This window comes from Pseudomonas lactucae (assembly GCF_016937615.1).
Lineage (GTDB): Bacteria > Pseudomonadota > Gammaproteobacteria > Pseudomonadales > Pseudomonadaceae > Aquipseudomonas > Aquipseudomonas lactucae.
Genome location: NZ_JAFHKI010000034.1, coordinates 1 through 54,689 on the forward strand (window position 1 = coordinate 1; position 54,689 = coordinate 54,689).

The 54,689-nt window shown below is 60.3% G+C and carries 49 protein-coding genes and 7 pseudogenes (1 of these 56 running past the window's edge); 27 read left to right on the plus strand and 29 right to left on the minus strand.

Going from position 1 to position 54,689, the window contains the following annotated elements:
• Positions 1-281: 281 nt before the first annotated feature.
• The 3 genes and pseudogenes from JWR98_RS07025 to JWR98_RS07030 form a co-directional block, all read right to left on the minus strand.
• Positions 282-1,498, minus strand: a pseudogene (locus tag JWR98_RS07025) (methyl-accepting chemotaxis protein).
• A gap of 65 nt (positions 1,499-1,563) precedes the next feature.
• Positions 1,564-1,762: pseudogene (locus tag JWR98_RS30090) on the minus strand (methyl-accepting chemotaxis protein); the annotation flags it as partial.
• Between the two features lie 96 nt (positions 1,763-1,858).
• Positions 1,859-2,665 carry a TatD family hydrolase gene (locus JWR98_RS07030; RefSeq protein WP_078732211.1) on the minus strand — a complete coding sequence of 269 codons (807 nt, stop codon included), beginning with the start codon at positions 2,663-2,665 and terminating at the stop codon, positions 1,859-1,861.
• Between the two features lie 236 nt (positions 2,666-2,901).
• Here JWR98_RS07030 and JWR98_RS07035 point away from each other — a divergent pair, with 236 nt between their 5' ends.
• The 3 genes from JWR98_RS07035 to JWR98_RS07045 all read left to right on the plus strand — a co-directional run bounded on the left by JWR98_RS07035 (position 2,902) and on the right by JWR98_RS07045 (position 5,422).
• Positions 2,902-4,323: an MltF family protein gene (locus JWR98_RS07035; RefSeq protein WP_078732212.1), complete on the plus strand. Its 1,422-nt coding sequence runs from the start codon at positions 2,902-2,904 to the stop codon at positions 4,321-4,323.
• Positions 4,324-4,425: 102 nt separating this feature from the next.
• A complete protein-coding gene (locus JWR98_RS07040; protein WP_003172694.1) occupies positions 4,426-4,860 on the plus strand; it encodes a DoxX family protein in 435 nt (144 codons plus the stop codon).
• A gap of 253 nt (positions 4,861-5,113) precedes the next feature.
• Positions 5,114-5,422, plus strand: coding sequence for a hypothetical protein (locus JWR98_RS07045; protein WP_078732213.1), 309 nt, complete (start codon positions 5,114-5,116; stop codon positions 5,420-5,422).
• A gap of 19 nt (positions 5,423-5,441) precedes the next feature.
• Here JWR98_RS07045 and JWR98_RS07050 read toward each other — a convergent pair whose 3' ends face one another.
• Genes JWR98_RS07050 through JWR98_RS07060 form a run of 3 tightly spaced genes read right to left on the minus strand, consistent with a single transcriptional unit; the run spans position 5,442 to position 8,851 of the window.
• The gene (locus tag JWR98_RS07050; RefSeq protein WP_078732214.1) at positions 5,442-7,187 is read right to left on the minus strand and encodes a Gldg family protein; all 1,746 of its coding nucleotides are present in this window, start codon (positions 7,185-7,187) and stop codon (positions 5,442-5,444) included.
• Between the two features lie 15 nt (positions 7,188-7,202).
• Entirely contained in the window at positions 7,203-7,928 is a 726-nt protein-coding gene (locus JWR98_RS07055) for an ABC transporter permease (RefSeq protein WP_205489601.1), read from the minus strand.
• Entirely contained in the window at positions 7,925-8,851 is a 927-nt protein-coding gene (locus JWR98_RS07060; RefSeq protein ID WP_078732216.1) for an ABC transporter ATP-binding protein, read from the minus strand. Before JWR98_RS07060 ends, JWR98_RS07055 begins: the two co-directional genes overlap by 4 nt.
• Positions 8,852-9,072: 221 nt before the next feature.
• Here JWR98_RS07060 and JWR98_RS07065 point away from each other — a divergent pair.
• Positions 9,073-10,061 (plus strand): annotated as a pseudogene (locus tag JWR98_RS07065) (hypothetical protein).
• Positions 10,062-10,174: 113 nt separating this feature from the next.
• Entirely contained in the window at positions 10,175-10,648 is a 474-nt protein-coding gene (gene greB, locus JWR98_RS07070) for a transcription elongation factor GreB (protein WP_003172701.1), read from the plus strand.
• A 45-nt stretch (positions 10,649-10,693) separates the two neighbouring features.
• On the opposite strand, the gene JWR98_RS07075 is transcribed toward greB, so the two are convergent.
• Together JWR98_RS07075 and JWR98_RS07080 are read right to left on the minus strand one after the other, a co-directional pair.
• A complete protein-coding gene (locus JWR98_RS07075; RefSeq protein WP_205489603.1) occupies positions 10,694-13,204 on the minus strand; it encodes an ABC transporter permease in 2,511 nt (836 codons plus the stop codon).
• Complete coding sequence (locus JWR98_RS07080; protein ID WP_078732218.1) at positions 13,204-13,887, minus strand: ABC transporter ATP-binding protein; 684 nt, start codon at positions 13,885-13,887, stop codon at positions 13,204-13,206. Before JWR98_RS07080 ends, JWR98_RS07075 begins: the two co-directional genes overlap by 1 nt.
• Positions 13,888-13,897: 10 nt before the next feature.
• On the opposite strand from JWR98_RS07080, the gene JWR98_RS07085 reads away from it, so the two are divergent.
• The 3 genes from JWR98_RS07085 to JWR98_RS07095 all read left to right on the plus strand — a co-directional run bounded on the left by JWR98_RS07085 (position 13,898) and on the right by JWR98_RS07095 (position 15,928).
• Positions 13,898-14,503, plus strand: a complete 606-nt coding sequence (locus tag JWR98_RS07085) for an arylesterase (RefSeq protein ID WP_078732219.1) — start codon at positions 13,898-13,900, stop codon at positions 14,501-14,503.
• A gap of 58 nt (positions 14,504-14,561) precedes the next feature.
• Positions 14,562-14,855 (plus strand): hypothetical protein, encoded by a 294-nt coding sequence (locus JWR98_RS07090; protein ID WP_003172705.1) that lies wholly within the window; start codon positions 14,562-14,564, stop codon positions 14,853-14,855.
• A gap of 104 nt (positions 14,856-14,959) precedes the next feature.
• Positions 14,960-15,928, plus strand: a complete 969-nt coding sequence (locus tag JWR98_RS07095; RefSeq protein WP_078732220.1) for a L,D-transpeptidase family protein — start codon at positions 14,960-14,962, stop codon at positions 15,926-15,928.
• Between the two features lie 178 nt (positions 15,929-16,106).
• Here JWR98_RS07095 and oprI read toward each other — a convergent pair whose 3' ends face one another.
• Positions 16,107-16,358 (minus strand): outer membrane lipoprotei OprI, encoded by a 252-nt coding sequence (oprI, locus tag JWR98_RS07100; protein WP_003172710.1) that lies wholly within the window; start codon positions 16,356-16,358, stop codon positions 16,107-16,109.
• A gap of 611 nt (positions 16,359-16,969) precedes the next feature.
• Here oprI and JWR98_RS07105 point away from each other — a divergent pair.
• The gene (locus tag JWR98_RS07105; RefSeq protein ID WP_042944380.1) at positions 16,970-17,251 is read left to right on the plus strand and encodes a GNAT family N-acetyltransferase; all 282 of its coding nucleotides are present in this window, start codon (positions 16,970-16,972) and stop codon (positions 17,249-17,251) included.
• A gap of 71 nt (positions 17,252-17,322) precedes the next feature.
• Here the strand turns inward: JWR98_RS07105 and JWR98_RS07110 are convergent, their stop codons facing one another.
• Positions 17,323-18,399: a 3-deoxy-7-phosphoheptulonate synthase gene (locus JWR98_RS07110; protein WP_078732221.1), complete on the minus strand. Its 1,077-nt coding sequence runs from the start codon at positions 18,397-18,399 to the stop codon at positions 17,323-17,325.
• Between the two features lie 131 nt (positions 18,400-18,530).
• Positions 18,531-18,965 carry a PilZ domain-containing protein gene (locus JWR98_RS07115; RefSeq protein ID WP_078732222.1) on the minus strand — a complete coding sequence of 145 codons (435 nt, stop codon included), beginning with the start codon at positions 18,963-18,965 and terminating at the stop codon, positions 18,531-18,533.
• On the opposite strand from JWR98_RS07115, the gene JWR98_RS07120 reads away from it, so the two are divergent.
• The 5 genes and pseudogenes from JWR98_RS07120 to cysB all read left to right on the plus strand — a co-directional run bounded on the left by JWR98_RS07120 (position 18,964) and on the right by cysB (position 22,864).
• A complete protein-coding gene (locus tag JWR98_RS07120) occupies positions 18,964-19,350 on the plus strand; it encodes a YbbN family protein (RefSeq protein ID WP_078732223.1) in 387 nt (128 codons plus the stop codon). The genes JWR98_RS07115 and JWR98_RS07120 overlap by 2 nt on opposite strands.
• The gene (locus JWR98_RS07125; RefSeq protein ID WP_078732224.1) at positions 19,347-20,300 is read left to right on the plus strand and encodes a putative 2-dehydropantoate 2-reductase; all 954 of its coding nucleotides are present in this window, start codon (positions 19,347-19,349) and stop codon (positions 20,298-20,300) included. The genes JWR98_RS07120 and JWR98_RS07125 overlap by 4 nt, the downstream gene beginning before the upstream one ends.
• Before the next feature lie 15 nt (positions 20,301-20,315).
• Positions 20,316-21,233 (plus strand): 5'-nucleotidase, encoded by a 918-nt coding sequence (locus JWR98_RS07130; protein WP_205489605.1) that lies wholly within the window; start codon positions 20,316-20,318, stop codon positions 21,231-21,233.
• Between the two features lie 53 nt (positions 21,234-21,286).
• Positions 21,287-21,786, plus strand: a pseudogene (locus JWR98_RS07135) (universal stress protein).
• Between the two features lie 103 nt (positions 21,787-21,889).
• Positions 21,890-22,864: an HTH-type transcriptional regulator CysB gene (gene cysB, locus JWR98_RS07140; protein WP_003172719.1), complete on the plus strand. Its 975-nt coding sequence runs from the start codon at positions 21,890-21,892 to the stop codon at positions 22,862-22,864.
• 5 nt (positions 22,865-22,869) lie between these two features.
• Here the strand turns inward: cysB and JWR98_RS07145 are convergent, their stop codons facing one another.
• On the minus strand, positions 22,870-23,352 hold the full coding sequence (locus tag JWR98_RS07145) for a GreA/GreB family elongation factor (protein ID WP_205489606.1): 483 nt from the start codon (positions 23,350-23,352) through the stop codon (positions 22,870-22,872).
• A 12-nt stretch (positions 23,353-23,364) separates the two neighbouring features.
• The gene (locus JWR98_RS07150) at positions 23,365-23,739 is read right to left on the minus strand and encodes a hypothetical protein (protein WP_078732228.1); all 375 of its coding nucleotides are present in this window, start codon (positions 23,737-23,739) and stop codon (positions 23,365-23,367) included.
• Positions 23,740-23,871: 132 nt separating this feature from the next.
• Between JWR98_RS07150 and earP the strand changes: the two genes are divergently transcribed.
• Together earP and JWR98_RS07160 are read left to right on the plus strand one after the other, a co-directional pair.
• Positions 23,872-25,005 (plus strand): elongation factor P maturation arginine rhamnosyltransferase EarP, encoded by a 1,134-nt coding sequence (earP, locus tag JWR98_RS07155; protein ID WP_078732229.1) that lies wholly within the window; start codon positions 23,872-23,874, stop codon positions 25,003-25,005.
• Between the two features lie 49 nt (positions 25,006-25,054).
• Positions 25,055-25,627, plus strand: coding sequence for an elongation factor P (locus tag JWR98_RS07160; protein WP_003172723.1), 573 nt, complete (start codon positions 25,055-25,057; stop codon positions 25,625-25,627).
• A gap of 63 nt (positions 25,628-25,690) precedes the next feature.
• Here the strand turns inward: JWR98_RS07160 and JWR98_RS07165 are convergent, their stop codons facing one another.
• From JWR98_RS07165 to JWR98_RS07180, 4 genes and pseudogenes are all read right to left on the minus strand, one after another.
• Positions 25,691-26,707 (minus strand): alpha/beta hydrolase, encoded by a 1,017-nt coding sequence (locus tag JWR98_RS07165; protein ID WP_078732230.1) that lies wholly within the window; start codon positions 26,705-26,707, stop codon positions 25,691-25,693.
• Positions 26,708-26,734: 27 nt separating this feature from the next.
• Positions 26,735-27,153 (minus strand): annotated as a pseudogene (locus JWR98_RS07170) (organic hydroperoxide resistance protein).
• A 175-nt stretch (positions 27,154-27,328) separates the two neighbouring features.
• Positions 27,329-27,781, minus strand: a complete 453-nt coding sequence (locus JWR98_RS07175) for a MarR family winged helix-turn-helix transcriptional regulator (protein WP_078732232.1) — start codon at positions 27,779-27,781, stop codon at positions 27,329-27,331.
• Positions 27,782-27,860: 79 nt separating this feature from the next.
• On the minus strand, positions 27,861-28,811 hold the full coding sequence (locus JWR98_RS07180; RefSeq protein WP_078732311.1) for a LysR family transcriptional regulator: 951 nt from the start codon (positions 28,809-28,811) through the stop codon (positions 27,861-27,863).
• 108 nt (positions 28,812-28,919) lie between these two features.
• On the opposite strand from JWR98_RS07180, the pseudogene JWR98_RS07185 reads away from it, so the two are divergent.
• Positions 28,920-29,668: pseudogene (locus JWR98_RS07185) on the plus strand (sulfite exporter TauE/SafE family protein).
• Here the strand turns inward: JWR98_RS07185 and JWR98_RS07190 are convergent.
• Positions 29,658-30,539: a LysR family transcriptional regulator gene (locus JWR98_RS07190; RefSeq protein ID WP_078732233.1), complete on the minus strand. Its 882-nt coding sequence runs from the start codon at positions 30,537-30,539 to the stop codon at positions 29,658-29,660. The pseudogene JWR98_RS07185 and the gene JWR98_RS07190 overlap by 11 nt on opposite strands.
• A 70-nt stretch (positions 30,540-30,609) precedes the next feature.
• On the opposite strand from JWR98_RS07190, the gene JWR98_RS07195 reads away from it, so the two are divergent.
• Together JWR98_RS07195 and JWR98_RS07200 are read left to right on the plus strand one after the other, a co-directional pair.
• Positions 30,610-30,816, plus strand: a complete 207-nt coding sequence (locus JWR98_RS07195; RefSeq protein WP_225908620.1) for a DUF1127 domain-containing protein — start codon at positions 30,610-30,612, stop codon at positions 30,814-30,816.
• Positions 30,817-30,861: 45 nt separating this feature from the next.
• Positions 30,862-32,088 carry a winged helix-turn-helix domain-containing protein gene (locus tag JWR98_RS07200; RefSeq protein ID WP_078732235.1) on the plus strand — a complete coding sequence of 409 codons (1,227 nt, stop codon included), beginning with the start codon at positions 30,862-30,864 and terminating at the stop codon, positions 32,086-32,088.
• A gap of 95 nt (positions 32,089-32,183) precedes the next feature.
• Here the strand turns inward: JWR98_RS07200 and JWR98_RS07205 are convergent, their stop codons facing one another.
• Positions 32,184-33,530 carry a class II 3-deoxy-7-phosphoheptulonate synthase gene (locus JWR98_RS07205; protein WP_078732236.1) on the minus strand — a complete coding sequence of 449 codons (1,347 nt, stop codon included), beginning with the start codon at positions 33,528-33,530 and terminating at the stop codon, positions 32,184-32,186.
• 123 nt (positions 33,531-33,653) lie between these two features.
• Here JWR98_RS07205 and JWR98_RS07210 point away from each other — a divergent pair, with 123 nt between their 5' ends.
• Entirely contained in the window at positions 33,654-34,409 is a 756-nt protein-coding gene (locus JWR98_RS07210; protein ID WP_205489607.1) for a spermidine synthase, read from the plus strand.
• 115 nt (positions 34,410-34,524) lie between these two features.
• Here the strand turns inward: JWR98_RS07210 and JWR98_RS07215 are convergent, their stop codons facing one another.
• Positions 34,525-35,316, minus strand: coding sequence for a crotonase/enoyl-CoA hydratase family protein (locus JWR98_RS07215; protein WP_078732238.1), 792 nt, complete (start codon positions 35,314-35,316; stop codon positions 34,525-34,527).
• 422 nt (positions 35,317-35,738) lie between these two features.
• Between JWR98_RS07215 and JWR98_RS07220 the strand changes: the two genes are divergently transcribed.
• A complete protein-coding gene (locus tag JWR98_RS07220) occupies positions 35,739-37,412 on the plus strand; it encodes a DEAD/DEAH box helicase (RefSeq protein WP_003172736.1) in 1,674 nt (557 codons plus the stop codon).
• Positions 37,413-37,516: 104 nt separating this feature from the next.
• On the opposite strand, the gene JWR98_RS07225 is transcribed toward JWR98_RS07220, so the two are convergent.
• Complete coding sequence (locus JWR98_RS07225) at positions 37,517-38,284, minus strand: DODA-type extradiol aromatic ring-opening family dioxygenase (RefSeq protein ID WP_078732239.1); 768 nt, start codon at positions 38,282-38,284, stop codon at positions 37,517-37,519.
• A 104-nt stretch (positions 38,285-38,388) separates the two neighbouring features.
• Here JWR98_RS07225 and JWR98_RS07230 point away from each other — a divergent pair, with 104 nt between their 5' ends.
• Positions 38,389-39,045 carry a thiopurine S-methyltransferase gene (locus JWR98_RS07230; RefSeq protein WP_205489613.1) on the plus strand — a complete coding sequence of 219 codons (657 nt, stop codon included), beginning with the start codon at positions 38,389-38,391 and terminating at the stop codon, positions 39,043-39,045.
• 89 nt (positions 39,046-39,134) lie between these two features.
• Here JWR98_RS07230 and htpX read toward each other — a convergent pair whose 3' ends face one another.
• Together htpX and JWR98_RS07240 are read right to left on the minus strand one after the other, a co-directional pair.
• Positions 39,135-40,022, minus strand: a complete 888-nt coding sequence (htpX, locus tag JWR98_RS07235) for a protease HtpX (protein ID WP_003172740.1) — start codon at positions 40,020-40,022, stop codon at positions 39,135-39,137.
• A gap of 304 nt (positions 40,023-40,326) precedes the next feature.
• The gene (locus JWR98_RS07240; protein WP_003172741.1) at positions 40,327-41,538 is read right to left on the minus strand and encodes a pyridoxal phosphate-dependent aminotransferase; all 1,212 of its coding nucleotides are present in this window, start codon (positions 41,536-41,538) and stop codon (positions 40,327-40,329) included.
• Positions 41,539-41,740: 202 nt separating this feature from the next.
• Between JWR98_RS07240 and msrB the strand changes: the two genes are divergently transcribed.
• The 3 genes from msrB to JWR98_RS07255 all read left to right on the plus strand — a co-directional run bounded on the left by msrB (position 41,741) and on the right by JWR98_RS07255 (position 43,265).
• Positions 41,741-42,133 carry a peptide-methionine (R)-S-oxide reductase MsrB gene (gene msrB, locus JWR98_RS07245; RefSeq protein ID WP_003172743.1) on the plus strand — a complete coding sequence of 131 codons (393 nt, stop codon included), beginning with the start codon at positions 41,741-41,743 and terminating at the stop codon, positions 42,131-42,133.
• Between the two features lie 158 nt (positions 42,134-42,291).
• Positions 42,292-42,777 (plus strand): glutathione peroxidase, encoded by a 486-nt coding sequence (locus JWR98_RS07250; RefSeq protein WP_003172744.1) that lies wholly within the window; start codon positions 42,292-42,294, stop codon positions 42,775-42,777.
• Entirely contained in the window at positions 42,774-43,265 is a 492-nt protein-coding gene (locus JWR98_RS07255; protein ID WP_078732242.1) for a MarR family winged helix-turn-helix transcriptional regulator, read from the plus strand. The genes JWR98_RS07250 and JWR98_RS07255 overlap by 4 nt, the downstream gene beginning before the upstream one ends.
• On the opposite strand, the gene JWR98_RS07260 is transcribed toward JWR98_RS07255, so the two are convergent.
• The gene (locus JWR98_RS07260; protein ID WP_078732243.1) at positions 43,219-45,528 is read right to left on the minus strand and encodes a hybrid sensor histidine kinase/response regulator; all 2,310 of its coding nucleotides are present in this window, start codon (positions 45,526-45,528) and stop codon (positions 43,219-43,221) included. The two genes, JWR98_RS07255 and JWR98_RS07260, sit on opposite strands and share 47 nt — an antisense overlap.
• Positions 45,529-45,691: 163 nt before the next feature.
• Here JWR98_RS07260 and JWR98_RS07265 point away from each other — a divergent pair, with 163 nt between their 5' ends.
• Both JWR98_RS07265 and JWR98_RS07270 read left to right on the plus strand, forming a co-directional pair.
• The gene (locus JWR98_RS07265) at positions 45,692-46,582 is read left to right on the plus strand and encodes an ATP-binding protein (RefSeq protein ID WP_078732244.1); all 891 of its coding nucleotides are present in this window, start codon (positions 45,692-45,694) and stop codon (positions 46,580-46,582) included.
• Entirely contained in the window at positions 46,579-47,061 is a 483-nt protein-coding gene (locus JWR98_RS07270) for a GAF domain-containing protein (RefSeq protein ID WP_078732245.1), read from the plus strand. The genes JWR98_RS07265 and JWR98_RS07270 overlap by 4 nt, the downstream gene beginning before the upstream one ends.
• 23 nt (positions 47,062-47,084) lie before the next feature.
• Here JWR98_RS07270 and JWR98_RS07275 read toward each other — a convergent pair whose 3' ends face one another.
• From JWR98_RS07275 to JWR98_RS07295, 5 genes and pseudogenes are all read right to left on the minus strand, one after another.
• Positions 47,085-50,720: a transporter substrate-binding domain-containing protein gene (locus tag JWR98_RS07275; protein ID WP_078732246.1), complete on the minus strand. Its 3,636-nt coding sequence runs from the start codon at positions 50,718-50,720 to the stop codon at positions 47,085-47,087.
• 8 nt (positions 50,721-50,728) lie between these two features.
• On the minus strand, positions 50,729-51,346 hold the full coding sequence (locus tag JWR98_RS07280) for a response regulator transcription factor (protein ID WP_003172749.1): 618 nt from the start codon (positions 51,344-51,346) through the stop codon (positions 50,729-50,731).
• 250 nt (positions 51,347-51,596) lie between these two features.
• Positions 51,597-51,998 carry a response regulator gene (locus JWR98_RS07285; RefSeq protein ID WP_078732247.1) on the minus strand — a complete coding sequence of 134 codons (402 nt, stop codon included), beginning with the start codon at positions 51,996-51,998 and terminating at the stop codon, positions 51,597-51,599.
• Positions 51,999-52,168: 170 nt separating this feature from the next.
• Positions 52,169-53,499 (minus strand): annotated as a pseudogene (locus tag JWR98_RS07290) (deoxyguanosinetriphosphate triphosphohydrolase).
• Positions 53,500-53,570: 71 nt separating this feature from the next.
• Positions 53,571-54,689, minus strand: the 3' portion of a protein-coding gene (locus JWR98_RS07295; RefSeq protein WP_205489617.1) for an EAL domain-containing protein. 45 nt of this gene lie beyond the right edge of the window; the window shows 1,119 of its 1,164 coding nt (coding positions 46-1,164); its start codon lies off the right edge, out of view; its stop codon occupies positions 53,571-53,573.

Sequence of the window (54,689 nt, forward strand, 5' to 3'; positions counted from 1 at the left end):
CGAAAATCACGCAAGACGCCTTCAACGTCCGGCGCCTTGGCATTCATGGGAGACAGGACGAACTTGCCTATGACCGGAATCAAGAGGCGGCCCCACTGAACAGGGCATTTATGGATGGGTGCATCGGCGGTCCCTCGCACTGAATGATCAGGCGAGAGACTTTGGAGAGGTTCGTCGGGTAAAGAAGTCGGCGCTATTCGCCAGGACGGCTAGGAGGTTTCGCCAAAACTTTAGGTAAACGGAAGGTCGATCGTAGGAGTCGGATTACAGGTTAAGCAGTCCTACAGTTTCAACTGGCCAATCGCCTTGCTCAACTCCCCAGCCAGGGTGGCCAGCTCCTTGCTGGTGGTCGCCGAATCCACGGTTTGCTGCACCGTATTTTCGGTCACATCGCGGATGCTCACCACTGCGCGGTTCATCTCTTCGGCCACGTGGCTTTGCTGTTCGGCGGCGACGGCGATCTGGGTATTGCTCTCGCGCATCTGTGCCACTGCGCCGGTTATTTCGGCGAGTGCGACACCGGCTTCCTGGGCCTGCTGCACGCAGTCGTCGGCCTTGAACGAGCTTTCCTGCATGAAGTCCACGGCGTCGCGAGTGCCGGCTTGCAGCGCCGAGACCATGCGGGTGATTTCGTCGGTGGAGCTTTGCACTCGCTTGGCGAGGTTGCGCACTTCGTCGGCGACCACGGCAAAGCCACGGCCCATTTCCCCGGCGCGGGCGCCTCGATGGCGGCGTTGAGGGCGAGCAGGTTGGTCTGTTCGGCAATGCTGTGGATTACACTGACCACACCGTTGATTTTCTGGCTGTCTTCGGCCAGTTTTTGGATCATTTCGGCGGTCTGTTGCACGCCGCTGGACAGACCCGCAATGGAGTGTTGCACGCGGGTCACCACGGTCTGGCCGCTGCCGGCGAGGGTATCGGCGGCCTGGGATAAATCACGGGTGGCGCCGGCGTGCTGGGCGATGTGGTGGACGGTGGTGGTCATCTCGTTGATAGCGGTGGCAGCCTGGTCGGTTTCGCTTTGCTGGCCGAGCATGCCGTGTTGCACCTCGTTCATGCTGCTGGCCAGGCGCGCGGCGCCCTCGTCCAGTTGCCGCGCGGTGCGTGCCACCGTGTTGACCACACGTTGGTAGCCGGCCTGCATGGCATTGAACGCGCTCGCCATCTGGCCGACTTCATCCTTGCACGCCAAGGGCACGCGGGCTGACAGGTCGCCGGTTTTCTCCACGTGCAGCATTACGTCCTTGAGGGTGTTGAGCTGGCTGAGCAGGAAGCGAATCAGTAACTGCGAAGCGCCAAGCATGGCAAGCATCAGGATAAGCACTGCCACCGCGTAGTTGGCGAAGCGCTCACCGAACACCTGGCTCATGCTGGGGGCGAAAGCCAGCACGGCGATGTATTGCCCGTCCGGGCGGGCGATTACATCGGCACCCATCAGCGGGTTTTCGCCGAACAGCGGCATATGGTTGAGTTCGATCCAGCCTGTGGCTGTGCCCAAGGCTGACAGATCTTGATCACCTAGCTGTGGGACTTGGCCGCGCGCAAACGTCAGCCACTGTTCACCTTTGGGCAGCGGCTTGTCGACCGGCCATGCATTCAGCAGCCGCCCCTGGGCCTGCGCGGAGACCTGGGATGCGGTGCTGCGCGCCTGCTGCTCGAGCTGCACGGCGTAGAGCACCAGCAGCAGGGTGGTGATGAAGGCGACCGCATTCACGGCCCAGAATTTGTACTTCAGCGAGATATTGCTAAGCCAGGCACCCATGGAAGGTTTTCTCTGATAGCGGAAACAGCATTGGCAAGGTGCCATTATTGTGCCGCTACTGAGAAAACCGGTTTTGACATGGGTCAATGCGCCGCATCAATCCAGGGCAGGCAGCCCAAAAAATGCGCGGGAGCAGGCGGTGCTGTGTTGGGCCAGGTCTTCTTGGCTTTCATTGCGGTGCAGTGCGACTTCGCGTAGTACTTCGGGCAAATACGCGGGTTCGTTGCGACCGTTTTTCGGTTTGGGACGCAGGGTACGCGGCAGCAGGTAGGGCGCGTCGCTTTCAAGCATCAGACGACCTCGGGGAATTTCTCTGACAAGCGGGTGCAGGTGCGTCCCACGGCGTTCATCGCAGATCCAACCGGTGATGCCGATGTGCAGGTCGAGGTCGAGGTAGCCGAACAGCGCCTGCTGTTCACCGGTAAAGCAATGCACCACCGCCGCAGTGAGGTGGTCGCGGTAGTCTTTGAGGATCTCCAACAGGCGCTGATGGGCGTCGCGTTCGTGCAGGAACACTGGCAGTTTCAGTTCGGCGGCCAATGCCAGGTGCTGTTCCAGGACTTTTTCCTGCTGCGGGCGTGGGGAAAAGTCACGGTTGAAATCCAGCCCGCACTCGCCCACCGCCCGTACGCGGTTGTTGCTGAGCAAATTGCGCAAACGTAGGGCGCTGTCGCCGTTCCAGTCGCTGGCGGAGTGGGGGTGGATGCCGGCGGTGCTGAACAGTCGGTGGCCGCTTTCATCGAGCTTTACGCACAGCTCCAGTGCCTGTTCGCTGCCGTCGACGCTGGTACCGGTGAGCACCAATTGTTGCACGCCGGCTGCGTAGGCGCGGTCGAGAACGGCCTGGTGCTTGTCGTCGAAACTGGGGTTGGTCAGGTTGACGCCGATATCAATGAGTTGCATGGTGCTATCTCCGCCTGCGGCCGGAAAGCATATCAGAGCTGTAGATTTATAAGAAAATCGAAGAACTACAACGAGTTATAGCTGTCTTTGAACGTCGCGACCGACATTGTGGCTGGCCCAACGCCTTGCCCCTGGTCACGGTTGCCCGCAAAGCCTGCGCATAAAGCGCTCTGTTTCTGACCCCCAACGCCGCGTTTTTTGCGAGGGCGTTGGCCAGTTTTCTTTCCGGAGAGCGGATGATCCGACCCTCGGCGTTGCTTATGTTGTGCCTGACATTACTGCTGCCCATGGCAGCGGTCGCGCGTCTGGACGGGCCGCTGGAAGTGACCAAGCCTGGCAAGGTCCGCGACCTGGCAGAGATCCGCGCCAGTCGCACCCTGCGGGTATTGGTCAACCAGAGCCGTAACAGTTCCGGTGAAGTGCAAGGCCAGGCCATCGGTGTTGAGTACCATCGCCTGCGCGCTTTCGAGCAATACCTTAATGCCCGCGCCCGAGATGGTCAGGAAATCAACCTCAAGATCATTCCCAAGGCCAAGGATCAGTTGCTGGGTGCCCTGGCCCGTGGCGAAGGTGATGTGGTCGCGCCCGGCGAATTACTGGATGTGAACGCTGCTCACAGGATCGCTACCAGTGACCCGATTGCCAGCGATGTGCCGCTGTGGCTGGTCGGCGTGAAAGGCGAACGTCGGTTCACCAAGCTGGAGCAACTGTCAGGGCGCACGCTGGCGCTGACCACCGGCAGCGCCGCCGCGGATGCGGTCAGCCAGGTCAATCAGAAGTTGGCGCTGCACAAACAGCCGCCGATCAAGGTGGAATGGGTCGATCCGACGCTAGCGGTCGAAGATGTGCTGGAGATGGTCCAGGCCGGAATTTTTCATCTGACCATTGTAGAAAAGCCCATTGCCGAACGCTGGTCGAAGGTTCTGCCCAAGTTGCGCTTCGACAAACAGGTGGTGATCAATGAGCCGGGCGACGAGTACTGGTTTGTGCGCCAGGATGCCTCAATGCTGCGCGCCAGTATTGATCGATTTCTCAAGACTTATCACACGCCGGCCGACCAGGACGTGGCGTTCCAGCGCATCTACCGCCGACTCTACCAAGTGCGTAATCCTCTGGCGCGTGCCGACCGCCAGCGTCTGGAAAAACTGCGTCCGGTATTACAGAAACACGCCCGTGAGCAGGGCATGGATTGGCTTAACCTGGCGGCATTGGCCTTCAAGGAATCGGCGCTCGATCCAGGCGCGCGCAACAGCGGCGGCCCTACCGGCCTGATGCAGATCACGCCCTCGGCGGCGCAACGGGTGGGCGTCAACAATATCGAGAATCTCGACAGTAACGTTCAGGCGGGGGCGCGTTATCTGGCAATGATCCGTCGCAAGTTTTTCGCCAGCCCCAAACTCAATGAACGCGAGCGCATGGCGTTTGTGCTGGCAGCCTACAACATGGGGCCCGAGCGGGTGCAGGGCATGCGCACCGAGGCCAAGCGCCGAGGGCTCAACCCCAACCAGTGGTTCTTCCAGGTTGAACGCATTGCCATGGAGCAGGTAGGGATGGGCGGCGTCAGCTATGTTAATAGCGTCAACAAGTACTATTTGGCGTTCGATCGGGAGCGGGAGTCATTGGAGCCGCCGACACCTAAGGTGGCTTTGCGTAAATAATCGATTATATCGATATTAATTAGGCATTTTTTCGGCTTTTATCATTGTTTAAACTGATTAATATAGCGGCCAACCAACCCCTACCTTGAAAGGATTTGCACCATGAGCCCATTGATCAAAAGCATTCTGTCCACCCGTGCCGGCTACGGCTTGACCATTCTGCGCATCGTGGTCGGGGTCATTTTTGCTGCCCACGGCTCACAAAAACTCTTCGGCTGGTTTGGCGGCTACGGCCTGGCGGGTACCGCTCAGTGGATGGAGAGCATCGGCCTGGCGCCGGGCACCCTGATGGCGCTGTTGTCGGGCGGCACGGAGTTCTTCGCCGGTTTGGCGCTGATTATCGGTTTGCTGGTACGTCCTGCGGCATTGGGTTTGACCATCTTGTCGGTCGTGGCGATCTTGTCGGTGCATATCCACAACGGTCTGTTCATGGCCAACAACGGTTATGAGTTCGCTTTGGCCCTGCTCGGCGGCTCGCTGGCGGTGCTGCTCGAAGGTGCGGGCAAACTGTCCGCCGACCGTGCCATTGCCCATTGAGGACACTGTAGTGACCGAAAAGGCCCACACCTTGGTGTGGGCCTTTTCGTTGCTTGGGATTCTTGACACCGCCCCACCGGCTTCTCTACGATGCCGCTCATGCGCCGATTTAAACAGCTAATTGCGGGGCGCCACCGGGACTCATTGCAGCCCGACAGAAGCCGGTCCAGACCCGCTTTGAAATTCCGCTAAAGCGCTGGTTCGGTGTTGCCTCTCACCTGCCCGCAGACTTTTGAGGCAGAGACACGACACGATGAATGCACCACGCCCTCTCATACGCCTGGCCCCGATCACCGCGGACCTCACTCAACGCAATCCAAAAATCCTCCTGGGCGGCAAGCACCAGCCGACGCTATTGCGTTACCTGGACGGTTGGCCACGGCGTACCGGGCGACCTTCGGCGTTCCTGATCCAGTTTGTCGAAGACGGCGACTCTCTTGCCCGCTTTGCCAGCAATAGCTTTGACCTCGCGGTTATCCAGGCGCCCAGCGCCAGCGATGCGGCAGCGGTGATCCGCCAACTGACGCGCATTGCACGTCAGGGCTTGATCGCTCGTCGTTAAATTGCCTTTGGTGGGGCTGTCAGTGAAACAGGGTGCTCGCCCGTGAGTAACGACGGCGCTGGCGCAGGTACATGCCCCAGGCGATCAGGCATAACATCAGCGGCATTGTGAAGATCAGCAGCAGTTTTATCGCCAGTTCCAGGCGATGCACCTGGGCGTACGCTTCAACTTTCAAGGCATGCAGCTCGATGGGCAGGCGCAGGCGTTCCTTGTTGAGCGCTTGCAGCTGTGAGCTGGTATCTATCGTCTGGCTCACTACGCCGAGCGTCGACGGGCTCAGCAATTGCCATTCCTGCTCGGTTTGTTGCAGTCTCCGCTCCAGTTCGGCTGCTCCGTCATGATAGGCCCGCGCGGCGTTGTCGCGCATCTCGCTGAGTCTGTTCGGCAACTTCTGCGTCGGTGTGCGGGGCCGGATGCTGGCGAGCGCATCGGGGGCGCTCAGGTTGTCCAGAGTGTTGAGGATAAACAGCGTGTTGCCGTCGTTAGCTGAACCGGCGACTTCATCGGTCAGCATGTCGGTGTCCGCGACCACCACCACCTGAATCTGCGCAGCTTTTTGCAACCCTCCCCGCTGACCCTCGATGCCGTCGGGAAAGATCGAATAAGCCGACCCCTCGATACGGGCCGCGATGACATGGGGTTGCGCTTGGGAGGACGATGCATCGATCAGTGAGCTGAACTCGGTTGCCGAAGCAAAGCGGCCCGTGTCCAGCAATACTGATTGCCTGGAGCTTTGCAGGAGCGGTGTGAGGTGGGTACGACTGTTCTTGAGGGGCAGTAGGGCGCCGCTGCTCGACAGCGTTACCCTGTTCAGCCTCCAGCTGCTGATGTCGTGGGGGTTCATCGCGTCCCGGGGCAGGTTCAATCGGGCGGGATGGAATATCCCGGGCTTTCCCGGATCCGGCGTCACCGAGGACGCGTAGAGGGGGTCGACAAGCAACTTGTCTTCCTGCAACTGCACGCCCCAGGCCGCCAGCAGTTCGTCCAACCTGGCATTGGCTGGCGTGGTGTTTGAGTCTTGCTCGCTGACGGGGTCGATAAACATCATCAACCTTCCGCCCCTCAATACAAATTGTTCAATCCCATACAACGTTTGCTCAGGCAGTGCACGCGGTTGCACGACGATCAGCGTCTGGACGTGTTCGGGCACACGTCCGGTGGCAGCGCCCAGATTGACCAGCGTGAAGTGACGTTGCAGCGCTTTCAGCAGCCCGCTGGCGGACTCGTCCATCGCCAACCCTGACAGCAGCCCCACAACCGCGGGCTTGGGGTGCTGCAGTTTATGGATCAGGTGGCTGATTTCATATTCGAGCAGCGGTTCCCGGTCGAGGCTGAAGGCTTCAATGCGTTGTGCGCCGAGACCTGCGCGGGTACCGATCAAACCCAGGAAACCCGCCTGGTTGTCGAGGCCATAGAGCTGGGCCTTGTAGGCATCTTCCGAAAAAGGGGCGGGGTCGATAAGGTGCAGGTTGAGCATGCCCTTCGCTGCCTTTTCGTACTCGCCAAGCAGGTCTTCGATGTGCTTGCCGTAGCGTTTCAGGGCCTGGCTTCTGTTGGGGGCGTCGTTCGCGTTGAAATAGTACAGATCCACGGGATGCTCCAATGACGCAAGTAACTGGCGTGCCGGAGACGAGGGGGTATGGGTTTGCTGTTGGGAGACATCCCAGCGGATATCGGGAAGTTTGCCTAGCCAAACCAGGTTGAATGCCAGGAACAGTAACAACAGGACAGCGAGTGTCATGCCGGTGCGCAGAGTGGAACGCATGGAGGGCTTTCCTTCTCAGCGGTTTTTGTGATTAAGAGTGACTGTTGTTGCGGTGAGAAAGGTAAGGATAATGCTGATGAAGTAAGCAGTGTCGTGAAGCGTTAGTTTGCCGCTGTCGAACATGCTGAAGCGTGAATGTGGGTTAAGCGTGGCCAAACTATCAACAATCCAGATCGGTGCCTGATGCTCAAGAGCGTCTACCACCGAAGATAAACCGGAGGCAATCAATAACAAGCTTAATGTCAATATGAACACCACCGTACGCTGGCGCGTAAAGGTGCACACAAAACACCCGACAGACAAATAGCTTCCCGACAGGAGCCAACTTGCCAGCAATTGCGAGGCTATGACGCTGTTATCCGCAGTGCCGACGAAGTTGGCAAAAATGACCAGCGGAAACGTTAATATCAGAGCCCAACCCGCCACCACCCAAGCGGCGAGAAACTTGCCGATTGCAAGTTCAGCCCCCGTGATGGGAAGTGTTTTCATCAGGTCACGAAAACCGGCATGGGATTCGTCCGACCAAAGTTGCGTCGCCAGGGCCGGCATCAGCAGCAGATAGAGCCAGGGGTGTAACTGGAAGAACAGGCGCAAATCGTGGATGTCCTGCTCCAGCCATCGGCTGGCGTACAGCCCCAAGGCCACGGTCAGGGCTAGAAATATGGCGACACTCACGTAGGTGGCAGGTGACCCGGCATAGCAAGCGAGTTGGCGCTTGAAGATGGTGGACAGCAGTCTCAAGGGAGAACCTCCTGGCTCAAGTGCCGAACCACATCGTTCACGCGACCGGGCTCCAGGCTCAATGTGTTGATTTTCCAACCTCGGTTGGCGATGAGGGAATGAACGTGTGAGTAGATAGCGTGCCCCGGCATGGCAAGTACGGTCACCGTGCCAGGGGTGTGTCGATGTTCTTCGATGCCGGCGACACCCGGCAGTACGGCAAGGGCCAGCAGGTCGAGCGGCGCATCGGCGGTGAGCGTGACTGCCTGGAAATGGCGGGAGTCACGCTGTAGGTCGGGCAGTGAGGCATCGGCGACCAGGCGTCCGCCTGCAATAACCAGCGCCCGTGTGCAGAGTTCGGACAACTCATCGCTGTTACGGGAGGCGATGATCACCAACATGTCTTGGGTCAGGGACTGAATGAGTTGCCTGAACGGGTGCTTTTGATCCGGCGCGAGCCCTTCGGTCGGCTCGTTCAGTAACAACAAGGCGGGCTTATGCACAATGGCCTGCGCAATCGCGACTCTGCGCTTCAGACCGGTGCAGAGGGCGTCGAGGGGAGCGTTGAGAACCGGTAGCAGCTCCAGGCGGGTGGCGGCGTGCTCCACACGATTGCGTTTTTCTGCACCGTTGAGCCCGCGAAGGGCGGCGATGTAATAAAGGAACTCTCTTACATACATCGTTGGATGAACGAGTGTGCCGTCAAGTTGGTAACCGACCAGACGTTTGGCTTTAAGCGTCTGGGTTTGAGTGTTGAGGCCCTGAATATTGATATGTCCACTGGAGGGTGCTGTCGAGGCCGATATCAAATCCAGCAAGGTGGTCTTGGCTTTACCGTCCTCTCCAAAGAGTCCTAGGCATTCCTGTTGTTTGGCGCTGAATGAAAAACCACTGATTATATTTTTCTTGTCCAAGTGTTTTGTCAGGTTGCTTATTTCGATCATTTTTTTACCGAATAAGTTTGGCAGGACAGAGAGGGCTGAGGTTGAAAAGGGTACGGTTAATGATCATGTTTGGGAACGACGATCACTACTTATAAGACAAGTCCTACGTGCGTTCCCGGTGAGTCACTGAAACAATTGGTGTGTGTTTTGAATGCCTGAATACTGAATGTTTAATTGATGTCTATATAAACCTCCTTCCTTTTAATAAGGTCATGATTGACATGATGCTGCTACGTACCCTTGTTCTTGAACGCAACGGTCAGGATGCGCCGGTCAACGGCGCTCTGCTCTGCGGGTTTGCCGTAGGCCAGATCGCCTCCAATTTTCTGGTTTATAGCCTGGACGAGGAGGTTGAGCCGGGGAGCTCCAGGGTATATATCGCGGCCTTGCGCAAAAAGCTCGAACGCTATTTTCTGAGCGGGATTGAATCCAAGGAAGACCTGCAGATCGCCATGCACGTGTTCAAGCAAATCCTGATGCTGGCCAGCACGCCGGGCGCCAAGGCGGGCGGTGTCACCGAAACCCAGGTGCCTTACTATTTTGTCGATCTCAAAGGCTGCAAGTTGCCGCCTGCCAGGCCCGAAGATCATCACTCGGTCAACATCAAGAAGGCGCTGGTGATGAAAGTGATCACGTTGGGAATATCAGCCCCTACGCTACCTGCGATCGAAAGCGCTTCGTTGATCGTGCCGTCCATTCGGTTTTCATCGCAAATGATCTCGCCACCCAGAAGTGCGAGCCCCGCTGAACCTGCCCGGCAACCTGAGCACGAACAATCGATTGAAGAAAGCCGACAGGCTACTGTTGAAACACCGGTGGCCCAGGTGTCGGTCGCGCTGCTGATTTGCAGGAGCCTGGCCTGCCATCGAAGCCTCAACTACCGGCGCCGACCGAGCACGACGCCTTGCCCGAAGTGGACAGTACGCTGACCAACCTGGCGCGCGTCGCCCAGGAACTGACGCAACAAAAACATGCCGCACTTGAACGTGAGGCCACGCTGGAGCAGTGGCAGGTTCGGCTACTGCGCGAGCAGAACCAGATGGACGACAAGGCGCGAACCTTGGAGCAGCGCTGTGCGCAGTTGCATGATCAGGCGCAGGCGTTCAACCAGAAGGCCGATGCGTTGAACCTGATGAAGTCGCAATTGGCGCAGTTGCGCCAGAATCTGCAAGGAATGCTGCACGCGTTGGACCAGGTACTGGAGGGTTGAAGCTGAACGGGTCTGGCTACTTTCCCGGGTTCATTTATCATCACTGCCAGCCCGTCGGCGCCAGGGCTCGGAACCTGGCGTCTCGTCATCACATCGCCTGGGGATGCAAGCGTTTGAGTACCAAGCTGATAACCAAAGAAGGTCATGAGGCGCTGAAAAAAGAGCTGGATTACCTGTGGCGCGAAAAGCGTCCAGACACCACGCGCAAAGTAACGTGGGCGGCTTCGCTTGGGGATCGCAGCGAAAACGCCGACTACCAGTACAACAAGAAGCTGCTGCGCGAAATCGACCGTCGCGTGCGCTACCTGCGCAAGCGTCTGGAAGACATGCGCGTTGTGGAGTACATGCCCGAACAGGAAGGCAAGGTGTTCTTCGGTGCCTGGGTGGATATCGAAAACGAGAAGGGCGAAACCAAGCGTTTTCGCATCGTTGGCTACGACGAAATTTATGATCGAATGGACTACATCTCCATCGATTCACCGATGGCCCGTGCGCTGTTACGCAAGGAGGTCGACGATGAAGCCATCGTGCAAACTCCCAATGGCGAAGTGTGTTGGTGGATCACCGGTATCGAGTACGTAAAGTAACACGCCGTGGCTCGCACGCTGTGAGGCATGCGTGCTGTCGGTCGATCAGCCTTCGCGCAAAACGGTCAATGGGCTGGCGTTCAGTGCGCGACGCGTACCGAATACCCCGGCGCCCCCGATCAACACCGCGCCTATGACCGGCAGCAGTAACAACCACGGGTGCGGTTGCCAGGTCAGGTCGAAGGCATAGCGGTACAGCACCCACGTCACCAGCTCGGTGCCCAGCGCCGCCAACAGCCCGCTGACCGCACCCAGCAAGCCGAATTCGATGCGTCGGGCCTTGACCAGCAACCTGCGTTCAGCACCCAGTGCACGCAGCAGCGCACCCTGGCGGATACGTTCATCCAGGGTGGCCTGAAGGCCGGAGAACAGCACCGCCATCCCTGCCGCGAGCACAAACAAGAGCACGTACTCCACTGCCAGGGTCACTTGGGCGAGGATGCTGCGCAACTGCTCCAACAGGGCTTCGACCTGCAGGATGGTCACGGCCGGGAACGCCCGTGACAAGTCGACGATCTGCGAGTCATGGCCGGGTGCCAGGTAGAAGCTGGTCAGGTAAGTGGCTGGCAGATCCTTCAAGGTGCCCGGCTGGAAAATCATGAAGAAGTTGGGCTGGAAGTTATCCCAATTGATGGTGCGAAGGCTGGTCACCCGCGCTTCGCGATTTTCCCCGGCGATAGTGAATACCAGGTGATCGTTGAGCTTGAGTTTGAGGCTTTCGGCAACCTTGGCCTCTACAGAGACGCCGGGGATGCCATCGCCGGGTTGCTGCGACCACCACGAACCTGCGGTGAGCGCATTGCCCGGTGGCAGGTCGGCGGCCCACGTCAGGCTCAAGTCGCGCTGTACCGCACGGTCACCGCTGGAGTCCTTGCTGACAATCTCCTGTACCGGCGCGCCGTTGATGCTGATTAGTCGCCCCGGCACCACCGGGTACAGCGGCGCCGATTGCGCCTGTACTTCCAGCAGGCGCGCCCCAAAGGCGTCCCTGTCGGCCGGCAGGATGTTCAGCGCGAAATAGTTGGGGGCGTCCTTGGGCAGCTGGTTTTGCCAGGTGTCCAGTAATTCGCCACGCAGCAGGGCGATCAAGCCCATGGACAACAGGATCAAGCCGAACGCCAGGGATTGGCCGGCCGCCGCCAGTGGATGGCGCAGCAACTGGCCCAGGCCCAGGCGCCAGGGCAGTGAGGCCCGGGCGAGCAAGCGTCGCAGACTCTGCAGCAACAGCAGCAGCAAGCCACCCAGGACCAGTGCCGCCACGACGCCACCGCCCAACAGGGCAAAGGTCAGCACCAGGTCAAGGCTCAGGCGCCACATGATCAGGCCTAGGGCGAACAGGGCTGCGCCGTAGACCATCCAGGTGCTGGAAGGAATGGGCAGCAGATCGCGACGCAACACCCGCAACGGCGGTACGCGGCCCAGTGCAGCCAATGGCGGCAGGGCGAAGCCGGCGAGGGCGACCAGCCCGGTGCCGATTCCGGCAACGGCGGGTAACAGCCCGCCGGGCGGCACGTCGGCCGGCAGCAGGTCGTGCAGAAAGTAGAACAGGCCAAACTGCGCCAGCCAGCCGAGCGCTACGCCGGCCAGGCTCGCCAGCAGGCCCAGGACCGTCAGTTGCAGGCTGAACAACAGCATGGCTTCGCGTCGCGACAACCCCAGGCAGCGCAACAGCGCACTGGCATCGAAACGTCGCGTGGCAAAGCGGTTGGCCGACAAGGCCACGGCCACACCGGCCAGTAACACGGCTACCAGGCTCGCCATGTTCAGGTAGCGCTCGGCCTTGCCCAGGGCCCCGCCGATCTGCTGGTTACCGTCTCTTGAGTCTTGCAGGCGTTGATTGGCGGCCAGGCCCGGCTTGATCAGGTCGCGATAGGTCTGCAGCGCGGTACTGCCTTGTGGTCCACGCCACAGCTCGCGATAACTGACGCGGCTGCCGGGTTGGACCACGCCGGTGGCGTCAAGGTCGGCCAGGTTGATCATGACCCGGGGCGTGAGGCTGTAGAAGTTGCCGGCGCGGTCCGGTTCATAGGTGAGCACGCGGGCCAGGCGCAGGGTCTTCATGCCTACATCGATGCTGTCGCCGACTTTGAGGTCCAGCGCTGTCAGCAGGCGCGCTTCCACCCACGCTTCACCGGGTTTCGGTGCGCCGCCCGGGGTTTGCTCGGCGAAGGGCGCGGCGGCGCTTTTGAGTTCGCCGCGCAACGGATATTGCTCGCTGACCGCTTTGACACTGGAGAGCTGGATGCCGTTGTCGGTGGCGATGACGCTGGAGAACTCCACCACGCGGGCATGGTCCAGGCCCAGTTCGGTGCCGGAGCGGATTTGCTCCGGGCGGGCCGGCGAGCTGCCTTCGAGCACCAGATCGGCACCCAGGAATTCGGTGGCGCGCAACAGCATGGCGCCGTTGAGACGCGCACCGAAGTAGCCGATGGCGGTACTGGCGGCCACAGCCACTAACAAGGCAAAGAACAACACGCGCAATTCGCCGGCGCGGGCATCGCGCAGTAATTGGCGCATGGCCAGGCTGAACAGGCGCAACAGCGGCAAACGTGCCATCAAGGCTCCAGGGGCGCGACCATCAGGCCGGCTTCAAGGCGGATCAGGCGCCGGCAACGGTGGGCCAGGCGCTCGTCATGGGTGACCAGCACCAGGGTCGTGCCGTTCTCTTTATTGAGTTCGAACAGCAAGTCACTGATGCGCTCGCCGGTATGGCTGTCGAGGTTGCCGGTGGGTTCGTCGGCAAACAGCACGTCCGGCTCGGCGGCAAAGGCGCGGGCAATCGCCACGCGTTGCTGTTCGCCACCAGAGAGTTGGCGCGGCGAGTGGGTCAGGCGTTGGCCCAGGCCTACGCGTTCCAGCAGGTGTCTGGCGCGCTCGCGGGCATCTTTGCGGCCGTCCAGTTCCAGCGGCAGCATCACATTTTCCAGTGCATTGAGGCTGTCGAGCAGTTGGAACGACTGGAACACGAAGCCTACGTGTTCGGCGCGGATGCGCGCCCGTTGGTCTTCGTCGAGGCTGCTGAGCGCCTGGCCGGCGAGGGTGACTTCGCCGCTGCTGGGCAGGTCGAGGCCGGCCAGCAGGCCCAGGAGGGTGGACTTGCCGGAACCGGAGCTGCCGACGATAGCCAGGCTGTCGCCCTTGTTCAGTTCCAGGCTCAGTTCGTGCAGGATAGTCAGTTCACCTTCCGCGCTGGGAACCACTTTGCTGAGGTTTCGCGCGGTGAGAATGCTTGCGCCCATGGAGAATCCGATGCGAATGTGGTTTTTGAGTGCTGGCCTGGCCTTGTTGTGCGTGGCCCAGAGCGCAGCGGCGGGTACGATCCTGATCGTCGGCGATAGTATCAGTGCCGGTTTCGGCCTGGATACCCGCAAAGGATGGGTTGCATTGCTGGAACAACGCCTCAAGAAGGAAGGTTTCGACGATAAGGTGGTCAACGCCTCCATCAGTGGCGATACCAGTGCCGGAGGCCTCGCGCGGCTGCCGGCGGCGCTTGCGGAGCATAAGCCGGACGTGGTGGTTATCGAGCTTGGGGGCAATGATGGCTTGCGCGGGCAGCCGCCGGCGCAATTGCAACAAAATCTTGCATCGATGATTGATCAGTCCAGGGCCGGCGGCGCCAAGGTGCTGTTGTTGGGGATGCAGTTGCCACCTAATTACGGTCCGCGATACACCAAGGCCTTTGCCGACGTCTTTGGCACATTGGCCAAGGAAAAAAATATCCCGCTGGTACCGTTTTTCCTTGAAGGTATCGGCGGCCATCCGGAGTTGATGCAGGCTGACCAACTGCACCCGGCGGTCGCCGCCCAGGGCAAGTTGCTGGAAAATGTCTGGCCAACGCTCAAACCGCTGTTATGACGCTTTTCTACCGGCAGGCTTTCGGCTAAGGTGGCGCCCCCCTGATCTGGAGCCCCCGATGTCGCGTCCTGCCTGGTCCCTGTTTAATTACCAACTGATCGAACCGGACGAGCAGCTGGATCTGTTCGCCTGCCAGGAAGTGCGGGTACATCTGGTCACGCGTCAATTGGAGCTGGGGGGCTCTATCGATCGCACGCTGTGCGGCACTTTATTGCCGGCGCAACCACGCTGGTCGCTGGTTGATCGATCGATTTTTCAGGACCAGCGCCTGTGCCCCTTATGCCGGGCCATTCTTGAGTCCCAGAAGCGTGGCACGCCGCCGATCTGGCCGGAGTTGCGTTTCGAACTCTAGATGCAGCTGCAAGCTCCTAGCTATAAGCTGTAAGCTAGCGGCTGAAAGCTTGCAGCTCGTGGCTCGCTTTTAACCTACCCGTCGTTCTGCGAAGGATTTTCCGGATGTTGTCGCGCCTTTCCGTCGTCACCTGCTGCCTGTCTCTCGCTGCACTCTGTGCGTCCGGTTCTGCGTCCGCGTTGCAGTTGCCTTTGCCACCACCCGGTGAGGACATCGTCGGCCAGGTCCAGGTGATCAAGGCCAAGTACGAAGACACCTTCGCCGACCTGGGCACGACCTACGATCTGGGCTATTCGGAGATGGTTGCGGCCAACCCCGGTGTCGATGCCTGGTTGCCGGGGGCGGGCACCGAAATCGTCTTGCCGACGCGCTTCATCCTGCCACCGGGACCTCGTGAAGGCATCGTAATCAACCTGGCGGAGTACCGGCTCTATTACTTCCCCAAGGGCCAGAACGTGGTCTACACCTTCCCGCTGGGGATTGGTCGCGAGGGCTGGGGCTCGCCGATTGCCCATACCAGCATCATCGCCAAGACACCGAACCCGACCTGGACGCCACCGGCTTCCATCAAGGCCGAACACGCCGCCAACGGTGACCCGTTACCCAACGTGGTACCGGCCGGCCCGGACAACCCCCTGGGCCCGTTCAAGTTCACCCTGGGTACACCGGGTTACCTGATCCACGGTTCCAACATGAAGTTCGGCATCGGCACGCGCACCAGTCATGGTTGCTTCCGCATGTTCAACAACAACGTGCTGGAGATGGCCGGTATGGTGCCGGTGGGCACCTCGGTGCGCATCATCAATGATGCCTACAAGTTCGGCAGCAGCGGCGGTAAGGTCTATCTCGAAGCCCATACGCCGTTGAACGACGATGGCACGCCGTCGGTGGTCGACAAGCACACGGCAGTGATCAACGCGCTGCTCAAGCGTGAAGACTTGGCCAATAACCTGCGGGTCAATTGGGATCAGGTACGTGATGTGGTAGCGGCGGAAGAGGGGTTGCCCACCGAAATCGGCGTGCCCGGCGCTGCGCCGATCGCCTCCAGCGCGCCGATCGATCTGCAACAATAAGCCCGAGCGAAGCATGTGAGAGGGGATTAGCTCCCTATAGCGGTCGGTCACTATCTGATGTGCTGGCGGTTACCCCGTTATCGGGAGCAAGTCGAATCGCCACAACGTCCCTCGCGCATTCAGGCAAAAAAAAGCCGATCCATAAATGGATCGGCTTGATAACAACCCCGAGGGGTTATTACTTGCGGCTAGCTTTTTCAAGCATGCGCAGAGCGCGCTCGTTAGCTTCGTCAGCAGTCTGTTGTGCTTTTTGAGCAGCAGCCAGAGCTTCATCAGCTTTACGGTAGGCTTCGTCTGCACGGGCCTGGGAGCGAGCTGCTGCGTCTTCAGTTGCAGTCAGACGAGCTTCGGTTTCTTTGGAGACGCTGCTGCAACCGGTAGCCAGAACTGCGGCCAGAGCCAGAGCAGAGAATTTCAGAACGTTGTTCATCGTGTTCCCCTTCAAGGACTTTCTATTAAATGGCTACTTTCTCAGAGTGAGCTAATAGCCGGCGTACATACTACCCATTACTTGTAGTAAGTAAACTGACGTAGCGCAAGAAGCAAAAAAAATTCTCGCGGCGAATCTGTTTTGGCTGACCTTTTGGGGATTTGTATAAAAAGCGTCCAATTTTTTTCGATCGGGCGCAAATGAGACCCAGGCTGAAAGGGCCGGCCCGCATGTGCCAAGCCTTGCAGCTAGATGAAAATTTATATATTCATCTCGACACTTGCGTTGCGTTGCGTGTGGCCTCGCCGGGCATCTTTTACGCATGTAGAGGTGACTTTAAGAGCGCCTGTTCGTCTCAAGGTTCAACAGCCGGCAATGTTCAGGCTTTCGATCCGCGACGGGTCGAGGTCTTTTCTATATCCACCCGTGGCAGAGGATGACGAGTGCGCCTTGAGCAATCGCAGGATTGGTGCCTACTATTCCCTACGTGCAGGTGTGAGCGCTCAAGGTTTTCTCGTTGTCGAAACCGGCACGGGGTGGCGTAGATGTTCCTTCGCCGGAAAAACATCGGTAAGGTAGGGGTCAGAAACCAAGACCCGCAAGGAGTAGTGATGAGCGAGGCGTTGTCCATCCACCATGACCAGGCTGGTCATCAGTTCGAGACCAATGTGGACGGTCATCGTGCCTATCTGACCTATATGGACCTTGGGAAGCAGACCCTGGATATCTATCGGACCTTTGTGCCTAACGCACTGCGGGGCCGTGGCATTGCGGCGGCGTTGACCGAAGCGGCCTTGAAGTTCGCCGAAGAGGCTGGCTACACGGTGATTCCGTCCTGCTCCTATGTCGAGCGCTACATGGAGCGCCACCAGCGCCATGCCGCGAAGCTGTAAGGCATAAAAACAGCAGCATAAAAAACGCCGGGCTCAGCCCGGCGTTTTTGTGTGCGCTGTTACGCTCCGATTCAAGTGCGTTTGCGTTTGGGCAATACGTCCTTGAGCTTGGCGTGCATGCTGCGCAGGGTGTTCTCGGTAGCGGACCAATCGATGCAGGCATCGGTGATCGACACGCCGTACTGCAAGTCGGCCAGATCTTTTGGAATGGCTTGGCAACCCCAGTTCAGGTGGCTTTCGACCATCAGGCCGATGATCGACTGGTTGCCTTCCAGAATCTGGTTGGCGACGTTTTCCATTACCAGCGGTTGCAGGGCCGGGTCCTTGTTGGAGTTGGCGTGGCTGCAATCGACCATGATGTTCGGCTTGATTTTGGCCTTGTTCAGTGCCTGTTCGCACAGGGCCACACTGACCGAGTCATAGTTGGGCTTGCCGTTGCCGCCGCGCAGCACCACGTGACCATAGGCATTGCCTTTGGTGGTGACGATGGAGACGCCGCCTTCCTGGTTGATTCCCAGGAAACGGTGAGGGCTGGAAACCGATTGCAGCGCGTTGATTGCAACCGTCAGGCCGCCGTCGGTGCCGTTCTTGAAGCCCACGGCAGAAGACAGGCCGGACGCCATTTCGCGGTGGGTCTGGGATTCGGTGGTGCGTGCGCCGATGGCCGACCAGCTGATCAGGTCCTGCAGGTACTGCGGGGAGATCGGGTCCAGCGCTTCGGTAGCGGTGGGCAGGCCCATTTCGGCCAGGTCCAGCAGCAGTTTGCGGCCGATGTGCAAGCCGTCCTGGATCTTGAAAGAGTCGTCCAGGTACGGGTCGTTGATCAAACCTTTCCAGCCCACGGTGGTACGCGGCTTCTCGAAATAGACGCGCATCACCAGGTACAAGGTGTCGGCCACTTCAGCCGCCAGCACCTTGAGGCGCTCAGCGTATTCGTGGGCGGCCTTGAGGTCGTGGATCGAGCAGGGGCCGATCACTACAAAAAGGCGGTGGTCGGTGCCGTCGAGAATCTCACGGATGACTTCGCGGCCCTTGGTAACGGTCTGCAAGGCAGCCTCGCTCAAAGGTATTTCGCGCTTGAGCTGATCGGGCGTGATCAGTGTCTCGTTGGATTCGACGTTTAGGTCATTGATCGGTAAATCAGCCATCGTGTTACTCGTCAGGGTCACGGGTGCCGGCCGCCAGCCATCCCCGTGCGGCGGAGCACAGCATGATTTGGATGCAGGGGGGAGGAACCTTAGCGCGTAACACGGGCCCGCGACAATGGGCAAAGCCCGCTTTAATCCCGCGCTGGCTGCACAAACGCCTCATGGGAGAACTCACCGGCATGGCGCGCCACCCACTCGCGGGCCAGGGCTTCGAGTTGCGCAGGGGTGGGGTCGCCCTCTTCGTGCTGGCGGCAGTAGCGCTCTATCCTGCATGCTTGCTCACCCATGCGCGCCCCGAACAGGGCATGCTCATCGGTAAACGAAACCGCGACGCGATAGCCGTCTTCCACCTTGCGACACCACGCCACGTAGCCCGGATAACGCGCGTTGGCACCCAGCGAGGGAATGTGCAGATCAACGGCGGTGCCCTGGCGCCAGGCACGCGGGCAATTGCAGGCGACGCCGCCCAGGCCGATAGTGTGCAGGCGTTGGCGGGGAATGGCGGGGGAAGGACGTTGGATCAACAGCGCGGCGACATCATCAGGGTGAGGTAAAAAACGACCCATGTACACGGACTCCGAGCACCGTCCAGTCGACGGCGGTGGCAGCAGTATAGTGAAGGAACTGGAATTGACCGATCTGGATATTGACCAGCAATTGCTGGGATTGCCAGGGATTTCGCTGGTGGTGTTCGCAAGCGAAGGGTGTTCCAGTTGCCGTTGGGCACGCCAGCAATTGCCGGGTTGGCGCTTGCCGGTGGACCGTGTGTGCTGGGTGGATGCCGGGCACAACGGTGGCGCGGTCGAACGCTACCAAATCTTTCATTTGCCCGCGTTGTTCGTGGTGTGCGAGGGTCAGTTCCTCGGGCAATTACAGACACGTCTTACACTTTCTGACCTGACCAGCGCGGTGAATCAAGCGCTGACCCGCACTCCTGAGGACTTGCCATGACCGCTCCATCGCCACGTATTGGGATTATCGGCACCGGCGCCATTGGTGGTTTCTACGGCGTGATGCTGGCGCGTGCCGGGTTCGACGTGCACTTCCTGTTGCGCAGCGAGTACGCGGCGGTCAGCCAGCATGGTCTGCGTGTCAACAGCAACGTGCATGGCCAGTTGCACTTGCAGCCGGTACAGGCGTATGCGAGCGCTGCCGATATGCCGCCCTGCGACTGGCTGCTGGTGGGCACCAAGTCCACGGGTAACGTGGAGCTGGCGCCGACACTTGCCCAGGTCGCCGCGCCGGATGCCAAGGTGGTGTTACTGCAGAACGGCCTGGACGTTGAAGACAGCCTGCGCGAACACCTGCCGACGTCACTGCATCTGCTGGGCGGGCTGTGCTATATCGGTGTGCACCGCTCCGGCCCCGGTGTTGTCGAGCACCAGGCGCTGGGGCGCGTCAACCTGGGCTACCACAGCGGTTCGGCGGCCAACGACGAACACCTTCAAAAATCCATCGTCGAAGCCGGTGCCGCGTTGTTTCACCAGGCCGGCATCGAGTCCCAGGCCATGGCCAATGTGCATCAGGCGCGCTGGCACAAGCTGGTGTGGAACGTGCCCTTCAATGGCCTCTCTGTCTTGCTGGGCAGCGGCACCACAGCGTTGATGGCGGACGAATCCAGCCGCGAACTGATCCAGGCGCTGATGGCCGAAGTGGTGCAGGGCGCTCACGCCTGCGGCCATGAGATTCCCGCCAGTTACGCTGGGCAGATGTTCACCATGACTGAATCCATGGACGACTACCTGCCGAGCATGTACCACGACCACGTGCACAAACGCCCATTGGAGCTGGCGGCGATCTACGCGCGTCCGCTGGCCGCTGCCAAGGCCGCCGGTTGCGAGTTGCCGCGGATGCGGGCGCTGTACCAGGCCTTGAGCTTTATTGATCGGCACAACCGCTGAGTCGGGGGACACATCATGGCAAAGGGATTGGGCGACAAACTGGTACTGGCGATTTCATCGCGAGCGCTGTTCGACCTGAGCGACAGCCACAAGGTCTATCTGGCCCAAGGGGTTGAGGCTTATCGCCAATACCAGATCGAACACGAGGAAGAAATCCTTGAGCCTGGTGACGCCTTCCCGTTGGCCAAAAAGCTGCTGAGCCTTAACGCCAGCCTGGGCCGGGCGCGTGTCGAGGTGGTGTTGGTGTCACGCAACAGCGCAGACACGGGCCTGCGCGTGTTCAACTCGATCCAGCATTACGGCCTGGATATTTCCCGCGCCGCTTTCGTAGGCGGGCGTAGTCCTTATCCTTATTTAGCCGCGTTTGGCTGCCACCTGTTTCTGTCGACCCATGCCGAGGATGTGCGCAGCGCCCTCGATGCCGGCTTTGCCGCCGCGACGATATTGTCGGGCGGTGCGCGCCGGGCCTGCAGCGAGGAACTGCGGATTGCCTTCGACGGCGACGCGGTTCTGTTCTCCGATGAGTCGGAACGCGTGTACCAGGCCGGTGGCCTGGAGGCGTTCCAGGCGAGCGAGCGCGAGTCGGCGCGTCAGCCATTGCACGGCGGGCCGTTCAAAGGCTTCCTGGCGGCGCTCAATTTGTTGCAGCGTGAGTTTCCTGATGAGGCCTGTCCGATCCGTACCGCGCTGGTCACGGCACGGTCGGCGCCGTCCCATGAACGGGTGATTCGCACCTTGCGCGAGTGGGATATCCGCCTGGATGAATCGTTGTTTCTCGGGGGGTTGGAAAAATCCGCGTTCCTCGAAGCTTTTGCCGCCGATGTGTTTTTCGACGACCAGGCCGGTCATTGCGAGAAGGCCAGGGAAGTGGTGGCCACCGGACATGTCCCCCATGGCATCAGTAACGAGGTGCGGATTCAGGTCGTGCCTTAAGGGCGCTGCTAAGCTCATTCAATCTCCTCCAGCCTGGCAGTCCAGGAGGTTTTATGATTCGCTCGATGCTGTATGCCACGGACCTCGGTCCGTACGCGCCTTATGTGATGCAGCATGCATTGGCGCTGGCGCGAACCTTCAAGGCGGATCTATATGTCATTCATGTGGTCGAGCCCATCGGGCTGTTCGCCGAATCGGTGTTGCAGAGCTACCTTGATGAGAAAGCCTTGAGTGAGTGGCAAGCCCAGGGGGTGACGGCGGTGATGGCGACCATCGAACAGCGTGTGCTGGACAGTTTTCGCGAAGAGTTAGCGGATGGGGAGCAGGATCTGCAGTTGATCCGGTCGGTCAGGGTGATTCAGGGCGATCCGTGCGAGGTGATCCTCGAGCAGTTGCGCAAGCTGTCCGTCGATCTGTTGATCGTTGCAGTCACAGCCACGCAACGGCGGCCGCTACGCCGCTGGGACGCACCGCTGCACGGGTGCTGCAGCTGTCCAGTGTGCCGGTTTACCTGGTGCCGTCGCTACAACGTCGACGCAGTGATGACGTGTGAATGGTAGAAAGGATAAAAAGTTCTAGATTTATCCGTCTGACCTTTAATATAGTTATATACCGTCGCTGATACCCGTGGCGTCTATCTGCTTTGAGGGATACATATGAAGCTCCAACAATTGCGCTACATCTGGGAGGTGGCGCACCACGATCTCAACGTTTCCGCTACCGCTCAAAGCCTGTACACCTCGCAACCCGGTATCAGCAAGCAGATCCGCCTGCTCGAAGACGAGCTGGGTGTCGAAGTGTTCGCCCGCAGCGGCAAGCACCTGACCCGCGTGACCCCGGCCGGTGAGCGCATCATCACCACCGCCGGCGAGATCCTGCGTAAGGTCGAAAGCATCAAGCAGATCGCCCAGGAGTTCTCCAACGAGAAAAAGGGCACCCTGTCGATCGCAACCACGCACACCCAGGCGCGTTATGCATTGCCCCCGGTGATCCGTGACTTCATCAAGCAATACCCGGATGTGGCCCTGCACATGCACCAGGGTTCGCCGATGCAGATTGCCGAAATGGCGGCTGACGGCACCGTCGATTTCGCCATCGCCACCGAAGCCCTTGAGCTGTTCGGCGACCTGGTGATGATGCCTTGCTACCGCTGGAACCGTTGCGTGGTGGTGCCTCAGGGGCACCCGTTGGCCAAGCTGCCGAAGCTGACCCTGGAAGCCCTGGCTGAATACCCGATCGTCACCTATGTGTTCGGTTTTACCGGCCGTTCCAAGCTCGACGAAGCCTTCAGCCATCGCGGCCTCACGCCGAAAGTGGTGTTTACCGCCGCCGACGCCGACGTGATCAAGACCTATGTGCGCCTGGGCCTGGGCGTGGGGATCGTCGCCAAGATGGCGGTCGACACTCAGCTCGACAAAGACCTGGTGGTGCTCGATGCCAGCGAGCTGTTCGAGTCCAGCGTGACCAAGATCGGCTTCCGTCGTGGCACATTCCTGCGTGGCTTCATGTGCGATTTCATCGAGAAGTTCGCGCCGCACCTGACCCGCGAAGTCATGGCCAAGGCGATCCAGTGCCACAACAAGCAGGAACTGGAAGAGTTGTTTGACGGCGTTGAACTGCCGATCCACTGAGTGGCTCAGCGGGCCTCGGTGACCGTGAAGTGTTGCCGGGCGCCCGCCACCAGAATCTCCACCTCATCATCGATGCACTTGCCCAGCAGGTTCTTGCCCAAGGGTGAGCGCGGGGTGATGACCGTCACCGGTTGCCCGACCACGTCCACCTTCAAGCCCGCCGCGTCCGGTGCCAGGAACAGCCACTGCTGGCGACCGTTTTCGTCTTCCAGGCCCATGAGCGTGCCGATTTCTATCCCGCGTCGCTCATCGTAGGTGCGCAGTTGCAGGTTCTGACACAGCGCCAACGCCTGCTTGATCTCCTCGACCCGCTTGGCCTGGCCGGCCGCCAGGTAGGAGGCCTCCAGCCCCAGGGTGTCGTATTTGTTTTCGGCGATGTTCTCTTCGTGGGTCGCGGTTTCGTAAGCGGTCTGCGCGGCGCGCTGGGCGATGCAGAGGTCGGTGGTGAGCTTTTCCAGAATCAACTGGTGAACGGCGTGTTTATTCATGGCTGTGCTTGATCATTCGCAGAATTGCAGGACATTTGCCCGGCTTTTTTCATTCGGCGCGTTCTGGTCCTGTTGCAGCCAGAACTGGCATTTTGGGTTGGACAGGTTACGTGCGTTGCTGCGTGCCTGGTCGAGAGTTTGCTGCTGTTCCTGTTTTTGCAGATTCTGTTGGTATTGCTCGAACATGCGGTTGGGCGGCTCCGGCGCCGGTGCCGTCGCGGCCGGCTTGCCTAGCTGTTGCACGGCTTGCGCCACGGGGGCCAGGCTCTGCGGGAACAGGTAGCGCGTGGCCAGCCAGGCGGTCAACGCAATGGCGATAAACCCCAGCCACAAGCCAAAAGCCACAGCGGCACTGAGCTTGAACAGCGACAACGGACGTTCGGACATGATGGCCTCCTGGCAGGCATTGACGGCGTGGCGACGATTGTCGCACAGCCAGAGGGCAGAATAATCGTGATCAAGCCTTCTGCATCAGCGCATTTATGCGGACAATCGAGCCTTTGAGTGTTGGAGCCCGGAATGAAAGCCCGCTGGGATATTTTTTGCAGCGTCGTCGACAACTACGGCGACATCGGCGTGACCTGGCGCCTGGCCCGTCAGTTGGTGGCGGAGCAAGGATGCGAGGTGCGTTTGTGGGTCGATGATCTGCGTGCGTTCGAACGCATGTGCCCGCAGATCGATGTGCAGGCGGCGCAGCAGTGGCAGGAGGGCGTCGATGTGCGCCATTGGCCCGCCGAGTGGGCCGGCGCGCCTTCTGCGGACGTAGTCATCGCGGCGTTTGCCTGCCAGTTGCCGCCTGGCTATATGGACACCATGGCCGAACGCGAGCGTGCGCCACTGTGGATGAACCTGGATTACCTCAGTGCCGAAGACTGGGTGGTGGGCTGTCATCGGCTGCCATCGGTAAAGTACAAGGGCGTGCAGAAGTACTTCTTTTTCCCTGGTTTTCGTCCTGGGACGGGCGGCCTGTTGCGTGAAGCGGGATTACTGGAGCAGCGTCAGGCTTTTCAACAGGATGCGGTTGCGCAGCGGCAATTCCTGCAAAGCCTCGGGGTATTTCCGGCAGATGGTGCGCGATTATTCTCCCTGTTTGCTTACGAAAACGCCGGGCTCGCCAGTTGGCTGGATGTATTAGCGACGGACGGGCGTGCCACTCATCTGTTGGTGCCGGAAGGGCGCATCCTCGGTGACGTTCAGCGTTGGCTCGGTGCAGAGGGGCTGACAGCGGGGGATGTGCACCGACGTGACGCCCTGACCGTGCAGGTGCTGCCATTCGTGCGTCAGGAGCAGTATGACCATTTGCTGTGGTGCTGCGACTTCAATGCCGTGCGTGGTGAGGACTCGTTCGTGCGCGCCCAGTGGGCCGGGCGGCCATTGTTGTGGCACATCTATCGCCAGGACGAAGACATCCATCTGGACAAGCTCGACGCTTTCCTGGCGCTGTACACCGCGGCTTTGTCGCCGGCGGCCAAGGCTGCGCTGGTTGCGCTCTGGCAAGCCTGGAACACCGAGGATGATATGGCGCAGCCATGGAAAATGCTGCTGGAGCACTGGCCGGAAGTGAGTCTGCACGCCCAAACCTGGTGTCTGGAACAGGGCTTGCAGGCCGATCTTGCGACGGCGCTGGTACAGTTTTATGAAAGTTGGATATGATACGCCACCTTGAATTTTGTAAATCCCATCCAAATTTCGGATATATGCAATGAAAACTGGTAAAGAACTGAAACCCGGTACAGTGATCCGTCTTGAAAACGACCCTTGGCTGGTTCAGAAAGCTGAGTTCACCAAGTCTGGTCGTAACAGCGCAATCATGAAGACCAAGCTGAAGAACCTGCTGACCGGTTACAAGACCGAGATCGTCTACAGCGCCGACGACAAACTGGACGATGTGATCCTCGACCGCAAAGAAGCGACCCTGTCCTTCATCAGCGGCGACACCTACACGTTCATGGACACCACTGACTACACCATGTACGAACTGAACGCTGAAGACATCGAAGCCGTTCTGCCGTTCATCGAAGAAGGCATGGAAGACGTCTGCGAAGCTATTTTCTTCGAAGAGCGCCTGGTTTCCGTAGAACTGCCGACCACTATCGTGCGTAAGGTTGCCTACACCGAAGGTTCCGCTCGCGGTGACACTTCGGGCAAAGTGATGAAGCCAGCCAAGCTGAGCAACGGTACCGAGCTGCAAGTGGCCGATTTCATCGAAATCGACGACCTGATCGAGATCGACACCCGCGAAGGCGGTTCGTACAAAGGTCGCGCCAAGAAGTAATTCTGGCCCTGCCGTACGAAGCAAAAACCCGACCATGAGTCGGGTTTTTTATGAGCGCAGGTTTTACTTCAGGTGTTGCTTGAGCTCAGCCGACGCTTGCAGCATTGCTGAACGCACCGCCGGCACCTGGCTGACCACGTTGAGCAAACCGTAGTCGTGGATCATGCCGTTGTAGCGCACCGCGGTCACCGGCACACCGGCCGCATCCAGCTGGCGGGCATAGGCTTCACCTTCATCACGCAGCACGTCGGCACCGGCGGTCTGCACCAGTGCGGGCGGCAGGCCCTTGAGTTGTTCAGTGGTGGCCCGCAGCGGCGAGGCGTAGATCTCGGCGCGTTGCTTGGCATCGGTGGTGTAGTTGTCCCAGAACCACTTCATCATGTTCCTGGTGAGGAAGTGCCCTTCGGCGTATTGGTTGTAGGACCCCGTGTCGAAGTTGGCGTCGGTCACCGGCCACAACAGCAGTTGGAACTTGATTGCCGGCGTGCCTTTGTCCTTGGCCATCAGGCTGACCACGGCCGCCATGTTGCCGCCGACGCTGTTGCCCGCGACCGCCAGGCGCTTGCCATCAACGTTGATCTCTTTGCCATGCTCGGCCACCCATTTGGTTGCGCCGTAGGCCTGGTTGATCGCCACCGGGTAGTGCGCTTCAGGGGACGGTGTGTAATTGACAAACACTGCCACCGCTCCTGAACCCGCCACCAGATCGCGTACCAGACGCTCATGCGTAGGGTAATCCCCAAGCACCCAGCCGCCGCCGTGGAAGAACATGAACACTGGCAATGTGCCCTTGACCCCGGCCGGACGCACGATCGTCAGGTCCAGCGGCTTGCCGTCGACCTGGATGGTCTTCTGGCTCACATCGGCCTTGGGCAGCGTCAGCTTCACACCGGCCTGGGCGCCGGTCAGCACCGCACGGGCGTCTTTAGGCGCCAGCTGTTCGATCGGCTTGCCCGTGCCAGCGTTCAGCACATCCAGGAACGCCTGGGTGTTGTGTTCAACATCGCCGCTGGCGGCGAAGGCGTGAGTGACGGACAGGGTGAGCAGGGTACCGGTGAGCGCTTTGGCAAAGGTGTTCATGATCTTCTCCTGGGCTGGCAGAGTTGGTTAGACGGCTACGTGCAGACGCACATCGACGTTGCACGCGTGGCGTTGGAGTACGGGCACACTTGGTGAGCGGCGTCGACCAGGCTTTGCGCCTCATCCTGGGCCAAGCCTGGCAGGCTGATGTGCAGGTCGATGTCCAGGCCGAAACCGCCGGGGATCTGGCCGATGCCAACGTGGGCAGTGATCGAGGCGTCGTCCGGGATTTTGCGTTTGGTCTGGCTGGCGACGAATTTCAGTGCACCGATGAAGCAGGCCGAGTAACCGGCGGCGAACAATTGTTCCGGGTTGGTGGCCTGGCCGCCGGCGCCGCCCAGTTCCTTCGGCGTGGAAAGTTTGACGTCGAGGATGTGATCGCTGGAAACAGCACGACCATCACGGCCGCCGGTGGCGGTGGCTACTGCGGTATAGAGCGTTTGCATGGGGTTTTCCTCTTGGGTTGTTTGCGCTAAATGTTTGCGCGCTAAGCAGTTGGTGAGGTGAATGTATAGCGCTAACATTTTGCGCGCAAGATAAATTTATAAATATTTTTTCTGGGCACCCTAAACCAATGTGGGAGGGGGCTTGCTCCCACATGTTTGAGTGCTTTATTGCCTGTTAGAGGGTGCTTTGCAGGTTGTTGCGCAGGGTAATCAACTCAGCCTGCAGTTTGCGCAGTTGGTCCAGCTCCAACCCGCTGGCGCCGAGGATGCAGTGGGGAATGTTCATGGCCTTGTCCTGCAGAGCGCGGCCGGCGTCGGTCAATTCCACCACGACCACGCGCTCGTCTTCACGGCTGCGGGTGCGGCTGAGCAGGCCTTCAACCTCTAAGCGTTTGAGCAAAGGTGTCAGGGAGCCCGGATCGGTCAGCAGGCGGCTGCTGATTTCGCCGACGGTCAAACCGTCCTCTTCCCACAGCACCATCATGGCCAGGTACTGCGGGTAGGTCAGGCCGAGGGCTTGCAGCAGGGGCTTGTAGACTTTGGTCATCAGCAGCGAGGTGGAGTGCAGGGCGAAGCACAGTTGGTTGTCCAGCATCAGGTTTTCGCAGGGATCAGGGTTCTTGCTCATGGCGGGGCCTTTAAAAAACGTGTCTGGCCTGGAATCTAGCGGGCAAATGTTTAATGCGCTAGATAATTCTGGCGAATGGTCAGACCAGGCCGCTTTGCAGGGCCAGGTCCCATGGCGGTACCGGGCTGAATCGGGATTTCAGGTATTCCAGCAGCAAGCGGCTGCGTGCATTGGGCTGCTGTTCCAAGCGCAGGGCATAGATGCCGGTGGTTTCCGGGCTGGGCAGACCGTCTTCGCAAAACAGCGGCAGCAATTCGCCACGCACCAGGTACTCGCTGGCCAGCCAGGTGGGCAAGTGGGCGATACCCAGTCCGGCCAGGGCGCCGCAGAGCAGGGCTTCGGCATTGTTGGCGCTCATGCGGATGCGCTGCGGGCGGTATGTGGCGCGGCGTCCGTCCATTTCAAAGCGCCAGGCGAACATCGGCGCCAGGCCATCCCAATCCAGGCCGTCATGGTCGCTCAATTCGCGGGGGTGGGTCGGTGTGCCTCGGCTTTTCAGGTAGGCCGGGCTGGCGCAGGCGATGCGCACGATGCTGGCCAGGGGCGTGGCGATCAGCCGGGTATCGACGATGTGCCCGGCACGCAGCACCAGGTCGACCTTGCCCAGGTGCGCGCCCTGCATGTCCACAAAGCTGTCGATCAGGTGCAGGTGCACATCCAGCCCCGGGTACACATTCAAAAAGTCCGCAATTACCGGCGCCAGGTGTCGCCGACCAAACGCCGCCGGTGCGTCCACACGAATCAGCCCCTCCGGTGCATGGCTCAGGGACACCGCTTCAGCGCGCGCCAGCTGCAACTCGCTGACAATCCGCCGCGCGCGCTCGGCAAACGCCAGGCCTGCCGGGGTCGGCAGCACCGCATGGGTACTGCGCTGGAACAGGCGGCTGCCCACCGAACTTTCCAGGCTGTCGATACGCCGCGCCACCGCCGAAGGCGTCAACGGATGGCGGCGTGCGGCGGCGGAAAAACTGCCGGTTTCCAGTACATCGAGAAACAGGCTCAGCTGATCGGTCAGGAGATTAGGGTTCATGCGGGCGCGCTTATGCAAGATTGGCACAGCCATTGTGCGTTGCTGTGCCTTTGCGCGCCAGAGCCGACTGCGTAGCATGCAAGGCCTGGGTTCATGGAGTAATGAGTGGTGTTGGATTTAGTGATGTACCTGGTATTGGGCGCGGCCTTGGGCACGGTGGGCGGGCTGTTCGGCATCGGCGGTGGGCTGATTGCCATCCCGGTGCTCGGTGTCCTGTTCGGCCTGGATCAGCAGATCGCCCAGGGCACGGCGCTGGTGATGGTGGTGCCGAACGTGATGCTGGCCCTGTGGCGCTACCACCAGCGCAACCGGATTGAACTGCGCCATGCATTGCCGCTGGGGCTGATGGGCTTCACCTTTGCCTGGCTCGGTTCGATCTGGGCGGTGGGGCTGGATGCCGGCGCGATGCGTATTGGCTTTATTGTCTTTCTGGTGGCGCTGTCGACCTACAACCTGGTGCGCATGTTCACGCGCAATGCGCCGCCGACGGCACAAATGCGCTATTCCTGGCCTTGGTTGGGGGTGTTGGGCGCGGCGTCCGGCTCCATGGGCGGTTTGTTTGGCGTCGGCGCGCGGTGGTCGCGACGCCAGTGCTGACCAGTATTTTCGGCACCACCCAAGTGGTCGCCCAAGGCTTGTCCCTGGCCCTGGCGCTGCCCAGTACCGGTGTGACGTTGGTGACCTATGCCTGGCACCACGAAGTCGACTGGATGATCGGCATCCCCCTGGCGGTCGGCGGCCTGCTCAGCATCAGTTGGGGCGTGAAAGTCGCCCATGCGCTGCCGGAGCGTCTGTTGCGCGGCCTTTTCTGCGGCTTCCTGGTGGTCTGCGCGGTGATGCTCACCTTCAAAGTTTGAAGCCTTCGATAATGTACTCGGCCAGGCATTCGGTGATGGGCGAGGCCATCGCCGGGTTGCGTAGCAGGCGCAGGTTCATCGAGGGCAATGGCGGAAAACCTTCGTTGCTGCCGAGTATCCGCAAGTCTTCGGTCACCAGGCTTTCCATGCTGGCCATGACCGCGAGTCCGGCGCCGACCACGCTCTGAATCGCCGCACAATTGGAGCTGTGATAGGCCAGGCGGTAGTCGAGCCCGGCCGCCTCCAATGCCGTTTGGGTCCACTGGGTACCGAAGCAATCGGTCCCCGAAACGGCTAAAGGCACGACCTGGTGCTCATCCACGCAAAAACTCTGCGCTGCCGCCCATACCAAGCGCTCAGTGCGCAACAGTTCTCCAATGTCATCGCCGGGCTGGCGGCTGATCACGGTCAAGGCCAAATCCCTGCGTTGCATTAAAACTTGCGACGACTCGCAGTGCATCTCGATCTGGATCAGCGGATAAGCCTTGGAAAACCGTTTGAGAATCCCAGGAAGAAAGCGCATCACGTAGTCGTCCGGTGTGCCGATGCGCACCAGCCCGACCATATGCGGCTCTCGGAGGGTGTTGAACACTTCGCTATGCAGTTTCAGGATGCGCCGCGCGTACCCGAGCAACACCTGGCCCTCGGGCGTCAGCCGCACCTGCCGGCCGTCGCGCTCGAATAACTTGCGCTGCAGCACGTCTTCTTCCAGGCGCTTCATCTGCATGCTCACCGCCGATTGCGTGCGGTTGACCTGTTTGCCGGCGCGGGTAAAACCGCCCTGATCGGCGATGGCGACGAAGGTGCGCAGCACTTCGGTGTCGATACTCGGGTAGCTGGACAATTGATCAATCCTTGAGATGTATCGCATAAGAAACATTCGTTGGATTGATCATAGAGCCAGGCACACACTTTCGTCATCCCCAAGGGAGGGCGAGAAGATGAAAGGTCAAAAAGGTTTTGTACTGATGGCGAAACGGCCACTTGCCGGGCTGTTCCACACGTTTATGCGCTGGCAGACGCTGCACCGCGAGCGCCAGACGCTGGCGAGTATGAACGACGACGCGCTCAAGGACATCGGCCTGAGCCGGGCCGATGTAGAGCAGGAAAATCATCGGCATTTCTGGGAAGACCCGCTGCGAAAATAGTCCGGGATGCAGTAGGGTAGGACGCGAGCACTCAAGGAGATGTCCATGCCCGCCGAACTGTCCTTTTCCCTCAAGCAGGCTCGACGCATGGCGCTGGCGGCCCAGGGTTTTTCCGGGCGCCAGGCGCCTGCCCAGATCAAGGCCGCGCACCTCAACCGTTTGATCGGGCGTTTGGGTGTGTTGCAGATCGACTCGGTCAACGCGGTGGTGCGATCCCATTACCTGCCGCTGTTTTCGCGACTGGGCAATTATTCCCCATTGATGCTTGAGCAGGCGGCCTGGAGCCAGGGGCGGCGGCGTACCTTGTTTGAATACTGGGGCCATGAGGCTTCTCTGCTGCCGATGGCGTTGTATCCGTTGATGCGTTGGCGCATGCAGCGGGCGCAGCAGGGCCAGGGCATCTATGCGCAGATGGCGCGTTTTGGGCGCGAGCAGCAAGCCACCATTCAACGTGTTTTAGCGATCGTCGAGCGGCAGGGCGCGCTGGGCGCAGGCAGTTTGTCGACACGCGAAGAGCGCGCCGGGCCCTGGTGGGATTGGAGTGAGGAGAAGCACGCGCTGGAATGGTTGTTCGCTGCGGGCCTGGTCACCGTCGCGGGGCGACGCGGGTTCGAACGGCTTTACGATTTGCCCGAACGTGTCATCCCGGGCGAGATCCTTCAACAGGCTTCTCTGACGGAAGCCGAGGCCCAGCGCGGCCTGCTGCTGCACAGCGCGACGGCCCTGGGCGTGGGCACCGAAAAAGACCTGCGCGACTATTTCCGCCTGGACCCTACCGACAGCCGCGGCCGTTTGGCCGAATTGGTCGAAGACGGTCAGTTGCTGGTGTGTCGAGTGCAAGGCTGGAAGCAACTGGCGTATTGCCTGCCCGAACCGAAGGTGCCGCGCAACGTGCCGGCCAGTGCCTTGCTGTCACCATTCGATTCGTTGATTTGGGAGCGCAGCCGCACCGAGCGGTTGTTTGATTTCCGTTACCGGCTGGAGATCTATACCCCGCAACACAAACGGGTGTACGGCTACTACGTGCTACCGTTCTTGCATAACGAGCGCATTGCCGCACGGATCGACCTGCGTGCCGAACGCGCCAACGGACGCCTGGCGGTGCATGCGGTACACGAAGAAGAACCGGGGCTGGATGAGGAAGGCATGTTGGCGCTGGCGCTGAACTTGCGGCAAATGGCCGCCTGGCTGGGGCTGGAGCAGGTCCAGCTCAATTGCCAAAGCCCGAGTGCTGCCCGGTTAAGAAGGGCGATGATCCATATCGGGCTTTAGGGTCTCATCGCGCAAGCCCGGCTCCCACAGGGGAGTACATTCCAAATGTGGGAGGGGGCTTGCCCGCGATGGCGTCAGTTCAGTCGGCTAGCATCTCAGCGCTTGACCTGCTTCAAGGTCTCGGCAATCAGAAACGCCAGCTCCAGGGATTGATCGGCATTCATCCGAGGGTCGCAATGGGTGTGGTAGCGGTCCGACAATCCGTCTTCGGTGATCGGCCGCGCGCCGCCGATGCATTCGGTGACATTCTGCCCGGTCATCTCGATATGGATCCCGCCGGCATAGGTGCCTTCGGCCTGGTGCACCTGGAAGAAGTCCTTCACTTCCCCCAGGATTTGCGCGAAGTCGCGTGTTTTGTAACCGCTGCTGGCCTTGATGGTGTTGCCGTGCATGGGGTCCGAACTCCACAGCACCTGTTTGCCTTCGCGTTGCACGGCGCGGATCAGCTCCGGTAAGTGATCGCCGACCTTGCCTGCGCCCATTCGCGCGATCAGGTTGAGACGGCCTGGGTCGTTGTCCGGGTTGAGGATATCGATCAAACGGATCAGGTTATCCGGGTTCATGCTCGGGCCGACCTTTACGCCAATCGGGTTGTTCACTCCGCGCAGGAACTCCACGTGAGCGCCGTCCAACTGACGGGTACGGTCGCCGATCCACAGCATATGGGCCGAGCAGTCGTAGTAGTCGTTGGTCAGGCTGTCGCGGCGCACGAAGGCTTCTTCGTAGTTCAGCAGCAGCGCTTCGTGGGCGGTGAAGAAGCTGGTTTCGCGCAGTTGCGGCGAGCTGTCCATGCCGCAGGCACGCATGAATGCCAGGGTTTCATCGATGCGGTTGGCCAGCTGGCTGTATTTTTCAGCCAGGGCAGAGTTGGCGATAAAGTCCAGGTTCCACTTGTGTACCTGGTGTAAATCGGCAAAACCGCCCTGGGCAAAGGCGCGCAGCAAGTTGAGCGTGGCGGTGGACTGGTGGTAGGACTGCAGCAGGCGGTCCGGGTCCGGCACGCGGCTTTTTTCGTCAAAGCCGATACCGTTGACGATATCGCCACGGTAGGCGGGCAGGGTGATGCCATCGATGGTCTCATCGTTGGCCGAGCGCGGCTTGGCGAACTGGCCGGCCATGCGCCCGACTTTCACCACCGGGCACCCGGCGGCGAAGGTCATGACAATCGCCATCTGCAGCAGCACTTTGAAGGTGTCGCGGATCTTTGCCGCGGAGAACTCGGCAAAGCTCTCGGCGCAGTCGCCGCCTTGCAACAGGAAGGCGCGACCCTGGGTGACCTCGGCAAACTGACGGCGCAACTCGCGGGCTTCCCCGGCAAACACCAGCGGCGGATAGCTGGCCAGGCTCTGTTCCACCTGCAGCAGGTGTGCAGCGTCCGGGTACTGGGGTTGTTGCTGGATTGGCAGGGCGCGCCAGCTGTCGGGGCTCCAGGGTTGGCTCATCATGAACTCGATTGGCTGATTGACGGTCGGGTGCCAATGTTATCAGCAATTAGTGCGTGACCTGTTGCCGCCGGTTGGCCGACAATCGCGCTTTTGCATGCAGCAGCCCCGTTAGGAGTAGTGATGACAGAGGAGCGTGTCGAGCGCCTGCTGGCCGAGGTCCATGATGATTTCGGCATGATCCGCGTGCTCGAAGTGGCCGATTACCGATTTCTCGAATTTGGCGACGCCATTGAGCAAAGCTGTGTGTTCACCGCTGATCCGAGCTGGCTGGAGTACGACTACACCCGTGCGATGCTGATCGGTGCGTTGTGCCACGATCAGCCGGAGAGCGCATTGTTCCTCGGGTTGGGCGCCGGCACGCTGACCCAGGCCTGCCTGAAGTTCCTGGCGTTGGAAGACGTCGAGGCCATCGAACTGCGCCCCGAGGTGCCGCGCCTGGCCATTGAGTTCATGGGGTTGGATGACGATCCGCGGCTGTACATCCGCATCGGCGACGCTCTGGAGTTGTTGGAGACTGCTGAACCGGCCGATCTGATTTTTGTCGACCTGTATACCGATGTCGGCCCCGGCGTCGGGCACCTGGCCTGGACCTTCCTGGAAAACTGCCAGAAAAAACTCAACCCCGGCGGCTGGCTGGTGATCAACCAGTGGGCCACCGACGATGGCAAACCCTTGGGTGCTGCGTTGCTGCGTGGGTTGTACCACCGGCATTACTGGGAACTGCCGGTGAAGGAGGGCAATGTGATTCTGCTGGTGCCCTCGGAGCTGGATCAGGAGTTGGACCTTGCTGCGCTCACGGCCCGCGCCGAGGCGCTGGCGCCGCGTTTGGGGTATTCGTTGCAGGCGTTGATCAAGGCGATTCGGCCGGCTACTTAGTCGTCTGTACCGACGCTATCGGGGAAGCCCCCTCCCACATTTGTACGCGCACATCCTTTGGAATGCGGTCGAATGTGGGAGGGGGCTTGCCCCCGATAGCGGCCGTACTGCCACCTCAAATCCCCTTGAACACCCCCGGCCGCTTCTCGACCATCGCCCGCACCCCTTCCTTGGCATCTTCGCTGTTAAACAATTTATCCACCATCGGCGGCAACGCTGCTGCCGCTACGGTCTCGCCTTCCATGCGCGCCAAACGCGCCGACATCAACGTAGCCTGCACGCCCAGTGGGGCCTGGCGCGCGATACGTCTCGCCAGTTCGATGGCGCGCGGCAGCAGGTCCTCGCTGGCCATCACTTCCTGCACCAACCCCAGGCGCAGGGCTTCATGGGCGTCGAACTCATCGCCGGTGAGCAGCCAGCGCATCGCATTGCCCCAACCGGCGATCTGATGAAAGCGCAATGTCGCGCCGCCAAACGGAAAAATCCCACGCTGCACTTCCATTTGCGCAAAGCGCGTATTGCTCGCGCAGAGGTTGATATCCGCCGCCAGCATCAATTCGATACCGAGGGTCAAGCAGTAACCCTGGGCGGCGACGATCACCGGTTTGCTCACGCGAGGGCCGGCGAATACGCCCCACGGATCGCAGCCGCCCAGCGGGGGTTGCCAGCCGCCGGCCATCACGGCGCTGACATTGGCCAGGTCCAGGCCGGCGGTGAAGTGGTCGCCGTGGGCAAATACCACGGCGACCCGCGCCTGGTCATTTCGATCAAATTCGCCATAGGCCAGGCTCAGCTCGTTGAGCAGACCCAGGTCAAAAGCGTTGCGCTTGGCCACCCGGTCCAGGCCCAACAGCAGGACATGACCCTTGAGTTCACGGCTGACACGGCTGCTGCTGGCTTGATTCATCGGGTGTGCCCTCGGGCGCAGGGAAGGGTTTCGGACCAAAGGTCTTCAGGGTTGGGTGAACCGTTTAAGCGTTATGACCAACAGGGCCGGGCCTCTGAAAAATAGACCCTGGCGGGATTATCTGCAAAGACTCTGACGCAGCACGGTTTATCGGCGCTTTCGGATAAAAAAAGCTCCCTTTTTCAGCTATTTCCGGTATAGTGCGCGCCGGCCTTTAACCGGGCCGCGTTTAGGTAGCGCAATTCCCCGAAGTCAGCTTCGGCTGCACGTCCGCACAGCGGACTCTTCCTTGACGAATCTTTTTCATTCATTCGTTTTCGCAAATCCCCGCCGACAAAGCAGCCAGGGCGACTCTTGAGTCTCAACACGGCATGCGCAGCTTTGGAGCATGGGTCTTTGCGGATGCACTTAGAGGCAGACCCATGACCCAGGAAACCGGCGGCTTCGCCGCTTTTAATCTTAACCCGAACATTCTTGCTGCCGTCATTGCGACCGGCTACGAAGAACCTTCGGCGATTCAGCAGCAATCGATCCCGATCATCATGGCCGGCCAGGACATGATCGGCCAGGCGCAGACCGGTACCGGTAAAACCGCCGCGTTCGCCCTGCCTATCCTGCACTGCATCGATCCTGCCAAGCGCGAGCCGCAAGCCCTGATCCTGGCGCCAACCCGTGAATTGGCGCTGCAAGTAGCAACCGCTTTCGAAACCTACGCCAAGCAAATGCCAGGCGTAACCGTTGTGGCCGTTTACGGCGGCGCGCCTATGGGCCCACAACTGAAAGCCATCCGTAACGGCGCACAGATCGTTGTCGCCACCCCGGGCCGTCTGTGCGACCACCTGCGTCGTGACGAAAAAGTCCTGTCGACCGTGAACCACCTGGTGCTCGACGAAGCTGACGAAATGCTCAAGCTGGGCTTTATGGATGACCTGGAAGTCATCTTCAAGGCACTGCCACCGACCCGTCAGACCGTACTGTTCTCGGCGACCCTGCCACAGTCGATCCGTGCCATTGCCGAACGCCACCTGCGCGATCCGCAACACGTGAAGATCCAGACCAAGACCCAGACCGTTACCGCGATCGAACAGGCTCACCTGTTGGTTCACGCTGACCAGAAGACCTCGGCTGTATTGAGCCTGCTGGAAGTCGAAGACTTCGATGCCCTGATCATGTTCGTGCGCACCAAGCAAGCGACCCTGGACCTAGCCAGTGCCCTGGAAGCCAAAGGCTACAAAGCCGCTGCGCTGAACGGTGACATTGCCCAGAACCAACGTGAACGCGTAATCGACTCGCTCAAGGATGGCCGTCTGGACATCGTTGTGGCGACCGACGTTGCCGCCCGTGGTCTCGACGTTCCACGTATCACCCACGTGTTCAACGTCGACATGCCTTACGATCCGGAATCCTACGTTCACCGTATCGGCCGTACTGGCCGTGCCGGTCGCGAAGGTCGTGCACTGCTGCTGGTGACTCCGCGCGAGCGCCGCATGCTGCAAGTGATCGAGCGTGTAACCGGTCAGAAAGTGGCCGAAGTCCGCCTGCCGGATGCCCAGGCCGTTCTCGATGCCCGCATCAAGAAACTGACCAACAGCCTGGCACCACTGGTGGCTGACGCTGAATCGACCCACGGCGACCTGCTGGACCGCCTGACCGCCGATATCGGTTGCACCCCGCGTGCCCTGGCTGCAGCCCTGCTGCGCAAGGCCACCAACGGTCAAGCCCTGACCCTGGCAGCCATCGAGAAAGAGCGTCCACTGGTACCGAACAACGCGCCACGCGGTGATCGTCCAGAGCGTTCCGGCGACCGTCCAGACCGTGGTGATCGTGAGCGTCGTGCTCCGGTTCCATTGGCTGAAGGCCGTGCTCGTTGCCGTACCGCGCTGGGCGCGCGTGATGGCATTGCCGCCAAGAACCTGCTGGGCGCTATCCTCAATGAGGGTGGCCTGGCCCGTGAAGCCATCGGTCGCATCCAGGTGCGTGACAGCTTCTCGCTGGTGGAGCTGCCGGAAGACGGTCTGGAAAAACTGCTGACCAAGCTCAAAGACACACGCGTTGCCGGTAAGCAGTTGAAGCTGCGTCGTTACCGCGAAGATTGATCCGCCCTTGGGCTGATTGATCGCACATAAAAAATCCCCGACTGGTTCGGGGATTTTTTTGCGTGAAAGTTCTGTACCAGCGTCCGCCCCCCCGTCGATCGGTGTCAGCCAAAGCGATAGATGTCCATGCCCAGGGCGCCCAGCGTGAAGCCTTGATGCGCCACGCTGAAATCACCGCCTGCGCCGCGCGCAAAGTACAGCGGCAACAGATGCTCATCGCTGGGATGGTTGCGTACCGCATTCGGCGCCTGGCGACGATAGTCATGCAGCGCGGTTTCATCATCGGCCGCCAGCTTATCCACCACCCAATCGCGAAAATCTCGTGCCCAGGGCTGGATACTCTCAGGCCCGGCATGCCAGTCCAGCTCCCTCAGGTTATGGGTGATGCTGCCCGAGCCGACCAGTAGCACGCCTTGCTCGCGCAGGCTGGCCAGTGCGTGCCCGACTCGGGTTTGCAGGGCAGGGCCCATGCGGCTCGGCAGGGACACCTGTACCACCGGAATATCCGCCGCAGGGTACATCAGCGACAGCGGCACCCAAGTACCATGATCGAAGGGGCGGGTACTATCGATGCGGGCATTCAGGCCATCGGCGTGCAGCATATCGACAATTTCGCCCGCCAGTTGCGGGTCCCCCGGCGCCGGATATTGCACGGCGAACAGCTCCCGGGGGAAGCCGCCGAAGTCGTGCCAGGTCTCGGGCGCGGCGCTGGCGCTGACCAACAGTTCCTGGCTTTCCCAATGGGCCGACACCACCACAATCGCCCGTGGCCGGGGCAGTTCTGCAGCCAAGCGCCGCAGCGCCGGACCGCTGTCGCCTGGCTGCAGGGCGAGCATGGGCGAACCGTGTGAGATAAACAGGCTGGGGAGCATAAAGGTGTCCTGAGGGTTAATATGAGGCCATCTTCAATCAGATCATTGATCTAAATCTAATATAAGTTTTAGTGCTGTTTGATCGAATTTACGGAGGCGATTCCATGGAGCCCAAGTTTTGGCAGGAGCGCTGGGCGCGCAATCAGATCGGCTTCCACTTGCCCGAGGTCAATCCTTACCTGCAAAAGCATTGGCCCGCACTGGCCGTGGAGGAGGGCGCCAAGGTGCTGGTGCCGCTGTGTGGCAAAAGCCTGGACCTGATGTGGCTCGCCAGCCAGTGCCATCGCGTGCTGGGTGTGGAATTGTCGGAACAGGCGGTTGAAACCTTCTTTGACGAGCAGAACCTGACGCCGCGAATCACCCGGCGGGGTGAGTTCAAGGTGTATCAGGCTGATGCCATCGAGGTGTGGTGCGGTGATTTCTTTGCCTTGGACGCGCAGGCGCTGGCTGACTGCACTGCACTCTACGACCGTGCTGCGCTGATCGCCTTGCCGCCGCTGATGCGGGCGCAGTATGCCGAGCATTTGAACGTCGTGCTGCGGCCCGGTTGTCAGGGCCTGTTGATCACCCTGGACTACGACCAGACGCAAAAGGCCGGCCCACCCTTTGCCGTCACCGATGAAGAGGTGCATATGCTGCTTGGCGAGCATTGGTCATTGGAGGTGTTGGAGCAGCAGGACATCCTTGGTGAGAGCTGGAAGTTCTTGCAGGATGGCGTTACGCGCCTTGAAGAGCGCGCTTACCGGCTCGTCAGGTACTGAAAGGCGCGTTGTTCATACCGGTGCGATGACGGTATCGGCACCCACAAAAAAGGGGCGATCCTATCGCCCCTTGTCGAGTCGCCTGTCTGTCAGCCGCGACGACGCAATGCTTCGATGCGTTCTTCCAGTGGCGGGTGGCTCATGAACATGCGCGCCAGGCCCTGCTTGATTCCGCCGTTGATGCCGAAGGCAGTCAGACTGTCCGGCATGTGCACCGGCATGCCCTGTTCGGAACGCAAGCGTTGCAGCGCGCCGATCATTGCACCGGTGCCCGCCAGCCGCGCACCGGCTTCGTCTGCGCGGAACTCGCGTTTGCGCGAGAACCACATCACGATCGCGCTGGCCAGGAAACCCAGCACCACTTCGGCAAAAATGGTTGCCACGAAGTAGGCGATGCCGCGACCTTCTTCATTTTTGAAGATCACTTTGTCGACGAAGTTGCCGATGATCCGCGCAAAGAACATTACGAAGGTGTTCACCACGCCCTGCACCAGCGCGAGGGTGACCATGTCGCCGTTGGCGACGTGGCCGATCTCGTGGGCCAGCACGGCTTTTACTTCGTCGGGAGAAAAACGCTCCAGTAGCCCCTGGCTCACGGCCACCAGGGCGTCGTTCTTGTTCCAACCCGTGGCGAAGGCGTTGGCCTCATAAGCAGGGAAAATCCCCACTTCGGGCATTTTGATGCCTGCTTCTTGAGACAACTGCTCCACGGTCTGCATCAGCCATTGTTCGTGGCGTGTGCGTGGTTGCGTGATGATCTGGGTGCTGGTGCTCATCTTCGCCATCCACTTGGAGATGAACAGCGAGAACAGCGAGCCGGCAAAACCAAAGACCGCACAGAAAATCAGCAGCTGATTGAGGTTCAGATCAACCCCGTTGGCCGCCATGAACCCGTTGAAGCCAAAAAGGCTCAGGGTGACGCTGGCAATCAGTACAACCGCCAGGTTAGTGGCCAAGAACAGCAGGATGCGCATCATGGTTGTAGAGTTCTCCTCATGCTTAATATGTCGCTTACTGCGGGGTATATAAGGTGCGGCATGGGGTGATTCAACCGAGCGACTATTTCAAACTGTGTCCTACAGCTGAAATGTAGCACTTTGAAGGGATTTTCCTACCTCCAATCCCCTGATCGGTCAGCCATCGAGCGCGTCGCATCCCCCGTGAACAGTAGGGGAGAGCGGCTGGCACGGGGCTATCGTCGCGTTTCAGGCCGCGCACTCCAGAGAAGTGTTGCCAGATAATCGCCGTACGACCCCGAAGGCCCGTACGACGTCATTTCGGTTACTGGCGATAGGACTTGAGGAAGTTGCCGATGCGACCAATGGCCATGTCCAGGTCATCCACGCGCGGCAAGGTCACCACGCGGAAGTGGTCCGGCCATGGCCAGTTGAACGCGGTGCCCTGGACCACCAGCAGCTTTTCCGACAAGAGCAGGTCGAGCACGAACTTCTCGTCGTTGAGAATCGGGCAGACTTTGGGGTCGATCCGTGGGAAGGCATACAGCGCGCCCATGGGTTTTACGCAGCTCACGCCCGGGATCGCATTGAGCAGTTCCCAGGTGCGGTTGCGTTGTTCCAGCAGGCGGCCTTGGGGCAGGATCAGGTCGTTGATGCTCTGGTAGCCACCGAGTGCGGTCTGGATCGCGTGTTGGCTGGGCACGTTGGCGCACAGGCGCATGTTGGCCAGCATGTCGATGCCTTCGATGTAGCTCTGGGCATTGTGCTTGGGGCCGGAGATGGCGATCCAGCCGGAGCGGAACCCTGCCACGCGGTAGGATTTGGACAGGCCGTTGAAGGTCAGGCACAACAGGTCCGGCGCCAGGGAGGCGGTGCACACGTGTACGGCGTCATCGTAGAGGATCTTGTCGTAGATCTCGTCGGAGAACACCACCAGGTTGTGCTGGCGGGCCAGTTCGAGCATGCCCAGCAGCACTTCTTTAGAGTAAACGGCGCCGGTAGGGTTGTTCGGGTTGATGATCACCAGCGCCTTGGTGTTCGGGGTGATCTTGGCCTTGATGTCGGCCAGGTCGGGGAACCAGTCGGCGCCTTCGTCGCACAAGTAGTGCACGGGGTGGCCGCCGGCCAGGGTCACGGCAGCAGTCCACAGCGGGTAGTCCGGTGCTGGCACCAGCACTTCATCGCCGTTGTTGAGCAGCGCCTGCATGGACATCACGATCAGCTCGGAAACGCCATTGCCCAGGTAGATGTCTTCGATGCCGACACCTTCCACCTGCTTTTGCTGGTAGTACTGCATCACTGCCTTGCGCGCACTGAACAGGCCTTTGGAGTCGCTGTAGCCCTGGGCGGTCGGCAGGTTGCGGATCACATCCTGGAGAATTTCGTCCGGCGCTTCGAAACCAAAGGGCGCCGGGTTGCCAATGTTCAGCTTGAGGATGCGGTGGCCTTCCTCTTCCAGGCGTTTGGCGTGCTTGAGCACCGGGCCACGAATGTCATAGCAGACGTTGGCGAGCTTGTTCGATTTGCTGACCTGCATGGCGATGTGATCCTGAAAATGAACGATCCAGACGGCGTGGACACTACCGTACTGTGAAACCTGCGAGGCCCGCACCCATAAATACGTTTGAATGCCGATAGCGCGGGTGCCAGACTGGCGTTTTGACGAGGCGCAATCATACGTGCCGCCTGATCCATGGAAAAGACACAGATCAGGCTTTTTCAGTTGCCGAGGTGTACCGATGGAAAAGTTGCAGAAGACCGTTGAAGAATGGAAAGCCATGCTCGATCCGGAGCAGTACAACGTGTGCCGTCTCAAGGGGACCGAGCGACCTTTCAGCGGCAAGTACAATGCCACCAAGACCGACGGCGTCTACCACTGCATCTGCTGCAATGAACCGCTGTTCGATTCCAAGGCCAAGTTTGACTCGGGATGCGGCTGGCCGAGCTTCTTTGAGCCGATCGCCGACAGCGCGATGGTCGAGATCCGTGATGTCAGCCACGGCATGATCCGCACCGAAGTCACCTGCGCCAAATGCGACGCGCACCTGGGCCACGTGTTCCCGGACGGCCCGCCGCCGACAGGGTTGCGTTACTGCATCAACTCGGTGTGCCTGGACCTGGTGCCGCGCTAGGCCTCAGTTGATGCAAGGTGGGAAGGGACAAGTCGAATCGTCGCACCCCTCTCATCGGTAGAGCCGGGCTTATCGACTACCATCATTGCGGTCAATTAAATTGCACGCAATTGAATGGCTCGCTATGGTTTGCCTCTTTTCTAACTCGAGGCACTGCCATGAGCAACAACCTGCTGAGCATCCCCTGCACCACCATCAAAGGTGAGCAAAAGACCTTGGCCGATTTCGCTGGCAAGGCCGTGCTGGTGGTCAATACCGCCAGCAAGTGCGGTTTTACCCCGCAGTACAAGGGCCTTGAGCAGCTCTGGCAGCAGTACAAGGATCAGGGCCTGGTGGTGCTGGGCTTTCCCTGCAACCAGTTCGGCAAACAGGAGCCGGGTGACGAAGGCGCGATTTCCGAATTTTGCGAGCTGAATTTCGGCGTGAGCTTTCCGCTGTTCAAGAAGATCGACGTCAATGGCAGCGACGCCCACCCGTTGTTTGTGCAACTTAAGAAATCGGCGCCGGGGCTGCTGGGCTCCAAAGGCATCAAGTGGAATTTCACCAAGTTCCTCATTGGTCGCGACGGCCAGGTCGTCAAGCGCTTTGGCCCGACCACCAAGCCGCAGGACTTGACCCAAGAGATCGAAGCCCTGCTCAAATGACCTCTTTACCGACCCTTTCCCTGGCCCTGGACAACCAGCTGTGTTTCAAGCTGTACGCCGCCTCACGGGCGGTGACCCGCGCCTATAAGCCGATGCTCGACCGGTTGGGCCTGACCTATCCGCAATACCTGGTGATGCTGGTGCTGTGGGAATGGCGCGACGCAGGCGCGCAGCAGCCCACGGTCAAGGCGCTGGGCGAACGCCTGATGCTCGACTCGGGCACCCTGACGCCGCTGCTCAAGCGCCTGGAACAGCTTGGCTGGGTGACGCGCCGGCGCAGCGCCAGGGATGAGCGGGAAGTGCACCTGGGCCTTAGCGACGGCGGTGTACAACTGCGCGACCAGACCCATGCCCTCAAGACCCGCCTGTTGTGCGACAGCGGCATCGACCTCAACGGCGCCGACGCCTTGCGCGAAGGCCTGGATCAACTGATGGAGCAAATCACAGCGGTGTCGTCGTCGGCACCCACAGGTCCAACAGCGCGTTGAGTTCTTCACGCCGGAAAGGCTTGGCCAGGTAGTCATTCATGCCGGCGGCCCGACAACGTTCGCGTTCTTCGGCCATGGCGTTGGCGGTCAAGGCGACAATCGGCAGTTCCGGCCAGCGCCCGCTGCGACGGATCTGCCGGCTGGCTTCGTAGCCATCCATCACCGGCATGTTGCAGTCCATCAGCACCATATCGAAGGGCTGTTCTTCCAGAAGCTTGAGCGCTTCACCGCCGTGGGCGGCCACAATCACTTCGCAGCCCAGCTTGCCGAGCATGCCCTTGGCCACCAGCTGGTTCACCGGGTTGTCCTCCACCAGCAAGATGCGCGCACGGCGGGCAAGGGGTGCGGCGTCCAGTTGCACCGGGTCGAGGACTGGCTGCGTGTCGCTGCGCAGGTTGCGCTGCAGGATCTGGTACAACGCGTTGCGGCTCAATGGCCGGGCCTGCTGCTGCAAGGGCGCCAGGGCCGCCACCTCTTCGCTCGGCATGAAGTTGCCGTAGGCGGTCACCACCAGAATCGGCGCGGTGATGCCCGGCCGCAGGCGGAACAGGCATTCCGGGCAGTCGGTGATCAACAGGTCGGGATGCTGTGCGCTCAAGTCGTCATCGATGCTGTAACAACGCGGTTTGAGTCCCCAATGGGGCAGCAGGGTGGTCAGCAACTCGGCCAGGCCGCTGCTTTGCCCGGTAATCACAATGACATCGCCTGCCAATGGCGCCTGCGGTGATGCCGGCAGGTGCACGGGCAACGGCAGTTGCGCACAGAACTGGCTGCCGAATCCCACCTCCGAACTGATGCTCAAGCGCCCCTTCATCGCTTCGCACAAGTTATACGTCAGCGCCAGGCCCAGCCCCGTGCCGCCAAACTGGCGGGTGATACCGGCGCCGGCCTGGGTGAACGGCTGGAAGATCTTCACCTGCGCGTCCTGCGCAATGCCGATGCCGGTATCGCAGACTTCAATGCTCACCGTGTCTTCAACGCTGCTCAGGCGCACGTCCACCCGCCCGAAACGGGTGAACTTCAAGGCATTGGACAGCAAGTTGCTGACGATCTGCCGCACCCGGGTCGGGTCGCCCAATACCTGGGCGGGAAACTGCGGGTCGATCAGGCAGGTCAGTTCCACGCTGGGGGCGGCGTTTTGCGAGAGCAGGTTGGCGGTGTCTTCCACCAACGAGCCCAGATCGAACGGGATGCGCTCGAGCTCCAGCTGACCGGCGTCGAACTTGGACAAATCGAGGATATCGTTGAGCAACTCCACCAAGACCTTGCCGGAGTCATGGGCGATCGACAACTGCTGGCGCTGTTCGGCGTTCAGCGGGCTATCGAGTGACAGGGCGATCATGCCCAGCAGGCCGTTGAGCGGGGTGCGGATTTCGTGGCTCATATTGGCCAGAAACGCCGCCCGGGCCTGGGCCATCCCCAAGGCGTTTATTTTCGCGGCCTCCAGCTCATCGTTGGACTGGCTCAGGCGCTGGTTGCTGGCCTTGAGCTCAAGGGTGCGCGCGGAAACGATGTCTTCCAGCTGGCCCAGATACTCGGTGAGACGGTCCTCGGCGTGACGGCGTTGCTGGATCTCGGTCTCCATGGTTTCGAATTGCTGGTTGGCCACGTTCACCAGCACGCCGATTTCATCGTTTTCGTGGCCTGGTGGGCAGTCCAGTCGCGTGTGTTTACGCGTACTCAGTTCGCCAATGAGCCGCACCAGCGGCTGGGTCAGCATCACGTAATACAGGCCCAGTAGAATGCCGGTCAGCAGCAGGCTGCGCACGAACCCGTTGAGCAGGGTGATCTCGGCGCGACGCAGGAAACGGCTGCCGAAGGCGTAGGTGTCGACGTCCAGGCGCAGCACGCCGAGGGACTCGTCGGGCATGTGGCTGAGGAACAGGCGGTCTTCGAATTGGCGGTTGGCACCGAACAGGAAGTCGCTGAGCGGCCGATACGTGCTCTGCTTGCGCGGGTGGTCTACGTCGGCGAGTACCACGCCGTTGTTGTCGATCAACTGCGCGCGAATGACGGCGGGGGAGCGCAGCAGGCCCAGGGTCAGTTCCTGGGCCAGTTCAGCGTCGATGTTGTAGGCGATGCGTGACGCCGGGTTATGGCTGATTTCGATCAGTGAGCGAATTTCACGGTTGATGGATGCGTCTTCGCTGGCATAATCAATGCCGATCTGGATCAGGCTGAGCAAGGTTCCCAAGACGAAACCGACCAGCACAGTCAATCGGGCTTGTTTATAAGACAAGCGGTGGGCGAACTTGATATCCATCGAGTGTTGAACCACTTCACGTTTCCCTTCGCCCGGCAAGCATAGCTGAACATCCACACGCTCTGGCCTGCCCGGCATAATTCTGTTTTTACGCAGCCTGATGTTATCTGCCGCAGGGTTGCCAATACGCCATCTTTTGCAAGAACTTGCCAGAGGAATAAGTGTGGATTCTCGATTGAATACCTTTCTTGAGCGAGCCGACGCCGTGCTCGCGCGCCTGGAGCCCTTGTTGCCCATGCCACGCCAGGCCATCGACTGGAACCAGTGCCTGGCCGCCCGCTGGCAGCGTGAAGGCCGCAGCGGTTTCCTGATGCCGCTGGACGTGAGCCTGGACATGCGCCTGTCCGACCTGATCGGCGTGGACACGCAACGTGAAACCCTGGCACGCAACACTCAACAATTCCTCGATGGCCTGCCCGCCAACCATGCGTTGCTATGGGGCTCGCGCGGCACCGGCAAATCGTCCATGGTACGTGCCTTGCTGGCCCAGCATTGCCAGGCCGGTTTGCGCCTGATCGAAATCGAGCGTGACCACCTGGCCGACCTGCCGCGGGTGGTCGAGCAACTGATCAAGCTGCCGCAGCGTTTCATTCTGTTCTGTGATGACCTGTCGTTCGACGCCGGCGAAGGCGACTACCGTGTGCTCAAGAGCGTGCTTGACGGCTCCCTGGAACAGGCCCCGGAAAACGTGCTGCTGTATGCCACGTCCAACCGCCGCCACCTGGTGCCGGAAAACCAGAGCGACAATGAGAACTGGAAACGCGTGGACGGCGAATTGCACCCCAGCGAAGCGGTGGAAGACAAGATTGCACTGTCCGACCGCTTCGGCCTGTGGCTGTCGTTCTACCCGTTTACCCAGGAACATTTCCTGGCGGTGGTGGAGCACTGGATCGGCGAGTTGGCGGGCAAGGCCGGCTTGCCGTGGCAGCGCGACGAAGCCCTCGACATTCTCGCCGTGCGCTGGGCGACCGGCCGCGGCAATCGCAACGGCCGTTGTGCTTATCAATTCGCCCGTTACTGGGTAGGTCTTAAATTGCTGGAGCGTCAACCATGATCGATCTGCAACACGCCGGCACCGGCCTGGACGGCTATGCCATGCTCTGCGCGCAGCTGGAATCGTTGCTGGCCGATGAACGCGATTTCATCGCCAACAGTGCGCAGTTTTCGGCATTCCTGTTCAACCAGCTGGATGACTTGAACTGGGCCGGCTTCTACCTCAATCGCAATGAAGAACTGGTGCTTGGTCCGTTCCAAGGCCAGATTGCCTGTGTGCGTATCCCTTTTGGCCGCGGCGTATGCGGTGCGGCCGCGGCGTCGCGACAAACCCAGCGCGTTGAGGACGTGCACGCGTTCCCCGGCCACATCGCCTGTGACAGTGCGTCCAACAGCGAACTGGTGGTGCCGCTGGTCAAGAACGGCCAACTGATTGGCGTCCTTGACCTCGACAGCCCTTCACTGGCGCGTTTTACCCAGCAGGACCAGGCGGGCATCGAACAACTGGCGTCGATTTTCCTGCGCTTGACCGACTGCTGATGCCAAGGGGCGGTCGCCGCCCCTTATTCGCCCTCCAGCCCGCGCAGTTTTACCTGCAGCGTCCTTTCCAGTTCCAGCATCAGCTTTTCCAGGGATTTCACGCCTGCTTCGATCAGCGCTGGCTCATCGCCGCGTGCGCACGCCTGCTCGAGGGTTTCGCATTGCGAGGCCAATGCGCGGGCCTGGACGATACGGGCTGCGCCCTTGATCTTGTGGGCCTGCTCGATAATGTCCTGGAGCGAAGCCTGCGCCGCCAGCAAGGCGAGCAGGTCCTGGCGATCCTGGCGACTGCTGCTCAACAGCTCTTCGAGCAGGCGCCGGCTCATCTGTGGGTCGCCGCCTGTGAGCGTGTCGAAGTTGCCGAGATCGAACGACTCGCCGACCGGTTGAGGACTGATCTGTGCCAGCTGCCGCTCCAGCGCGGTGAGGCTGATGGGTTTGAACAGGCAGTCGTTCATGCCGGCCTGGGCGCAGCGCTGTTTCTCTTCGGGTTGGGCATTGGCGGTAAACCCCAATACCACGCAGGGCGTCAGTTGCTCGCGCTGCTCGTATTCGCGGATCGAGCGACTGAGCTCGTAACCGTTCATGATGGGCATGTTGCAATCGGCGATGACCAGGTCGAAGTGTTGCTGGCGCCAAGCCTGGAAACCGGTGGCGCCGTTTTGAGCGGCGGTGAAGTGATGGCCGAGGTAGCCCAGCTGCTGGCACATCAACAGGCGGTTCGCCGGGTGATCGTCCACCACCAGCACATTGAGCACCGTTGCGGCCGCGGGCACCTCGGGGGTGAATTCATCCACCGCCAGCGCCGGCTGCAGGCGAATCATCTTCAGGCTGACATGTACCTGGGTACCCACCATCGGCACGCTGCTCAGGCTGAGTTGCCCGCCCATCATTGCGCACAGGCTGCGGCAGATCACCAGCCCCAGGCCTGCGCCGCTCCTGGCCAGTTGCCCGGAATTGTCGGCCTGTGCAAAGGGTTCGAACAGGCGCATCTGGTCTTCCCGGCTGATGCCGATGCCGGTGTCTTCCACCACCAGTTTCATCTCGATCTGTTGCGGCAGGTCGGTGGGCAGGACCTCTACCTTGATTTTTACCTGGCCGCGCTCGGTGAACTTGATCGCGTTGCTAACCAGGTTCGACAGCACCTGCTTGAAACGCAGCGGGTCGATCAACACTTCGGTGTCGTCAAGGTCGGGCTTGAACTCCAACAGCAGGCTAAGGGTTTTCTGGCGTGCCAGGCCATCGAACACACGCACCACCGAGGCGATGACCTCTCGCAGGTTCACGCGCTCCGGTGCCAGGCTCAGGCGCCCGGATTCGATGCGCGCGATGTCGAGGATATCGCCGATCAGCTCCAGCAGGTCCTTGGCCGAGTTGTAGGCGACTTCAATGGCCGGACGATCGAGATGGCCCTGGTCGGCGCGTTTCAGGGTCAACTCCAGCATGCCGATCACGGCGTTCATCGGTGTGCGGATTTCGTGGCTCATGGTGGCGAGGAAGGTACTCTTGGCCCGATTGGCCTCGTCGGCGCGTTCCTTGGCCGCGCGCAGCTCATCGAACAACTGGCGTCGCTCACTGATGTCGACCCAGCCACCGATGATGCCCTGTACCTCGCCAATGGAGTCGCGGTACGGCAGGATCCAGTGGTAGATCGTCAGTTTTTTCCCGCGGATATGCAGCGTACGGTCCAGGATCAACGGGTTGCCCTCGGCCACCACGCGCTGATAGTCGGCATGGTATTGCGCCGCTTCCGCCGCAAGGGCCGTGCTGATCTGCATCGCGCTTTTGCCGATGACGTCTTCGCGCTTGACGTCGAACACCTGCAGGTAGCTGTCGTTGCAGGTCTGCAGCAGGCCCTGGCGATCACGTACGTAGATCGGATGCGGAGTCTCATTGACCAGGGCGCGCATGAACTCGAACTGGTCGTTGAGGGCGCGTTCGGCCATTTTGCGCTGCTTGATCTGGCGGCGCATGTACGCATTCCAGGTCAGGGAAATCAGTAACAAGAGCCCGGTGCCGATGATGATGCGCGCGATCAGTTGGTGATAGTCGCGCCAATAACTGTCGCCGGCGGCGCTGTAGCCCCGCCAGCGGCTGTTGATCACCCCCAGTTCATCCGGGGCGATGCTGAGCAGGGCCTTGTCGAGAATCGAACTGAGCTCGGTGGCGCGGCGTGAAGTCGCCAGCGCGAACGTGGCAGGCATCGTGCCGATGCTGAAGCTGATTTGAACCTTGTCCTGGAACATCGGTGAGGACAGGAAGTAGTTGGCGATCACCAGGGTGTTCACGGCACCGTCCACGTAACCGTTGACCAGCAGCTCGGTCGATTTGAAGGTATCTCCCGTCTCTACCAGCTCGATCTTCGGAAAGCTGTCACGCAGGAACTTTATCAGCGGGCTGCCTTGCGTCACCGCCAGGCGCTTGCCCGCCATCTCTTCCAGGCCGGTGGGTGCCTGGGCCTCCTTTCGCGTCAACATGACGTAGGAGTTCTCCAGGTAAGGACGACTGAAGTCCAGTTGGGCTTCCCGTTCGGCGCTGGGGACGATACCGCCGATGATGTCGACTTTGCCGGCCTCGACCTGATCGATCATCGTGTTCACATCGCGCCCGCGCACGATCTTGAAGCGTAACCCGGTTCGCAGGCGAATCAATTCCAGCAGATCGGCCGTAATGCCACGAAAATTGCCGTTGGCGTCGAAGAATGTCAGCGGCGCATAGGCTTCGTTCACCACTACGCTGACTTCCGGGTGGTCTTTGAGCCAGCGTTCTTCTCGGGACGTCAGTTGCAACTTGTGGTCGGTCAGCAGGATATCGCTGCCGGCACTCCAGCGCTTGGCGATGGCTTCCCGTTCACTGGTGGGTACGCTCATCAGTACGGCGTCGACGATACTCAGCAGGATGGTCTGATGCTGGGACATGGCGAAACTGAAGCCATAGGCTTCATGTTTACCGAAGTTGGCCATGCGGATGTTTTTAAGGTAGCCCTTGTTGATCATGTAATGGGTGGAAATGGTGTCGCCGAGGAAAACGTCGGCCTGGTCGAACGCCACCGCATTCAATGCGTTCTGATACGACGGATAGGCGCGAATGATTGCCTTGGGGTAGAGCTTTTCCACCTCGCCCATGGGCAGATAGTGATAGACCAGGGCCAGGCGCAGCCCCGCCAATCCGTCACTCAGGCTGCGGGTTTCGCCTTCGCGGGTTACCAGCACCGGCTGGTCCGGGGCATAGGGCTCAGACAGGCTGAGGTTGGGGTTTGCCGCCTCGAAGCTGTTGGAGGAACCCAGCAGATCGATATCCCCCGCTACAAGGGCGCGGATGGCAGCCTCTCTCGAGGAATAGCGCAACACTCTTACCGGCAGGGCCAGTGCCTTGTTCAGCAGCCCGGCATAATCGGCGGTGAAGCCTTCGTAGTCGCGTCCGCTGGAAGTGAGGTCAAAGGGGGGGTAGTCGGGGGACGCTGTGCCCAGGACCAGTTCGCGTTTGTTTTGCAGCCACAGGCGTTGCGTCTTGTTCAGATGGGGTTCCAATTGTACCGAACCTGCGCGACTCAGTAAGTTAAAGTGTTCCGGGCCCGTTTGATGGTTTGCAGGCACGGCCGTACTGAAGCACAAGCCGGCACTCAATATAATCAGATAGTCCTTTATACATCTGGGCATCCGCTTTCTCACACTAGCGCGTTTCGTTTTGCCATCTCGATAAGTTCTACCAAGGACTTGGCTTGAAGTTTTTGCATGAGTCGTTTTTTATAAGTACTTACGGTTTTATTACTCAGGAACATGCCCTTGGCGATTTCCTTGTTGGTACGGCCTTGGGCAAAAAGTTGCAATACCATTAATTCGCGGTCGTTGACGGCCTTGAACAGTTCAAGTTCCCTGCCGTCTGCGCCATGCGTCGTCAAGGCTTGGCTGGGAAAGTAGTTATAGCCTGACAGCACCGCGCGGATGGCGCTCAGCAGTTCGCTCAGGTCGCCTTCTTTGCACACATAGCCATCGGCGCCCGAGCGCATGCAGCGAGTCGCGAACAAGGTGGGGGACTGGGCCGTCAGCACCAGCGTTTTCATGGTGGTATTCATGGCGTTGAAGCGGCAGAGCACTTCGAGCCCGTCGAGTTTGGGGATACTGATATCCAGGATGATCAGGTCCGGCAGGCTTTCGCGAACCATTTGTATGGCGTCGCATCCATTATCCGTTTCTCCCACTACTTTGTAGCCTTCGTGCTCCAACAACATCCGGATGGCAAGCCTTATAACCGGGTGGTCGTCGATAATAAAAACGGTGTTCATAGTCACGTTCCATGCAGGTGTAAATAAAGCGGGCACATTAGCTCAGAAGCGGTGCCAGGAGCATGAAGCCAAGGCCGAGTAGATATAAAACAGGAGATTTCCTACAGCAAAAAAGGTAATGACCTACCGGTTGCCAAGGCTTTGTGAGGTGGTTTGTCAGCGTTCGGCCGGCCGCGTGGCCAAATCAGGAAGCCAGGCACTTAATAGCGGTTAGTCGAGCATTTTTCAGTGGGTCAATATGTTTAAAGTCCTACACTTGTAGTGTAAGTAAAGGTTGTATCAGCTGTGAAAGTTCATCGTTGTTCAGCGGTTTTGGCAAATAGCCAAGCAATGGCAGGCCGCGTGCCAGTGCCTGGGCATGCAAGAGTGACAATTCCGCCACCGGCAGTCCGCTGAGCAGGATGGCGTTGCCGACAAAACCGCCGCGACTGGCGATTTCGATCAATTCCAGCCCGAGTAAGTCAGGCAGGCACTGGTCACACAACAGTACATCGAACGGGGCCTCGGCCTGCCTCATACAACGGATTGCCTGTTCGGAATTCTCCGCCAGGGTCAGTTGTTCGAAGCCGAAGCTCTTGAGCAGGCACTGGCTCGCCAGCAATTGAAAGGGATGATCCTCCACCAGCAGGATGCGAAGGGGGTAACTGGGCATAGAAGGCACGCGGTGAGTCAAGCATCGATGGGGGGCATGTAGGAGTAGTTCGCCAAATTTGCCCGGAGCGTGCGCGATTATTCCTCGGATACTTGTGCGAGTTCGATCAGGCCGCTCTGTTCCCGTTGTAGGCAGATTCCTTTCAGGGAGCAGGCGGCGCTTTCGGCAGATTATTGCGGGCTGGAACGTCCTGTCATCTCTCGCGCCATTTCGGTGGCGTAGCTGTCGGTCATGCCGGCAATAAAGTCAATCATGCGCAGGAACGACTTGTGCAATGGCCAGGCAGGGTCCGGTGCGTTGTTGCCGAGCAGATCGAGAATGCGTCGGTTCTTGAATGATGGCGTACGGCCGCCATGCTGCTCCAGGGCGGCGCCGCAAAACGCGTTCAGGAGAATCTCCAGGGTGGTGTAGGCGCCGATCTCATGCAACGTCTTGCGCTTGTCCTGGAAGATTTTCTTGCGCGCCATGTCCTTGGCATCCAGCACGCAGCGTTTGGCCGGGCCATGCATGTGCTCCACCAGATCGCCCGGCAGGGTGCCGGCCAGCAAGGCGTCCTGTTGTTCGACGAAGGCGTGTGCCGCGGCGTTGGTCAGGTGCTCGATGGCCTTGCCACGCAGAATCGCCAACTTGCGGCGACGCGAGTCCATTGGGCCCAGTTGTCGATAGGTCTGCGGCAGATCGTCGCCCACCAGGTCAAGCAGCAGGGATTCGACTTCGGCGTATTCCAGCAGGTCCATTTCCAGGCCGTCTTCCAGGTCGATGAGGGCGTAGCAAATGTCGTCGGCGGCCTCCATCAGGTACACCAGCGGATGACGGGCCCAGCGTTGTTCTTCAAGTTGCGGCAGGCCGAGCTTGTGGGCGATCTGTTCCAGAATCGGCAGTTCGCTCTGATAACAGCCGAACTTGTGCTTCTTGTAGCCCAGGGAGTCGGCGTGGCGGGCGGTCCAGGGGTATTTCAGGTAGGTGCCGAGGGTGGCGTACGTCAGGCGGGTGCCGCCGTCGAACTGGTGGTATTCCAGCTGGTGAGTACGCGAAAGCCCTGCGCGTTGCCTTCGAAATTGAGAAAGTCATTGCGCTCGGCGGTACTCATGTCGTCCAGCCAGCCGCGCCCGGCCGCCTGCTGGAACCAGTGGCGGATCGCGTCCTCGCCGGAATGCCCGAATGGTGGGTTACCGATGTCATGGGCCAGGCACGCCGACTGCACCACCATGCCCAGGTCGCTCGGGTCGCACCAGTCGGGCAGGGCGCTGCGCAAGGTTTCACCGACGCGCATGCCGAGGGAGCGGCCCACGCAACTGACTTCCAGGGAATGGGTCAGACGGGTATGGATATGGTCGTTGCTCGACACCGGGTGCACTTGGGTCTTGCGTCCCAGGCGGCGGAACGCGCCGGAAAAAATGATGCGGTCATGGTCTTTGTGAAACGGGCTGCGCCCCAGTTCTTCCGGGCTGTGCAGCGGCTTTCCAAGACGTTCGCGGGTCAGCAGGGTGGGCCAATCCAAGGCGGGTACTCTCCGTACGGTGAATGACCCGCCCAGCTTCCCGGTTCAGCGCGGCCTGGGCAAGCGAAAATCTACAGGCCGACCGCGTCGATATCGATTAACAGCAAACGCTGACCGTTATCGAAGAATTGTCCGGCGGTGAGGCAGTACTGGTTCGTGGTGGCGTCGCGGTAGGTCGACGACAGGGTCAGGCGTCGCTCCTCCCAGCCTTCGGCCAGCAGGTGATAGAAATACGGGCGCCACGACCAGTTGTGGCCCAGGTAGCGACTGTCGGCCTGCCAGGCGTCCTGGCGCCATTCGAAGTTGGGCGTCAACTGTGTGCCATGCCGGTCGCACTGGTAAAAGCGCAGCAACCAGGGGAAGGCCGGCAGTTGCGGCAACTGCGCAAGCGGCGCCTGGTCCTGGGCCCAGGTTTGCAGGATGTTCATTAATTCGGCCAATTGCTGGCGCAGCTGCATGGTGCGTCCGCGTTCCGCCAGTTTCTGCTGGACATACGCCGTGCGCAGCTGGGCAAAACGCGGCACGAAGGCGTCGGCGGCGAACCAGTCCAGCTGCGCCTGGGCAAACAGATAGCCCTGCACATACCGCGAGCCGCATTCCAGGGCGAAACTCAGTTGAGCCTCGGTTTCCACGCCTTCGGCGATGATCCAGCAACCGGTCTTTTCCGCCATCTGCGCCAGCGCCCGTACCACATCGCTGCTGGGCCCGCCTCGCGCGGCTGCCTGAAACAGGCGCATGTCCAGCTTGAGAATATCGGGCTGCAGTGCCAGTACCCGGTCGAGTTGGGAGTAGCCGGCGCCAAAGTCGTCGATAGCGATACGCGCACCCGCCTCGCGATAGCGCGTCACTACGTCGGCCAAGCGTTGGATATCTCCGCCCAGCTCGGTGATCTCGAACACGATGCGCGCTGGGTCGACGCCATGCCGTTGAATCTGTTTCAGGCTCGGCAGCGCCTGGCCCGGGCGCAGGCGGTTAATCCAGCGCGGCGAAATGTTCAGGCTCAGGAACCAGTCTTCGGGGGCTTCATGCAGGCGGCTCAGTGCATTGTCGCGAATCTGCCGGTCCAGGCGGCGCAAGGCCACGCCCGGTGCGCGCGGGTCGTCGAACAGCGGGCCGACGGACTGCAAGCGGCCATCCGCCTGGCGTAGACGCCCCAGGGCCTCGACGCCGGCAATGCGCCCGGTGGCGGT

What these genes read in the sequence shown, in the direction of transcription:
- JWR98_RS07110 (WP_078732221.1), bottom strand. Translation starts at nt 18,399, where the DNA reads ATGGCTGATTTACCGATCAATGACCTAAACGTCGAATCCAACGAGACA.
- JWR98_RS07270 (WP_078732245.1), top strand. Translation starts at nt 46,579, where the DNA reads ATGATCGATCTGCAACACGCCGGCACCGGCCTGGACGGCTATGCCATG.
- JWR98_RS07105 (WP_042944380.1), top strand. Translation starts at nt 16,970, where the DNA reads ATGAGCGAGGCGTTGTCCATCCACCATGACCAGGCTGGTCATCAGTTC.
- JWR98_RS07210 (WP_205489607.1), top strand. Translation starts at nt 33,654, where the DNA reads ATGACAGAGGAGCGTGTCGAGCGCCTGCTGGCCGAGGTCCATGATGAT.
- JWR98_RS07095 (WP_078732220.1), top strand. Translation starts at nt 14,960, where the DNA reads ATGTTGTCGCGCCTTTCCGTCGTCACCTGCTGCCTGTCTCTCGCTGCA.
- JWR98_RS07250 (WP_003172744.1), top strand. Translation starts at nt 42,292, where the DNA reads ATGAGCAACAACCTGCTGAGCATCCCCTGCACCACCATCAAAGGTGAG.
- JWR98_RS07260 (WP_078732243.1), bottom strand. Translation starts at nt 45,528, where the DNA reads ATGGATATCAAGTTCGCCCACCGCTTGTCTTATAAACAAGCCCGATTG.
- oprI (WP_003172710.1), bottom strand. Translation starts at nt 16,358, where the DNA reads ATGAACAACGTTCTGAAATTCTCTGCTCTGGCTCTGGCCGCAGTTCTG.
- JWR98_RS07080 (WP_078732218.1), bottom strand. Translation starts at nt 13,887, where the DNA reads ATGGGCGCAAGCATTCTCACCGCGCGAAACCTCAGCAAAGTGGTTCCC.
- JWR98_RS07120 (WP_078732223.1), top strand. Translation starts at nt 18,964, where the DNA reads ATGTACACGGACTCCGAGCACCGTCCAGTCGACGGCGGTGGCAGCAGT.
- JWR98_RS07130 (WP_205489605.1), top strand. Translation starts at nt 20,316, where the DNA reads ATGGCAAAGGGATTGGGCGACAAACTGGTACTGGCGATTTCATCGCGA.
- cysB (WP_003172719.1), top strand. Translation starts at nt 21,890, where the DNA reads ATGAAGCTCCAACAATTGCGCTACATCTGGGAGGTGGCGCACCACGAT.
- msrB (WP_003172743.1), top strand. Translation starts at nt 41,741, where the DNA reads ATGGAAAAGTTGCAGAAGACCGTTGAAGAATGGAAAGCCATGCTCGAT.
- JWR98_RS07050 (WP_078732214.1), bottom strand. Translation starts at nt 7,187, where the DNA reads ATGCGTTCCACTCTGCGCACCGGCATGACACTCGCTGTCCTGTTGTTA.
- JWR98_RS07285 (WP_078732247.1), bottom strand. Translation starts at nt 51,998, where the DNA reads ATGCCCAGTTACCCCCTTCGCATCCTGCTGGTGGAGGATCATCCCTTT.
- JWR98_RS07085 (WP_078732219.1), top strand. Translation starts at nt 13,898, where the DNA reads ATGCGAATGTGGTTTTTGAGTGCTGGCCTGGCCTTGTTGTGCGTGGCC.
- JWR98_RS07040 (WP_003172694.1), top strand. Translation starts at nt 4,426, where the DNA reads ATGAGCCCATTGATCAAAAGCATTCTGTCCACCCGTGCCGGCTACGGC.
- JWR98_RS07090 (WP_003172705.1), top strand. Translation starts at nt 14,562, where the DNA reads ATGTCGCGTCCTGCCTGGTCCCTGTTTAATTACCAACTGATCGAACCG.
- JWR98_RS07205 (WP_078732236.1), bottom strand. Translation starts at nt 33,530, where the DNA reads ATGAGCCAACCCTGGAGCCCCGACAGCTGGCGCGCCCTGCCAATCCAG.
- JWR98_RS07255 (WP_078732242.1), top strand. Translation starts at nt 42,774, where the DNA reads ATGACCTCTTTACCGACCCTTTCCCTGGCCCTGGACAACCAGCTGTGT.
- JWR98_RS07175 (WP_078732232.1), bottom strand. Translation starts at nt 27,781, where the DNA reads ATGAGCAAGAACCCTGATCCCTGCGAAAACCTGATGCTGGACAACCAA.
- JWR98_RS07030 (WP_078732211.1), bottom strand. Translation starts at nt 2,665, where the DNA reads ATGCAACTCATTGATATCGGCGTCAACCTGACCAACCCCAGTTTCGAC.
- JWR98_RS07075 (WP_205489603.1), bottom strand. Translation starts at nt 13,204, where the DNA reads ATGGCACGTTTGCCGCTGTTGCGCCTGTTCAGCCTGGCCATGCGCCAA.
- JWR98_RS07220 (WP_003172736.1), top strand. Translation starts at nt 35,739, where the DNA reads ATGACCCAGGAAACCGGCGGCTTCGCCGCTTTTAATCTTAACCCGAAC.
- JWR98_RS07165 (WP_078732230.1), bottom strand. Translation starts at nt 26,707, where the DNA reads ATGAACACCTTTGCCAAAGCGCTCACCGGTACCCTGCTCACCCTGTCC.
- JWR98_RS07215 (WP_078732238.1), bottom strand. Translation starts at nt 35,316, where the DNA reads ATGAATCAAGCCAGCAGCAGCCGTGTCAGCCGTGAACTCAAGGGTCAT.
- JWR98_RS07160 (WP_003172723.1), top strand. Translation starts at nt 25,055, where the DNA reads ATGAAAACTGGTAAAGAACTGAAACCCGGTACAGTGATCCGTCTTGAA.
- JWR98_RS07200 (WP_078732235.1), top strand. Translation starts at nt 30,862, where the DNA reads ATGCCCGCCGAACTGTCCTTTTCCCTCAAGCAGGCTCGACGCATGGCG.
- earP (WP_078732229.1), top strand. Translation starts at nt 23,872, where the DNA reads ATGAAAGCCCGCTGGGATATTTTTTGCAGCGTCGTCGACAACTACGGC.
- JWR98_RS07230 (WP_205489613.1), top strand. Translation starts at nt 38,389, where the DNA reads ATGGAGCCCAAGTTTTGGCAGGAGCGCTGGGCGCGCAATCAGATCGGC.
- JWR98_RS07145 (WP_205489606.1), bottom strand. Translation starts at nt 23,352, where the DNA reads ATGAATAAACACGCCGTTCACCAGTTGATTCTGGAAAAGCTCACCACC.
- JWR98_RS07045 (WP_078732213.1), top strand. Translation starts at nt 5,114, where the DNA reads ATGAATGCACCACGCCCTCTCATACGCCTGGCCCCGATCACCGCGGAC.
- JWR98_RS07225 (WP_078732239.1), bottom strand. Translation starts at nt 38,284, where the DNA reads ATGCTCCCCAGCCTGTTTATCTCACACGGTTCGCCCATGCTCGCCCTG.
- JWR98_RS07180 (WP_078732311.1), bottom strand. Translation starts at nt 28,811, where the DNA reads ATGAACCCTAATCTCCTGACCGATCAGCTGAGCCTGTTTCTCGATGTA.
- JWR98_RS07280 (WP_003172749.1), bottom strand. Translation starts at nt 51,346, where the DNA reads ATGAACACCGTTTTTATTATCGACGACCACCCGGTTATAAGGCTTGCC.
- JWR98_RS07240 (WP_003172741.1), bottom strand. Translation starts at nt 41,538, where the DNA reads ATGCAGGTCAGCAAATCGAACAAGCTCGCCAACGTCTGCTATGACATT.
- JWR98_RS07195 (WP_225908620.1), top strand. Translation starts at nt 30,610, where the DNA reads ATGAAAGGTCAAAAAGGTTTTGTACTGATGGCGAAACGGCCACTTGCC.
- JWR98_RS07150 (WP_078732228.1), bottom strand. Translation starts at nt 23,739, where the DNA reads ATGTCCGAACGTCCGTTGTCGCTGTTCAAGCTCAGTGCCGCTGTGGCT.
- htpX (WP_003172740.1), bottom strand. Translation starts at nt 40,022, where the DNA reads ATGATGCGCATCCTGCTGTTCTTGGCCACTAACCTGGCGGTTGTACTG.
- JWR98_RS07115 (WP_078732222.1), bottom strand. Translation starts at nt 18,965, where the DNA reads ATGGGTCGTTTTTTACCTCACCCTGATGATGTCGCCGCGCTGTTGATC.
- JWR98_RS07190 (WP_078732233.1), bottom strand. Translation starts at nt 30,539, where the DNA reads ATGCGATACATCTCAAGGATTGATCAATTGTCCAGCTACCCGAGTATC.
- JWR98_RS07060 (WP_078732216.1), bottom strand. Translation starts at nt 8,851, where the DNA reads ATGATCGAAATAAGCAACCTGACAAAACACTTGGACAAGAAAAATATA.
- JWR98_RS07125 (WP_078732224.1), top strand. Translation starts at nt 19,347, where the DNA reads ATGACCGCTCCATCGCCACGTATTGGGATTATCGGCACCGGCGCCATT.
- JWR98_RS07275 (WP_078732246.1), bottom strand. Translation starts at nt 50,720, where the DNA reads ATGCCCAGATGTATAAAGGACTATCTGATTATATTGAGTGCCGGCTTG.
- JWR98_RS07035 (WP_078732212.1), top strand. Translation starts at nt 2,902, where the DNA reads ATGATCCGACCCTCGGCGTTGCTTATGTTGTGCCTGACATTACTGCTG.